This window comes from Actinomycetota bacterium, from assembly GCA_035765775.1.
In the GTDB taxonomy this organism is placed as follows: domain Bacteria; phylum Actinomycetota; class CADDZG01; order JAHWKV01; family JAOPZY01; genus DASTWV01.
The window spans coordinates 1-55,653 of record DASTWV010000017.1; the positions used below are offsets into that span (position 1 = coordinate 1).

The 55,653-nt window shown below is 71.9% G+C and carries 57 protein-coding genes, 1 tRNA gene and 1 riboswitch (1 of these 59 only partly in view); of the genes, 12 read left to right on the top strand and 46 right to left on the bottom strand.

Going from position 1 to position 55,653, the window contains the following annotated elements:
• The 13 genes from VFW71_02770 to VFW71_02830 form a co-directional block, all read right to left on the bottom strand.
• On the bottom strand, positions 1–233 hold a 233-nt coding region (locus VFW71_02770; GenBank protein HEU5001688.1), incomplete at its 3' end, for a hypothetical protein.
• Positions 234–1,885: 1,652 nt separating this feature from the next.
• Entirely contained in the window at positions 1,886–3,376 is a 1,491-nt protein-coding gene (gene gcvPB / locus VFW71_02775; GenBank protein HEU5001689.1) for an aminomethyl-transferring glycine dehydrogenase subunit GcvPB, read from the bottom strand.
• Positions 3,373–4,704 (bottom strand): aminomethyl-transferring glycine dehydrogenase subunit GcvPA, encoded by a 1,332-nt coding sequence (gene gcvPA / locus VFW71_02780; protein ID HEU5001690.1) that lies wholly within the window; start codon positions 4,702–4,704, stop codon positions 3,373–3,375. The genes gcvPB and gcvPA overlap by 4 nt, the downstream gene beginning before the upstream one ends.
• A 35-nt stretch (positions 4,705–4,739) precedes the next feature.
• Positions 4,740–5,846, bottom strand: a complete 1,107-nt coding sequence (gcvT, locus tag VFW71_02785) for a glycine cleavage system aminomethyltransferase GcvT (protein ID HEU5001691.1) — start codon at positions 5,844–5,846, stop codon at positions 4,740–4,742.
• Positions 5,843–6,190, bottom strand: coding sequence for a hypothetical protein (locus VFW71_02790; GenBank protein ID HEU5001692.1), 348 nt, complete (start codon positions 6,188–6,190; stop codon positions 5,843–5,845). Before VFW71_02790 ends, gcvT begins: the two co-directional genes overlap by 4 nt.
• Before the next feature lie 135 nt (positions 6,191–6,325).
• Complete coding sequence (locus VFW71_02795; GenBank protein HEU5001693.1) at positions 6,326–6,856, bottom strand: MerR family transcriptional regulator; 531 nt, start codon at positions 6,854–6,856, stop codon at positions 6,326–6,328.
• A 188-nt stretch (positions 6,857–7,044) separates the two neighbouring features.
• Positions 7,045–7,536 carry a bifunctional nuclease family protein gene (locus VFW71_02800; GenBank protein ID HEU5001694.1) on the bottom strand — a complete coding sequence of 164 codons (492 nt, stop codon included), beginning with the start codon at positions 7,534–7,536 and terminating at the stop codon, positions 7,045–7,047.
• A 170-nt stretch (positions 7,537–7,706) separates the two neighbouring features.
• Positions 7,707–8,309 carry a hypoxanthine phosphoribosyltransferase gene (gene hpt / locus VFW71_02805; GenBank protein ID HEU5001695.1) on the bottom strand — a complete coding sequence of 201 codons (603 nt, stop codon included), beginning with the start codon at positions 8,307–8,309 and terminating at the stop codon, positions 7,707–7,709.
• 13 nt (positions 8,310–8,322) lie between these two features.
• Positions 8,323–9,057 (bottom strand): MerR family transcriptional regulator, encoded by a 735-nt coding sequence (locus VFW71_02810; protein ID HEU5001696.1) that lies wholly within the window; start codon positions 9,055–9,057, stop codon positions 8,323–8,325.
• Positions 9,058–9,071: 14 nt separating this feature from the next.
• A complete protein-coding gene (locus VFW71_02815) occupies positions 9,072–9,581 on the bottom strand; it encodes an FHA domain-containing protein (protein HEU5001697.1) in 510 nt (169 codons plus the stop codon).
• Positions 9,582–9,735: 154 nt separating this feature from the next.
• Complete coding sequence (locus VFW71_02820) at positions 9,736–10,398, bottom strand: hypothetical protein (GenBank protein HEU5001698.1); 663 nt, start codon at positions 10,396–10,398, stop codon at positions 9,736–9,738.
• Between the two features lie 67 nt (positions 10,399–10,465).
• Complete coding sequence (gcvH, locus tag VFW71_02825; protein HEU5001699.1) at positions 10,466–10,861, bottom strand: glycine cleavage system protein GcvH; 396 nt, start codon at positions 10,859–10,861, stop codon at positions 10,466–10,468.
• A 70-nt stretch (positions 10,862–10,931) separates the two neighbouring features.
• Positions 10,932–11,573, bottom strand: a complete 642-nt coding sequence (locus tag VFW71_02830; GenBank protein ID HEU5001700.1) for a CDP-alcohol phosphatidyltransferase family protein — start codon at positions 11,571–11,573, stop codon at positions 10,932–10,934.
• A gap of 63 nt (positions 11,574–11,636) precedes the next feature.
• On the opposite strand from VFW71_02830, the gene VFW71_02835 reads away from it, so the two are divergent.
• Both VFW71_02835 and VFW71_02840 read left to right on the top strand, forming a co-directional pair.
• The gene (locus VFW71_02835) at positions 11,637–12,506 is read left to right on the top strand and encodes a PHB depolymerase family esterase (GenBank protein ID HEU5001701.1); all 870 of its coding nucleotides are present in this window, start codon (positions 11,637–11,639) and stop codon (positions 12,504–12,506) included.
• A 45-nt stretch (positions 12,507–12,551) separates the two neighbouring features.
• The gene (locus VFW71_02840; protein ID HEU5001702.1) at positions 12,552–12,935 is read left to right on the top strand and encodes a thioredoxin family protein; all 384 of its coding nucleotides are present in this window, start codon (positions 12,552–12,554) and stop codon (positions 12,933–12,935) included.
• A gap of 114 nt (positions 12,936–13,049) precedes the next feature.
• Here VFW71_02840 and VFW71_02845 read toward each other — a convergent pair whose 3' ends face one another.
• The 8 genes from VFW71_02845 to VFW71_02880 form a co-directional block, all read right to left on the bottom strand.
• Positions 13,050–15,395 carry an excinuclease ABC subunit UvrA gene (locus tag VFW71_02845; protein ID HEU5001703.1) on the bottom strand — a complete coding sequence of 782 codons (2,346 nt, stop codon included), beginning with the start codon at positions 15,393–15,395 and terminating at the stop codon, positions 13,050–13,052.
• A 79-nt stretch (positions 15,396–15,474) separates the two neighbouring features.
• Positions 15,475–15,548, bottom strand: a tRNA-Pro gene (locus tag VFW71_02850).
• A 45-nt stretch (positions 15,549–15,593) separates the two neighbouring features.
• Complete coding sequence (der, locus tag VFW71_02855; GenBank protein HEU5001704.1) at positions 15,594–16,973, bottom strand: ribosome biogenesis GTPase Der; 1,380 nt, start codon at positions 16,971–16,973, stop codon at positions 15,594–15,596.
• Positions 16,966–17,628, bottom strand: coding sequence for a (d)CMP kinase (gene cmk / locus VFW71_02860; protein HEU5001705.1), 663 nt, complete (start codon positions 17,626–17,628; stop codon positions 16,966–16,968). Before cmk ends, der begins: the two co-directional genes overlap by 8 nt.
• Positions 17,625–18,920 (bottom strand): 3-phosphoshikimate 1-carboxyvinyltransferase, encoded by a 1,296-nt coding sequence (gene aroA, locus VFW71_02865; protein HEU5001706.1) that lies wholly within the window; start codon positions 18,918–18,920, stop codon positions 17,625–17,627. Before aroA ends, cmk begins: the two co-directional genes overlap by 4 nt.
• A 71-nt stretch (positions 18,921–18,991) precedes the next feature.
• Complete coding sequence (gene crcB / locus VFW71_02870) at positions 18,992–19,369, bottom strand: fluoride efflux transporter CrcB (protein HEU5001707.1); 378 nt, start codon at positions 19,367–19,369, stop codon at positions 18,992–18,994.
• Positions 19,366–19,893, bottom strand: coding sequence for a fluoride efflux transporter CrcB (gene crcB / locus VFW71_02875; GenBank protein HEU5001708.1), 528 nt, complete (start codon positions 19,891–19,893; stop codon positions 19,366–19,368). The genes crcB (VFW71_02870) and crcB (VFW71_02875) overlap by 4 nt, the downstream gene beginning before the upstream one ends.
• 22 nt (positions 19,894–19,915) lie before the next feature.
• Positions 19,916–19,977, bottom strand: a riboswitch (Fluoride riboswitch).
• Between the two features lie 28 nt (positions 19,978–20,005).
• On the bottom strand, positions 20,006–20,650 hold the full coding sequence (locus VFW71_02880; protein ID HEU5001709.1) for a flavodoxin family protein: 645 nt from the start codon (positions 20,648–20,650) through the stop codon (positions 20,006–20,008).
• Positions 20,651–21,000: 350 nt separating this feature from the next.
• Here VFW71_02880 and VFW71_02885 point away from each other — a divergent pair, with 350 nt between their 5' ends.
• From VFW71_02885 to VFW71_02895, 3 genes are all read left to right on the top strand, one after another.
• Positions 21,001–22,221, top strand: coding sequence for a substrate-binding domain-containing protein (locus VFW71_02885; protein HEU5001710.1), 1,221 nt, complete (start codon positions 21,001–21,003; stop codon positions 22,219–22,221).
• Between the two features lie 103 nt (positions 22,222–22,324).
• Entirely contained in the window at positions 22,325–23,137 is an 813-nt protein-coding gene (locus VFW71_02890; GenBank protein HEU5001711.1) for an ATP-binding cassette domain-containing protein, read from the top strand.
• 3 nt (positions 23,138–23,140) lie between these two features.
• A complete protein-coding gene (locus VFW71_02895; GenBank protein HEU5001712.1) occupies positions 23,141–24,439 on the top strand; it encodes an ABC transporter permease in 1,299 nt (432 codons plus the stop codon).
• Positions 24,440–24,521: 82 nt separating this feature from the next.
• On the opposite strand, the gene VFW71_02900 is transcribed toward VFW71_02895, so the two are convergent.
• A complete protein-coding gene (locus VFW71_02900) occupies positions 24,522–25,244 on the bottom strand; it encodes a transcriptional regulator (protein HEU5001713.1) in 723 nt (240 codons plus the stop codon).
• Between the two features lie 121 nt (positions 25,245–25,365).
• Between VFW71_02900 and VFW71_02905 the strand changes: the two genes are divergently transcribed.
• The 3 genes from VFW71_02905 to VFW71_02915 all read left to right on the top strand — a co-directional run bounded on the left by VFW71_02905 (position 25,366) and on the right by VFW71_02915 (position 26,885).
• Positions 25,366–26,295 (top strand): Rieske 2Fe-2S domain-containing protein, encoded by a 930-nt coding sequence (locus VFW71_02905; protein HEU5001714.1) that lies wholly within the window; start codon positions 25,366–25,368, stop codon positions 26,293–26,295.
• Positions 26,296–26,410: 115 nt separating this feature from the next.
• A complete protein-coding gene (locus tag VFW71_02910) occupies positions 26,411–26,614 on the top strand; it encodes a hypothetical protein (GenBank protein ID HEU5001715.1) in 204 nt (67 codons plus the stop codon).
• Positions 26,615–26,681: 67 nt separating this feature from the next.
• Positions 26,682–26,885, top strand: coding sequence for a hypothetical protein (locus tag VFW71_02915; protein ID HEU5001716.1), 204 nt, complete (start codon positions 26,682–26,684; stop codon positions 26,883–26,885).
• A gap of 110 nt (positions 26,886–26,995) precedes the next feature.
• Here VFW71_02915 and VFW71_02920 read toward each other — a convergent pair whose 3' ends face one another.
• The 10 genes from VFW71_02920 to VFW71_02965 all read right to left on the bottom strand — a co-directional run bounded on the left by VFW71_02920 (position 26,996) and on the right by VFW71_02965 (position 37,315).
• Positions 26,996–27,610, bottom strand: coding sequence for a hypothetical protein (locus VFW71_02920; protein ID HEU5001717.1), 615 nt, complete (start codon positions 27,608–27,610; stop codon positions 26,996–26,998).
• An 8-nt stretch (positions 27,611–27,618) separates the two neighbouring features.
• On the bottom strand, positions 27,619–28,908 hold the full coding sequence (locus tag VFW71_02925; protein ID HEU5001718.1) for a prephenate dehydrogenase/arogenate dehydrogenase family protein: 1,290 nt from the start codon (positions 28,906–28,908) through the stop codon (positions 27,619–27,621).
• Positions 28,905–29,267 (bottom strand): chorismate mutase, encoded by a 363-nt coding sequence (gene aroH / locus VFW71_02930; GenBank protein HEU5001719.1) that lies wholly within the window; start codon positions 29,265–29,267, stop codon positions 28,905–28,907. The genes VFW71_02925 and aroH overlap by 4 nt, the downstream gene beginning before the upstream one ends.
• Positions 29,268–29,312: 45 nt before the next feature.
• Positions 29,313–30,092, bottom strand: coding sequence for a pseudouridine synthase (locus tag VFW71_02935; protein HEU5001720.1), 780 nt, complete (start codon positions 30,090–30,092; stop codon positions 29,313–29,315).
• Positions 30,092–30,664, bottom strand: coding sequence for an SMC-Scp complex subunit ScpB (scpB, locus tag VFW71_02940; GenBank protein ID HEU5001721.1), 573 nt, complete (start codon positions 30,662–30,664; stop codon positions 30,092–30,094). The genes VFW71_02935 and scpB overlap by 1 nt, the downstream gene beginning before the upstream one ends.
• Positions 30,661–31,440, bottom strand: coding sequence for a segregation/condensation protein A (locus VFW71_02945; protein ID HEU5001722.1), 780 nt, complete (start codon positions 31,438–31,440; stop codon positions 30,661–30,663). The genes scpB and VFW71_02945 overlap by 4 nt, the downstream gene beginning before the upstream one ends.
• Positions 31,437–32,483 carry a tryptophan--tRNA ligase gene (gene trpS / locus VFW71_02950; protein HEU5001723.1) on the bottom strand — a complete coding sequence of 349 codons (1,047 nt, stop codon included), beginning with the start codon at positions 32,481–32,483 and terminating at the stop codon, positions 31,437–31,439. Before trpS ends, VFW71_02945 begins: the two co-directional genes overlap by 4 nt.
• A gap of 97 nt (positions 32,484–32,580) precedes the next feature.
• Positions 32,581–35,070 carry an FtsX-like permease family protein gene (locus tag VFW71_02955; protein ID HEU5001724.1) on the bottom strand — a complete coding sequence of 830 codons (2,490 nt, stop codon included), beginning with the start codon at positions 35,068–35,070 and terminating at the stop codon, positions 32,581–32,583.
• Between the two features lie 18 nt (positions 35,071–35,088).
• Positions 35,089–36,816, bottom strand: a complete 1,728-nt coding sequence (locus VFW71_02960) for a hypothetical protein (protein HEU5001725.1) — start codon at positions 36,814–36,816, stop codon at positions 35,089–35,091.
• Entirely contained in the window at positions 36,800–37,315 is a 516-nt protein-coding gene (locus VFW71_02965; GenBank protein ID HEU5001726.1) for a sigma-70 family RNA polymerase sigma factor, read from the bottom strand. The genes VFW71_02960 and VFW71_02965 overlap by 17 nt, the downstream gene beginning before the upstream one ends.
• 120 nt (positions 37,316–37,435) lie before the next feature.
• On the opposite strand from VFW71_02965, the gene VFW71_02970 reads away from it, so the two are divergent.
• Positions 37,436–38,092: a site-2 protease family protein gene (locus VFW71_02970; protein HEU5001727.1), complete on the top strand. Its 657-nt coding sequence runs from the start codon at positions 37,436–37,438 to the stop codon at positions 38,090–38,092.
• Positions 38,093–39,094: 1,002 nt separating this feature from the next.
• Here VFW71_02970 and VFW71_02975 read toward each other — a convergent pair.
• The 7 genes from VFW71_02975 to VFW71_03005 all read right to left on the bottom strand — a co-directional run bounded on the left by VFW71_02975 (position 39,095) and on the right by VFW71_03005 (position 45,554).
• Entirely contained in the window at positions 39,095–40,120 is a 1,026-nt protein-coding gene (locus VFW71_02975; GenBank protein ID HEU5001728.1) for a ParA family protein, read from the bottom strand.
• Between the two features lie 122 nt (positions 40,121–40,242).
• Complete coding sequence (locus VFW71_02980) at positions 40,243–40,590, bottom strand: TraR/DksA C4-type zinc finger protein (protein HEU5001729.1); 348 nt, start codon at positions 40,588–40,590, stop codon at positions 40,243–40,245.
• A 109-nt stretch (positions 40,591–40,699) separates the two neighbouring features.
• The gene (gene ald, locus VFW71_02985; protein ID HEU5001730.1) at positions 40,700–41,848 is read right to left on the bottom strand and encodes an alanine dehydrogenase; all 1,149 of its coding nucleotides are present in this window, start codon (positions 41,846–41,848) and stop codon (positions 40,700–40,702) included.
• Positions 41,845–42,381: an NUDIX hydrolase gene (locus VFW71_02990; GenBank protein HEU5001731.1), complete on the bottom strand. Its 537-nt coding sequence runs from the start codon at positions 42,379–42,381 to the stop codon at positions 41,845–41,847. The genes ald and VFW71_02990 overlap by 4 nt, the downstream gene beginning before the upstream one ends.
• A 49-nt stretch (positions 42,382–42,430) precedes the next feature.
• A complete protein-coding gene (locus VFW71_02995) occupies positions 42,431–44,218 on the bottom strand; it encodes a CTP synthase (GenBank protein HEU5001732.1) in 1,788 nt (595 codons plus the stop codon).
• 125 nt (positions 44,219–44,343) lie between these two features.
• Positions 44,344–44,700: a VOC family protein gene (locus VFW71_03000; protein HEU5001733.1), complete on the bottom strand. Its 357-nt coding sequence runs from the start codon at positions 44,698–44,700 to the stop codon at positions 44,344–44,346.
• A gap of 5 nt (positions 44,701–44,705) precedes the next feature.
• Positions 44,706–45,554, bottom strand: coding sequence for a hypothetical protein (locus VFW71_03005; GenBank protein HEU5001734.1), 849 nt, complete (start codon positions 45,552–45,554; stop codon positions 44,706–44,708).
• Between the two features lie 69 nt (positions 45,555–45,623).
• On the opposite strand from VFW71_03005, the gene VFW71_03010 reads away from it, so the two are divergent.
• From VFW71_03010 to VFW71_03020, 3 genes are read left to right on the top strand one after another with little or no spacing between them, the layout of a single operon-like run.
• Complete coding sequence (locus VFW71_03010) at positions 45,624–47,339, top strand: lipid II flippase MurJ (protein ID HEU5001735.1); 1,716 nt, start codon at positions 45,624–45,626, stop codon at positions 47,337–47,339.
• Complete coding sequence (locus VFW71_03015; GenBank protein ID HEU5001736.1) at positions 47,336–48,487, top strand: glycosyltransferase family 4 protein; 1,152 nt, start codon at positions 47,336–47,338, stop codon at positions 48,485–48,487. The genes VFW71_03010 and VFW71_03015 overlap by 4 nt, the downstream gene beginning before the upstream one ends.
• Complete coding sequence (locus VFW71_03020; protein HEU5001737.1) at positions 48,484–50,727, top strand: hypothetical protein; 2,244 nt, start codon at positions 48,484–48,486, stop codon at positions 50,725–50,727. The genes VFW71_03015 and VFW71_03020 overlap by 4 nt, the downstream gene beginning before the upstream one ends.
• A gap of 103 nt (positions 50,728–50,830) precedes the next feature.
• Here VFW71_03020 and VFW71_03025 read toward each other — a convergent pair whose 3' ends face one another.
• The 7 genes from VFW71_03025 to VFW71_03055 form a co-directional block, all read right to left on the bottom strand.
• Complete coding sequence (locus VFW71_03025; GenBank protein ID HEU5001738.1) at positions 50,831–51,790, bottom strand: copper transporter; 960 nt, start codon at positions 51,788–51,790, stop codon at positions 50,831–50,833.
• 4 nt (positions 51,791–51,794) lie between these two features.
• Complete coding sequence (steA, locus tag VFW71_03030; GenBank protein ID HEU5001739.1) at positions 51,795–53,012, bottom strand: putative cytokinetic ring protein SteA; 1,218 nt, start codon at positions 53,010–53,012, stop codon at positions 51,795–51,797.
• Between the two features lie 184 nt (positions 53,013–53,196).
• Positions 53,197–54,024: an NAD(+)/NADH kinase gene (locus VFW71_03035; GenBank protein ID HEU5001740.1), complete on the bottom strand. Its 828-nt coding sequence runs from the start codon at positions 54,022–54,024 to the stop codon at positions 53,197–53,199.
• Complete coding sequence (locus VFW71_03040) at positions 54,024–54,785, bottom strand: TlyA family RNA methyltransferase (protein HEU5001741.1); 762 nt, start codon at positions 54,783–54,785, stop codon at positions 54,024–54,026. The genes VFW71_03035 and VFW71_03040 overlap by 1 nt, the downstream gene beginning before the upstream one ends.
• Positions 54,785–54,955 (bottom strand): hypothetical protein, encoded by a 171-nt coding sequence (locus VFW71_03045; protein HEU5001742.1) that lies wholly within the window; start codon positions 54,953–54,955, stop codon positions 54,785–54,787. The genes VFW71_03040 and VFW71_03045 overlap by 1 nt, the downstream gene beginning before the upstream one ends.
• Entirely contained in the window at positions 54,952–55,464 is a 513-nt protein-coding gene (locus VFW71_03050; GenBank protein HEU5001743.1) for a hypothetical protein, read from the bottom strand. The genes VFW71_03045 and VFW71_03050 overlap by 4 nt, the downstream gene beginning before the upstream one ends.
• 180 nt (positions 55,465–55,644) lie before the next feature.
• On the bottom strand, positions 55,645–55,653 hold the 3' end of the coding sequence (locus VFW71_03055) for an HAD-IIA family hydrolase (GenBank protein ID HEU5001744.1). It continues 777 nt past the right edge of the window; the window shows 9 of its 786 coding nt (coding positions 778–786); the start codon falls outside the window, past its right edge; the stop codon is at positions 55,645–55,647.

Sequence of the window (55,653 nt, forward strand, 5' to 3'; positions counted from 1 at the left end):
AGGGCGACCATCTCGCGTGCCGCCCGGGAGCCCATGCCCGCCCGGTAGCCCAGGAACGAGGCCATGGCCGGGGTGCCCTCCCAGCCCCGGGCGGTCTCGTAGGCCGCGACCCAGCACAGCGCCTGGCACTGGGCGGCCGCCACCTGGCCGAGCAGGGAGACCACCGCGTCCCCCAGGGCCTCGGTGCCGAAGTCCTCGGGCGGGAACAGATCCGTGGTCGGTTGCTCGAACATGTGTTCTAGTCTACCACACCCATATCGCAACCATGCAAGGGATGTGGCAAGAAATCTTGAGAATCTTTGTGCTGTTCTGGCGCGGGTACTGGCTGGTGGGATCTGAGGGCGGCGTCGACGCTTCTGCCGGTGCACCCTTCTATGTCATCATCGGCGGGCCACCACCTGAACGCTCCCATCGTGGGGATCGCTGTCTCGAGAGCCGGGTCTGGTCGCTTGGTTCCGACGGAGGATCTACTCCTCCGGCGATGCCTCCTTCTTCGGCGCCATGAGGGCCCGCACCTCAATTGCCAGCTATCGTCGGATGACGTGCCTATGGAAGTACAGCGTGGCGAAGAGCGGGTGCGTCCTTGCCGTCACCCGGATCTCCGCCGGCAGAGTGGCCCGCAACTGCTGCAGTGTGTCGCTATCCCGTCCCGTAACGGCAAGACCCACCTCGCCATCGAGATCGCCATCGCGCCGCGCGCGGCCGGCCGGCGGGTGCGCTTCGTCACCACCAACCTCCCCGCGGCGAGTGGACCAAGATCTTCCCGGAGCCCCGCCTGTGCAAGACCTCTTCGGCCCGCTATGGCTTGAGCCCGAAGCGCCGTGCCATGGCAAGCAATTCGTCTGGGTGTCGGCAAGAAATAACGAGATGGTCTCCAGTCACCAGAATCAGCTCGCAACCTAAAGCCGGCCTTAGAGAAATGGGCGACAAGAGCACTCTTATAGCGAACGGAAGCACCGAAAAACAAGCCCGTTTCTGGCTGGCCGGCGCAGGGCTAGCGCTGTTATCTGGAAGCTGGTCGCCATGAAGGATGGTCCTACCTGTTGTCCGAATAAGACTAAGGCAAGTTCAAACCGTGTTGCGGAGAGTCTATAAGCTAGTCGCACGCCGCTAAATAGCACCGCCATCAGTAGGCAGAGACTCCATAAAACAGGAACGCTTCCGGACTGGCGAATCCCATGAGGAAGCAGACGCAGAACCCCACCGACCAACATTACGGTGGATATCGCAGTGCAGGCGAGTGCGACGCCGGTTTCTAGACCTCCGTACGGCCATTCCGTCGCTTCCCAAATTGGCAATTCTTCCCGCGGCGCTCGTCGTTCAGCCGCTACACTTGCTTACGAACCAATTACCATGGGAACTGGCTGCTGCGGGTAGCTAGGCCCGGCGAGCCCAACCGTTTACTATGGCCTTCCTATGATTCATTCATAACGCCTTGACCAGTTCGTTTGTACGTGGCATGCAAAAGTCCCCACTGGTGGCCACTTAGAACGCCCCACGGACTCGGGGCTTGTATCGGAGCCCATCCCATAGCTCTTGAGGCCGAAGGGTCCGGTTGGTAGCCGATCGAGGAAAAGCCTTTCCTGATGGCGTCGTTGGTGCGGTCTACGCATATTGCAGTGGTGACACAGCTCCGCCCAGTTGGGCAGCCGCAACTGGGCGGCAAGACTCACCCGAGGCCGGGCTCTGCGTGGGCACCACAAGCAGCTGCCGCACCGTTTTGGCGCCCCTCCGATGTGGGGGGATGTCCTCGCGAAGCACCTGCGGCCATCTGGCTCAATAGCCGAGGCCGACTGGTGACCCCTATTCCAAATTTCGTTCCTCTGATGCTCGGATCCGGCGCCACCTGCATCATCGCCGTCCGTCCGGGACGGTCCGGCTCGCCCTACTCGTCCAGCCAGGGCGACCCCGGCTCCCACCGGACGTGCAGGCGCCGTGCCGCCCGGGCCTCGTCCAGGCGCCCGACAGGCGCCGTCACGGGGGCCTCGTGCAGCAGTTCGGGGTCGGAGGAGGCCTCCCCCGCAATCTGCAGCAGCGCCGCCGCCAGGGCGTCCAGGGACTCCCGGGACTCGGTCTCGGTCGGCTCCACCATCATGGCCTCCTCCACCACCAGCGGGAAGTAGACGGTGGGCGGGTGGAAGCCGAGGTCGATCAGCCGTTTGGCGACGTCCATTGCCCGCACCCCCTTCGCCCGCAGCGGCTTGGCGGTGCACACGAACTCGTGCATGCAGGTGCCGGGGTGGGCCTCGGGATAGGCTTCCCGCACGAGGGCCCGGAGGTAGTTGGCGTTCAGCACCGCCCGCTCGGCGATGCGCACCAGGCCCTCGCCGCCGAGGGAGCGCAGGTAGGTATACGCCCGCACCACGACGCCGAAGTTGCCGTGGAAGCCGTGCAGCCGCCCGATCGACTGCGGCCGATCGGTGTCCCAGAACCACCGGTTGGCGGCCTCGTCGTAGCCCACCACCGGGCTGGGCAGGTACTGGGCGAGCCGGGCGCTCACCGCCACCGGGCCGGAGCCCGGGCCGCCACCGCCGTGGGGGGTCGTGAAGGTCTTGTGGGTATTCATGTGGACGATGTCGAAGCCCATGTCGCCGGGGCGTACCTTGCCCAGGATGGCGTTGAAGTTGGCGCCGTCGAAGTACAGGAGCCCCCCGGACCGGTGCAGGGCGGCGGCAATGCGCTCGATGTCGGTCTCGAACAGGCCCAGGGTGTTGGGGTTGGTCAGCATCAGGCCGGCGACGCTGGGGTCCAGGGCGGCTTCGAGGGCTGCCAGGTCCACCAGGCCCCGCTCGTCGGAGGGGATCTGGCGCACCTTGTAGCCGCCCAGCGCCACACTGGCGGGGTTGGTGCCGTGCGCCGAGTCCGGGATGAGCACCACGGACCGGGGGTGGCCCTCGGTGGCGGTGTGATGGGCGCGCATGATGAGCAGGCCGGTCAGCTCGCCCTGCGCCCCGGCGGCGGGCTGGAAGGTAACCCGCGCCATCCCGGTCAGCTCGGCCAGGTACTGCTCCATCTCCCAGAGCAGCTGGAGGGCGCCCTGAACCTGGTCGGCGGGCTGCCAGGGGTGGATGTTGCGGAACCCGGGCAGGCCGGCGACGTCCTCGTGGACTTTCGGGTTGTACTTCATGGTGCACGACCCCAGCGGGTACACCCCGACATCGATCGCCCAGTTGCGCTGCGACAGCCGGGTGTAGTGGCGGACGAGGTCGAGCTCGGAGACCTCGGGCAGGCGAGGCGGCGAGGCCCGGCGCAACCCGGGCGGGATGAGGCCCTCCGCCGGCGACCCCGCCGGCTGCGCCACCGATGAGGCCCGGCGCCCGGGCGCCGAGACGTCGAAGATCGTCTGGGGCTCCGGCCCCCGTGCCCTGCCGCTCATGCCACCACCTCGGCCAGCGCCTTGGCCAGCCCCTCGATCTGCTCCGGCGTCCGCCGCTCGGTCACCGCCACCAACAGGTGGCTGGCCAGCTCGGCCGACGCGACCCCCAGGCCCGGTCCGACGAGGTACCCCCGCTCCGCCAGGCCGGCCGCCACCCGCTCGGCATCGCCGGGCACCTGCAGGGCGAACTCCTTGAAGAAGGGCGCCGCGAAGGCCAGGCGGCAGCCGGGCACCGAGGCCAGGAGGTCGGCGGCCTGGTGTGCCCCGGCCAGGCAGGACTCGCCCAGCTCCACCAGGCCCTGCGGTCCCAGCCAGGAGAGGTACACCGTGGCCGCGATCGCCAGCAGGGTCTGGTTGGTGCACACGTTCGAGGTCGCCTTCTCCCGGCGGATGTGCTGCTCGCGGGCCTGGAGCGTCAGGACGAAGCCGCCCTTGCCCCGGACGTCCACGGTGGCGCCGACGATCCGGCCGGGCACCCGGCGCACGTGCTCCGGGCGGGTGGCGAAGTAGCCCAGGTAGGGCCCGCCGTACAGCAGCCCGACCCCCAGGCCCTGGCCCTCGCCGACCACCACATCGGCCCCCAGCGCCCCGGGCGCCTCCAGCACCCCGGCGGTGGTGGGGTCGAAGACGACGACGAGGAGGGCACCGGCGGCGTGGGTCGCCTCCGCGATGGCCGCCAGATCCTCCAGGCACCCGAAGAAGTTCGGCTGCGCCACCACCACGCAGGCAGCCCCGGCCAGATCGCCCAGGTCCCCGGTCACCCCGTCCCCTGCAGCGGTGGTGGAGAAGCTGAACCCCCGCGCCCCGCCGTTGGTGCGCGCCACCGCGGCGTAGTTGGGGTTCAGGGCGCCGCTCAGCACGATCCGGGAGCGCCCGGTCGCGCCGGTGGCCAGGTTGATGGCCTCCACCAGGGCGCTCGCCCCGTCGTACAGGCTGGCGTTGGCCACCCCCATGCCGGTCAGCTCGCAGATCATCGACTGGAACTCGAACAGCACCCCGAGCACCCCCTGGGACAGTTCGGGCTGGTAGGGCGTGTAGGAGGTGGCGAACTCGGCCCGGAACGCAAGATGGGCCACTGGCGAGGGGACGTAGTGGTCGTATGCCCCGCCGCCCGCGAAGCACACCAGCTCACCGGTGGGACGGTTCTTGCGGGCAAGGCCCTCCATGAGGGCGAGGACCTCGGCCTCGGGCATGCCGTGGGGCAACGCCAGGTCCCGCCCCAGGCGTACCGAGCCCGGGATGGGGGCGAACAGGTCTTCGATGCCGGTGAACCCGGCGGCGGCCAGCATGGCCTCGATGTCTGCTTCAGTGTGCGGCGTGTAGTCCAACGGATGCTCCCGGCTGGTGGTGATCGTCCCCCGGGCTAGCTCCCCGCCGCCGCCGCCCGGCCCCGGGCCACGAAGGGCGGGACCACGACGGTCGCCGGCACCTGCTTGCCCCGGACGTCGATGTCCAGCATGGTACCTGGCTCGGCGGCCTCAGGGTGGACATATCCCAGGCCAATGCCGGTCTTCAGCGTCGGCGAGAAGTTGCCGCTGGTCAGCTCCCCCACCTGGCGCGAGCCCGACAGGACGTGTTGGCCCGCCCGGGGGATCCCCGGTCCGGAGGCCTGGAGGCCGACGAGGCGCCGGCTGGGCCCGGCCTCCCGGACGCCGACGATGGCATCGCGGCCGGTGAATGCCGGCTTGTCCCAGGCCACCGCCCAGGAGAGGCCCGCCTCCACCGGGTTGTGGTCGACCGAAATCTCGTGGCCGTGGAGCGGGTAGCCCATCTCCAGGCGGAGGGTGTCCCGGGCGCCCAGCCCGATCGGCAGGATGCCGTGCGGCGCTCCCGCCGCCAGCAGCCGGTCCCAGATCCGGGGGGCGTCGTCCCAGGGGACGAACAACTCGAAGCCGTACTCCCCGGTATACCCCGTCCGGGCAACCTGGAGCGCCACCCCGTCCAGCGCGATCTCCCGGAACCGGTGCAGCTTCAACTCGACCGCCCCGGGCAGCAACTCTTCGGCCATGGCCCGGGCCCGCGGCCCCTGGAGGGCCAGGATGGCCCACTGGAACGCCGCCTCGGTGATCTCGGCGTCGAAGCCGCCGGCCGCGCGGGAGTCCGCCAGGCATGCCTGCACCGCCTTGGTGTTGGCGGCGTTGGGCACCACCAGGAAGTCGGCCGCCCGCCGGTAGACGAACAGGTCGTCCACGATGCCTCCCTCGGGGGTCAGGCACAGGCCGTAGCGTGCCCTCCCGACCTCCAGGCCGGACACCGCCCCGGTCACCACCATGTCGACCAGCGCCCCGGCATCGGGCCCGGTGACCAGCACCTTGCCCAGGTGCGAGACGTCGAACAGCCCCACGCGCTCCCGGACGGCGGTGTGCTCGGCCACGACGCCGGACACCTGCAGGGGCATGTCCCAGCCGGCGAAGTCCACCATGCGGGCGCCCGCGGCGACGTGGGCGTCGTGCAGGGGCCCGCGGATCACGCGTCGCGGGTGAGGTCGAGCCCGGTCACCGGGGCGTCCGGGTCCAACCCGGCTGCGCTCGCGGCGGTGGGCGACTCCAGGCCGTACTTGACCAGCAGGCTCAGGTAGTCCCGCTGGTAGAAGATCTTGCAGCGCACGTCCGGATACAACTCTCGCAACCTCCGTACTTTCCGGTTCTTCTTGGTGACGAGCTTCTGGTTGAGCGTCGTGATCTCGATGTAGACGTCGTAGGCTGGCAGGTAAAAGTCGGGGGTGAAGCGCTGCGTGACACTACCGTCCGCGCCCCAGTCGATGTCGAATGAGCGGGGCTCGTAGTCCCACTCGATCTGGTAGAAATCCAGCAATCGGGCGAATTGCCGCTCGGAGTGGTGAGCGAAGGCGACGGTGTCGCTGCCCGGAAGCGCTTCGGAGTCAGATGCTGCCTCGGCACCCTCCGGGGGCCGCGATTCTGTGGTGCTGCCGCTTTTCGTGCGGATCGCCTACTCCTCCCCGGCCCTTCCGCCTGGGATGGCTCGCCTCGCGGCGGGCACGACGGGCGCATCCTCGACGTCGTCGGGTTGCCCGTGTCCCCCCACCTCGTCAGCCGCCGGGCGGAGCTCGGAGACGGATCCCCGAAGGCCCTGGATCACCGGGTCGATGGCGATGCCGAAGACGCCCTGGCCCCGGCGCAGGACGTCGACCACCTCGTTCTCCGAGTGGCAGGCGTAAATCGAGTTGCCGTCGCTCACCAGGGTGACCCCGCGGACGTCGTCCCCGAGGCCCCGCAGGTAGTCGATGGCCGCCCGCACCCGGTGCAGGCTGACACCGGCGTCGAGCAGCTTCTTGATGAGCTTCAACTCGACCAGGTCCCCGAAGGAATAGAGCCGCTGGCTGCCGGAGCCCTGCGCCGGCTGGATGCTGGGGGTGGCCAGCTCCGTACGTGCCCAGTAGTCCAGCTGCCGGTAGCTGATGCCGACGATCTTGCACACCTGGGGGCCACGGAATCCCCGCGTCGCTACTGCCTGCAGCATAGAGGCCGCCTCCATTCCTTGGACAAGTCGATGGCTCCGGGCAGGCAGGTTCCAGACCGTGTGGGCTGGCACTGAACGTCCGAGATGCTCCGACCCCGTGAGGCTAAAACCCGGCCGGAGTGGGAGTCAAGGTTTAGAGCGTCACAAAAACCTTACGTTGACGTCGAGGGTTTGTGGCCCCCGACGTGTCACTGGTTCTTGAAGTCCTCAGGCGAGACCTGATCGAGAAACTCACGGAACTTTTCGACCTGAATGTCGGGTGCTTCCTCGGCCTCGTCCTCCCGCATGTTGATGCTGGCTTCCTCCAGGACCTCCTCGGCGACGAAGATCGGGGCGCCCGCCCGGACGGCGAGGGCGATGGCGTCGGAGGGCCGGCTGGAGACCTCGTAGGAGGCTCCCCGGGTCCGCATGCGGATGGCGGCGTAGAAGGTGCCCTCGCGCAGCTCGGTGATGTCGATCCCCTCCACCGTCACGCCCACCTCGTCCAGCACGGACTTCAGGAGGTCATGGGTCATGGGGCGCTGGGTGACCACTCCCTGCAGGGCGAAGGCGATGGCGGTCGCCTCGACGGCGCCGATCCAGATGGGGAGGAAGCGAACCCCGTCGCGTTCCTTGAGCAGCACGATGGGCTGGTTGGTCGGCAACTCGACCCGGACGCCAACGAGCGTAACCTCGACCATCGTCACCACCCGCGGAGGGCACGTCCCCGCCGACCATCGGCGGTTCGGCCACCCGGCGAAACCCGGGAGGAGCACCCCCCAGACGCCCTCAGACTAGCACAGGGACACGCCCCTTCCCCGGCCCGGAGGCGGCTGCGGGCGGGGCTCGGCGGGGGCGGGCTGACCCCCCGTCAGGCTTCGAGGATTGGGAACAGCGTGCCCGCCAGGGCGTCGGGTGCGGCCGCCAGGGCGGCCACGTCGGTCACCGCCAGGAGGTCCGGGAGGTTGCGGTAGCGGCCGTGCAGGTCGAGCCCGTAGCCCACCAGGAAACTGCTGGTCTCAAAGCCCGCATAGTCCACGGGCAGCTCGGCAATCCGCAACACCCGCTTGTCGATGAGGGCGCAGATGCGCAGCGATGCCGGGGCCCGAGTCTCCAACGTGCGCAGCAGGTAGGCCAGGGAGAGCCCGGTATCCACGATGTCCTCGACGATGACCACGTCACGCCCGTCGAGGGGCTGTTCCAGGTCCTTGACGATGCGCACCACGCCTGTGCGGTCGGCTTCCGAATAGCGGGAGATGGACATGAAGTCCACATCGGCGTCGATCGGCATCTGGCGCACGAGATCGGCGAGGAAGATCACCGACCCCTTCAGCACCGAGATCAGCAGGGGCCGCTCTCCCGACGCCGCGCTCGCCACCGCCAGGTCGGCCGACACCGCTGTGGCCAGCTCCCGGACCCGGTCATGGATCTGCTCCCGGGTATAGGCGAGCTCGGCGAGGGCGGCGGGAGCCACGTCGGATCCGCGCTCAGCGCTGCAGGTGCTGGCGGAGCGTCGAGCGGAGCAGGAGGCCCTTCAGGCGGGAGGAGAGCTTGGCGAGGTCGGACAGCGACTGGACGGCCCGGCGCCGGCTGTCGTTGGACCCGCCCCGGGGCACGACCGCCTGCTCGAACAGACCCGCCTCCCGCTCGGCGAAGTGCCGGTACATGCGCAGGTGGCGGGGCTCGATGCCCACTTTGGCGAAGTCCCGGGCGATCTTGGCGATCATCAGGTCGTCTTCGTCGTAGAAGACGCTCCCCTCCAGCGGATGGGCGTCGATCAGCCCGTATTCCTGCAACTCCTTCAGCTGCTCGGTGGCCAGGCCGCTGGCCGCCGCCAGCTCATCGAGGCTCAGGTGGAGCCCGCCGACGGGCGTGTCGAGGTCGTCCTCGGGTGCGTAGGGCACGGTGCTGGGCGCCGGCGTCCCGCTGGCGTCGGTCCCGGTACTGTCCGCCCGAGCCGGAGCGGGGGCCGCCGGGGCTTCGGCACCATCCGCCTCGAACTGCTCGAGCTTGCGCCGGATGATCTTGAGCGGCATGAAGTTGTCGCGCTGCAGGCGCAGGATGTACCGCAGGCGGGCAAGGTCCTGTTGGTAGAACTTGCGGTAGCCCGAGGGCGTGCGCTCCGGCTCGATGAGCCCCTCCGCCTCCAGGAAGCGGATCTTGGAGACGGTCACCTCGGGGAACTCCTCGCGCAGGGACTTGAGCACGTCCCCGATGCTCATGAAGGGGCGGACGCTCACGCTCGCGGCGGGCCTCCGGTGAAGAAGACGAGCTTGAACTTCCCGATCTGGATCTCGTCGCCGCTGGCCAGCGGCGTGGTGTCCACCCGGTGACGGTTCACGAAGGTCCCGTTGAGGCTCCCGACGTCCTCCAACTGGAACGCACCGTCCTTGCGCCGGATCTCGGCGTGGCGCCGTGACACGGTCACGTCATCCAGGAAGATGTCACTGGAAGGATTCCGGCCGCAGGTCACGACGTCTTTGTCCAGGAAGAACTTCGTCCCGGCGTTCGGCCCGCGCCGGACGACGATGATGGCCCGGCCCTCCTCAAGTTCGTCGATCGGGACGGAGAACTCCTCCTCACCGTCACCTTCGGTCTCGAGGTTGAAGGTGACAGTGGTGTCCTCACCCCCCTCTTGGCCCGGGGCGGAGCGGCCGCCGGCGGCGTCCGGTCGTAACGGGGCCCCGCAGGTGCCGCAGAAATTCGCGCCTTCTGGGTTGCGGTTCCCGCAATTCGTACAGAACATTGCCTCTCCTCGCCCGAGTATTCGACGCTCGCCTGAATCTAAACCATACCTAGAGGGTTGTGCAACGACCGACATCAGCCCTGGTGTGTACCCCGCTGTCCCGCGTGCAACCTCCCTTCGATCGGGCGGGCTGGGCGACGGCTCGCCCGGGTCCTCAGGGCGGAGAAGGACCGTACTCGTCCGGCTCCGGAGACCGTACCGTGGCCGGCCCACCCCAGAGACTCCCGAACCCATCCCGCACTGCTCGGGCCAGATCTTGCCATGTCGTGCCCGGCCTGACATGGTCCAGGCAGGTGGACCGCTCGTCCGGCATGCTCCCGAGCAGGGTGGCGGTGCGGGCTCGCTGGTCGGCGATCGGCAGCGACCCGTGCTGCAGGAACCACCCGCCCCGGCGCACCTGGGCGCTGCCGCAGATCTTCCGCCCGGCCACGGACAGGTCGGCCCCGGTGGGCACGGCGAAGCAGTCGAGCGGCCGCCCGGCAGCCTCGTGGTCCGCGACGCCGGCGTCGACCCCCAGCGTGGCGAGACCCGCGGACAACGCCTGGGCGATCCACCCGTACGCCTCCCGGACGCTGCGCCCGCCGTCGGGCGCGACCACCGAATAGGTCACGTCCCCGTCGTGCAGGACGCACCCGCCTCCCGTCGGGCGGCGCACCACCGCCACCCCTGCCTCCCGGCACCGGGCTGCGATCTCCCCGGGCAGGTCAGTGTGCACCCCGATGCTGAGCGTGGGCCGGGCCCAGGCGTAGACCCGCACGACGGCCTCGCGCCGCTGCCGGGCGAGGGAGGCGGCCAGCACAGCGGCATCGAGCGCCATCGTCGCGTCCGGCTCCAGCAGCCCGGCCTCCAGCAGGCACCACCCCCCGGGGGGCGCGCCCGGGCCGCTAGCCCTCGTCGAGGCTGGCGACGAGAGTCTCGTAGTCACCGGCGCTGAGCAGCTGGTTGACCGCGTCCGGATCGGAGACCCGGATGACGGCGAGCCACCCGTCGCCGTAGGGGTCCTGGTTCACGGCGGCGGGGTTCTCCCGGCATTCGGCGTTGACCTCCTCGACGGTGCCGCTCACCGGGGCGAAGACGTCGGACACCGACTTGGTGGACTCGACCTCCCCCATCGGGTCGCCGGCCGTGACCTCGGCCCCCTCGGCGGGGAGCTCCAGGTAGACGACGTCGCCCAGGCGCTCCTGGGCGAAATCGGTGATCCCGATCCTGCAGAGCCCGGCTTCGACGCGTACCCACTCGTGCTCGGTGGTGTAGCGGAGGTCGGGGGGGATGGCTGACATGGATCCTCCTTCGTGGCGGGCTGCGATCGGGCCGGCGGGTTGTGGCGGCGTGCCGGAAGGGTAGCGAACCTTAGCGGCTTCCGCCGCCTGTCTGGGCCTGGCCAGTCCCGCCCGCCCGCGCCGCCCCGCGCCGGATCTCGGTGGCGTACAGGTACCCGGCCGCCCAGTAGAGCGCCGCGCCGAGGATCAGGAACACCAGCGCGGTGTCGTGCACCCCGGCCGCCGCCGAGCGCTCGCCGTGCACCCCGCTCACCTTCATGACTGCCCCCAGGGCGGCGAACCCGAAGCCGACGAAGATCGATGCGGTTGCCCGCTTGCCGGTCCGGTTCACCGGCAGCCGGGGGATCCCCTTCTTCTCGAGGGCCAGGAACGCCGCCATGATGATGACGTCCCGGGCGATGATGAACCCGGACAGGATCCAAGGCACGGTGCCCCTGGCCCCGAACGCGACGAGAACGGCGATAATGACCAGCCGGTCGGCGAGCGGATCGAGCAGCTTGCCCAGGTTGGAGACCTGGCCGGTCGCCCGGGCGACGAACCCGTCGAGGAAGTCGCTGACGCCCACCACGACGAGGATGACCGTGGCGGCGAGGACGTGGCCGCTCAGGTACACCCACAGGAACACCGGGAGCGCCAGGAGCCGTGCGAACGAGATGAGGTTGGGGATGGTGAAGACCCGGTCGAGCACGACCTCCCCGGGGGGATCCGCCACAGCGCCTCCTGTTGGGTCGGGCGGCCCTTGGGCGGGCGCCCGAGCGACGATGATATAGGCAAGGTGCGCAGCGTCGAAGGGTTCGTCTGGCACAGCGAGCGGCGGGTGCTCACCGCCGGCGGGCGCGCGCGGGTGTACCGCCTCTACCGGCCCCGGGGCCTGTCCCGGGGCAACCGGGTGCCCCTCGTGATGGTGCTGCACGGCGGCTTCGGGTCCGGGGCGCAGGCCGAGTACGCCTACCGGTGGAACGACCTCGCCGACGTGCACGGCTTCGTCCTGTGCTACCCGGACGGCCTCGGCCACTCGTGGAACGCCGGCACGTGCTGCGGGCCGGCGGTGCGGGAGGGGGTGGACGACGTGGCCTTCCTGGCCGCCGTGCTGGAGGAGGCGGGTGCCACCGAGGGGGTCGATCCCCGCCGGGTGTACGCCGCCGGCATCTCCAACGGGGCGATGATGGCCTACCGCCTGGGGTGCGACCTCCCCGGGCGCCTGGCGGCGATCGGCTCGGTGGCCGGGACCATGGTGTGCGAGTGCCGCCGGCCGGCGCCCATCTCGGTCCTGGCGATCCACGGCCTGGAGGATGCCAACCTCCCCTTCGGGGGCGGCATCGGGGCGAAGGCCTTCGAGCCCACGCCCCGGCCCCCGGTGCTCTCGGTCATGGACGTCTGGCGCCAGGCCGGCCGCTGCGGTCCCCCCCGGGTGATCGAGGCGCCCCCGGTGCGCACCGAGAGCTGGTCGGGTCCGAACGGCATCGAGGTGCGCCTGACCACCATCGCCGGCGCCGGCCACCAGTGGCCCGGCGGCCGCCCCCCGGCACCCCGGGTGGCCCGGGCGCTGCGGCTGGACCCGCCCAGCCCGGCGCTGGATGCCACCGCGGTGCTGTGGGACTTCTTCGCCGCCCATCCGCGTCTGGAGGCGCCGGCCGGCCGGTAGCGCGGAGTGGCGCCCGGGGCCGCAATGGGCGAGGATCAGGAAGCGATGGCCACCGTCAACCTCACCGGCGACTCCTTCTGGGACACCGTCCGGGCCAACAGCATCGTCCTGGTGGACTTCTGGGCCGAATGGTGCGGGCCGTGCAAGCGTTTCGCCCCGGTCTTCGAGCGGGTGTCGGAGCAGCATCCCGACATCGTGTTCGGCAAGGTCGACACCGAGGCGGAGCCGGCGCTGTCCGCCTCCGCCCGCATCCTCTCCATCCCCACGCTGTTCGTGTTCCGGGAGGGCATCTGCCTGCTCGCCCAGCCCGGGGCGATGCCCGAGGGCGCCCTGACCGAGCTCATCGACCGCATCCGGGGCATCGACATGGACGACCTGCGCCGCCGGATCGCCGAGGAGGACGCCGCCCCGCAGACCCCCCGGGGCTGAGGCACCGCACGGGTAGGGCGGGGCCGAGCCGAGGTCGATGTCGGGGACTTTTGTCCCGGATCGTGGGACTAAAGTCCCCCAGTTCGCCTCGTCGCACCCTTGCCGGGCCGGTCGTCAGCCGGTGTACGCCGCCAGGTGCTCGCCGGTCAGCGTGTTGGGGGCCGCAACCAACGCTGCGGGCGTCCCGGTGAACACCACGCGCCCGCCGTCATGGCCCGCGCCCGGGCCGAGGTCGATGATCCAGTCGGCGTGGGCGATCACCGCCAGGTGGTGCTCGATCACGATGACTGATTTGCCGGAGTCCACCAGCCGGTCGAGCAACGCGAGCAGCTGCTCGACATCGGCCAGGTGCAGGCCGCTGGTCGGCTCGTCGAGCACGTAGATGCCGCCGTCGGTGGCCATCTGGATCGCCAACTTCAGGCGCTGGCGCTCCCCGCCTGACAGGGTCGTCAGGGGCTGGCCGATCCGCAGGTAGCCCAAGCCGACGTCGCCCAGGCGCTCCAGGATCTTGCGGGCGGCCGGGGTCTTCGCCGGCCCGGCACCGAAGAATGCATCTGCCTCGCTGACCGACATGGCGAGCACCTCGCTGATGTCCCGCCCGGCCAGCCTGTACTCCAGCACGCTGGCATCGAAGCGCTTGCCCTCGCACTCCTCGCACACGGTCGCCACGGTGGCCATCACGGCGAGGTCGGTGTAGATGACACCGTTGCCGGCGCAGTTGGGGCACGCCCCCTCGGAGTTCGCACTGAAGAGGCCCGCCTTGACGCCGTTCGCCTTGGCGAACGCATTCCGGATCGGGTCGAGGAGCCCGGAGTAGGTGGCCGGGTTGCTGCGCCGGGAGCCGCGGATCGGGGTCTGGTCGATCGATACCACCCCGGCTCGCTTCGGGATGGAGCCGTGGATGAGCGAGCTCTTGCCGGAACCGGCCACGCCGGTCACGACACAGAGCACGCCCAGGGGGATGTCCACGTCCACGTCGTGCAGGTTGTGCCGGCTGGCATGGCGGACCTCGAGCTTCCCCGTCGGTGCCCGGGGTTCCTGCTTGAGCCGGGCCCGGTAGCTGAGGTGCCGGCCGGTGAGGGTGGCGCTGGCCCGCAGACCGTCGACCGGCCCGGCGTAGCACACGGTGCCGCCCTGCTCGCCGGCGCCGGGGCCGAGGTCGACGACGTGGTCGGCAATGGCGATCACATCCGGCTTGTGCTCGACGACGAGGACGGTGTTGCCCTTGTCCCGCAACGCCACCAGCAGCCGGTTCATGCGCTGGATGTCGTGGGGATGCAGGCCGACGGTGGGCTCGTCGAAGACGTAGGTGACGTCGGTCAGGGACGAGCCCAGGTGGCGGATCATCTTGACCCGCTGCGCCTCGCCGCCGGACAGGGTGCCCGAGGGCCGCTCGAGCGAGAGGTACCCCAGACCGATCTCGACGAATGAGTCGATGATCTGGCGCAGGGAACTGAGCAGGGGCGCCACGGACGGCTCGTCGAGGGCCGCCACCCACCCGGCCAGGTCGCTGATCTGCATGGCGCACGCATCGGCGATGTTGATCTCCCCGATGCGCGACGACCGGGCCGCCTCGCTCAGCCGGGTACCGCCGCAGTCGGGGCAGGCGGTGAAGGTGGCCACCCGGTCCACGAAGGCCCGGATGTGAGGCTGCATCCCCTCCCGGTCCTTGGAGAGCATCGACTTCTGGACCCGGAGGACCAGCCCCTCATACGTCATGTTGATGCCCTCGATCTTCATCCGGACCGGCTCGTGGTGGAGGAAGTCGTGCAGCTCCTGGGCGGTGAAGTCCCGGATGGGCTTGTGGGGATCGAAGAAGCCCGATGAGGCGTAGAGCCGGTAGTTCCAGCCGCCCGTCGTGTAGCCCGGGATGTCCAGCGCACCCTCGGCGAGCGACTTGGTGTCGTCGTAGAGCTCGGTGAGGTCGATGTCGGAGACGCTGCCCCGCCCTTCGCACCGGGGGCACATGCCACCCGTGCGGGTGAAGGACACGTGCTCGGTCTTGGCGCTGCCCCGCTCCACCGTCATCGCCCCGCTGGCCCGCACCGAGGGGACGTTGAAGGAGTACGCCTGCGGCGAGCCGATGTGCGGCTGCCCGAGGCGGCTGAAGAGGATGCGCAGCATCGCGTTGGCGTCGGTGGCGGTGCCGACCGTGGACCGGGGGTCGGCGCCCATCCGCTGCTGGTCGACGATGATCGCCGTGGTGAGCCCTTCGAGGACATCGACGTCCGGCCGGGCCAGGTTCGGCATGAAGCCCTGCACGAACGCGCTGTAGGTCTCGTTGATGAGGCGCTGCGACTCGGCGGCGATGGTGCTGAACACCAGCGAGCTCTTGCCGGAGCCGGAAACGCCGGTGAAGACCGTCAGCCGGCGCTTGGGCAGCTCGACGCTCAGGTTCTTGAGGTTGTTCTCCCGGGCGCCCTGCACCCGGATGACGTCGTGGCGGTCAGCGGGGTCCACTCGGGGCAGGGTAACCGCTCCCGGTGCGCCGGGGCGCAGAACCCCGGTCCCGACGTGGCCGAACAGGTGCTCTTCTCGGTCGGGCTGGCGGGATTTGAACCCACGACCCCTTGACCCCCAGTCAAGTGCGCTACCAAGCTGCGCTACAGCCCGAGGGCCCAATCCTACCGCCCGGGAGTCGCCGGCTCCCGGCTCGGCCTACTCCGCCGCCCGGCCGTGGCGGCGCTCCTGGCGGCGCACCACGAAGTGGATCGGGTTGCCCACGAAGCCGTAGCGCTCCCGCACCTTGCGCTCCAGGTAGCGCAGCCACCCGGGCTGTAGCGTGCCGTTGGCGAACAGCACGATCGTGGGCGGGGCGATCTCGGCCTGCGTGGCGTACAGGACCCGCACCTCCCGGTTCTCGCTCCGGGGGGCGGGTACCGACTGCTGCGCCTCGGCGATGAACTGGTTCAGCTCGGCGGTCGGCACCCGCAGGGTGCGGGCCGCCAGCACCTCATCGATCTTCGGGAACAGCTTCACCGCCCCCCGCCCGGTGAGCGCCGAGGTCCGCACCAGGGGGGCGTAGCCCACGAACGGCAGCTCGGAGATCGCCGCCCGGGCCAGCGCCTTGGCCTCGTCCTCACCTTCCACCAGGTCCCACTTGTTCAGGACCAGGATGATCCCCACCCCGGCCTCCGCGATCTGCCGGGCGATGCGCTGCTCCTGGTGGGCGGCCCCCTCCATGACGTCGACGAGCAGCAGGGCGACGTCGGCCCGGGCGAGCGCCGCCCGGGTGCGGGCGGCCGAGGGGATCTCCAGCCCGTGAGTCTTGGTGCGCTTGCGGATGCCGGCGGTGTCTACCAGCCGGTAGCGCCGGCCCTCCACCTCGATGACCGTGTCCACCGCATCCCGGGTCGTCCCGGGCTCGGCGTGGACCACCGCCCGCTCCTCGCCCACCAGCCGGTTGAAGAGCGAGGACTTCCCCACGTTCGGCCGCCCCAGGAGGGCGATGGCCGCCGCCTCGGGAGCACGCGGCTCCGAGGGGTGCTCGGGCAGCAGGGCCACGATGCGGTCGAGGAGGTCACCGGAGCCGCGGCCATGGATCGCCGACACCGGGTAGGGCTCCCCGAAGCCGAGCCCCCACAGGTCGGCGGCGGCCAACTCGGCCCCGCCGTCGTCCACCTTGTTGGCCACCAGGACCACGGGGGCCTTCTGGCGGCGCAGGCGCTTGGCGAGGGCCAGCTCGTCGGCGGTCACCCCGACGGTGGCGTCCACCACGAAGAGCACCACGTCGGCCCCGGCGATGGCCCCCACCGCCTGCTCGGCCACCTTCCCGGGGAGCCCCTCCAGCCCGCCCACGCCCAGGGCCTCCTCCACGAGCCCGCCGGTGTCCTGCAGGGTGAAGGTGGTGCCCTGCCACGTGGCGTCGACGTCCAGGCGGTCGCGGGTCAGGCCGGGCAACCGCCCGACGATCGGCCCCTTCCGGCCGGCCAGCCGCCCCACGAGCGTGGACTTCCCCACGTTCGGCCGCCCCACCACGGCCACGAGGCCGACCGGGGCCGCGGCGGCCACCACCCCCTCCTCGTCGGACTCAGCCACGGGCACCTCCGCCGGCCAGCCCCACGATCTCCGCCACCACGTCCTCGACGCTGCGCCCGGTGGAATCGATCACGACCGCCCCGTCCGCCACCCGGAGGGGGGAAGCCGCCCGGCTCGAGTCCAGCTGGTCCCGGGCCTCGATCTCCGCCCGCACCGAGGCGTCGGAGGCCTCCGCCCCGCCCGCGCGCAGTTCGGCGGCCCGCCGGCGCGCCCGCTCGGCGGCGTCGGCGGTGAGGAAGACCTTGCACGGCGCGTCGGGCAGCACCATCGTGCCGATGTCCCGCCCCTCCATCACGCCCCCCCGCCGGCTGACGAGCGCCCGCTGGCGGTCGAGCAGCCAGGCCCGCACCGCGGGCTGGGCCGCCACCTGCGACACCGAGGCGGTGACCGGCGGGGAGCGGATGGCGGCGGACTCGTCCACGCCGTCCAGCAGCACCCGGTCCCCGACCAGGTCGATGTCGGTGCCCGGGAGCAGCGCCGCCAGGGCCCGGGCGTCGGAGGGCGCCACACCGGCGCGCAGCGCCTTCAGGGTCACCGCCCGGTACATCGCGCCGGTGTCCACGTGGGGCACGCCCAGGGCACGGGCCACCGCCGAGGCCACCGTGCTCTTGCCCGATCCCGCCGGACCATCGAGCGCCACCACCGGAGCGCTCACGAGGCGAGGCCGCCGAGGGTGTCGAGGAAGCCGGGGTAGGAGATCGCGGTCGACTCCCAGCCCGAGATGGTGACCGGGCCGGTGGCCCCCAGGGCCGCCACGGCGAACGCCATCGCCATCCGGTGGTCGCCCCCGGCATCCACGGCCCCGCCGTGCAGGCGCACCGGCCCGTGCACCACCATCCCGTCGGGGGTCTCGGTGACGTCCGCCCCGAGGGCCCGGAGCCCGCCGGCCAGCACCGCCAGCCGGTCGGATTCCTTCACCCGCAGCTCGCCGGCGTCGCGGATGGTGGTCACGCCCTCGGCCTGGGTGGCGGCGACGGCGACCAGCGGCAGCTCGTCGATGGCGTTGGCCACCACCGGCCCGGCGACATCGGCGCCGTGCAGGGGGCACGCCCGGACCCGCACCACCCCGGCCGGCTCGGGGCCGTCGGCGGTGGCCGCAGCCCCCGGCTCGGCCTCGATGCCCGCGCCCATCAACGCCAGGATGTCCAGCAGCCCGGTGCGCGACGGGTTCAGGCCGACCCCGGTCAAGGTGACGTCGCTCCCGGGCACCAGCAGCGCCGCCACGATCCAGAAGGCGGCCGAGGAGAAGTCGCCCGGCACGTGCAGGAGGAACCCGGGCAGGGGCAGGTGCGGCCCGGGCGGGAGCACCACCGCCGAGCCCTCCCGGGCCAGGGGCACGCCCAGCCACTGCAAGAACCGCTCGGTGTGGTCGCGGGAGGGAGCCGGCTCCCCCAGGCGGGTGGTCCCCGAGGCCTGCAGGCCCGCCAGCAGCACCGCGCTCTTCACCTGCGCGCTGGCGACCGGCATCGGGTAGTCGATGCCATCCAACTCGCCCCCCAGCACCCGCACCGGCGGGCGGTCGCCCGCGGCCAGCTCCACGGTTGCCCCCATCAGGCGCAGCGGGACCGCCACCCGGGCCATGGGCCGGCGGGAGAGTGAGGCGTCGCCCGCCAGCACGCACGATGTGGGCCGCCCGGCGACCGCCCCCGCCAGCAGCCGCATCGTGGTGCCGGAGTTCCCGGCGTCGAGGGCGGCCGACCTCGGCAGCTGCCATTCCAGGCCCTCGATGCCGATCTCGCCGGACGGCCCTCCCGTGGGCTGGGCCAACCCGAGCGTGCGCAGGCACGACAGGGTCGAGGCCACATCGGCCCCGGGCGCCAGGCCCCGGATCACGGACCGCCCCCGGGCCATCGCGGCCAGCATCAGCGCGCGGTGGGAGATTGACTTGTCTCCCGGCACCGCCACCGACCCGCGCAAGCGCTCCACGGGCTGCACCACCACATCCATGCCTGTTCCTCTCTTTGCCCCACTCTTTGCCCCGCTCTTTGCCCCGCCTAGCGGCCCTTCCGACCGGCACGCTACCGGGCGGCCAGCACCAACCCCAGTGCCGCCGCCCCGGCTCCCGCCAGGAGGGTCCCGGCGACGTTGCCGGCTGCGGCCTTCACTTCACCCTCCTCCAGGAGGCGCACCGTCTCGAAGGTGAAGGTCGAGAATGTGGTGTAGCCGCCACAGAACCCGGTGCCCAGGATCACCTTGGGTGTGGCCGGGAACCCATGGTAGAGGGCCAGCCCGGTCAGGATGCCGAGGATCAGCGACCCGGAGACGTTGATCAGCAGGGTGCCCCATGGGAAGTCTCCCCGCGTGCGGCGGTTGACGGCCACGTCCACCAGGTACCGCGCCACCGCCCCGGCAGCCCCGGCCCCCGCCAGGCCGCCCCACACCAGCGGCGACGTCACTGGCGCACCGCCAGCCGACCGAGACGCACGCCCCGGGCGAAGGAGATCCCGACCCACACGGCCACGAAGCCGGCCAGCAGGCTCACGACCGCGTACACCAGCCCCACCCCGGCGTGGCCGTCCTTGGCGAGGAGGTCGGCCTCCACGGCGAACGTGGAGTAGGTGGTGTAGGCGCCCAGGAAGCCGGTGGCGATGAAGGGCCGCAGGTACCTGGTGGGCGGGAACCGTTCCAGGATGAGGACGAGGATCACCCCGAGCGCCAGGCTCCCCGAGATGTTGGTCCAGAACGTGGCCCAGGGGAAGCCGTCCCTGGCCACATGGATCAGCTGGGCCACCTCGTAGCGGGCGGGGGCCCCCAGGGCGGCGCCGAGGGCGATGGCGGCCAGGATGCCGGGGCGCAGCCCAGGCGGGACGCGCGCCCCCGACGGTTCCGGCAGGGAGCTGTCCCGATCGGGGTCGATCGGCAGCTGCGGATCGTGGTGGGTGAGGTGGAGGTGGTGGGCGGCGTCCTCGTGGCGGCTCAACAGCGGGCTCCTGTCCGGCGTCTCGTCGGCAGGAGCCATCAGCCCGGGTGGGCGGTTTCGGCGAGCTCCATCGCCGCGCAGCCGGGGGAGTATAGCGGGAGGCGCCGGCGGGTCAGCCGGCGTGCGGCATGTGCTCCTCCTCGGGATCGAAGGTGTTGCCCTCGGCCGGGATCGGGTGAGCCTGCAGGATCCGGGCCATGTGCACCAGGTTGTGGGCCATCCAGCGGGTGGTCCGCTTGGTGTAGGCATGGTCCTGGCCCACGTCGAGGTAGCTGGGCCCGGGCCCCGCGTCGCCCACCCAGTAGGTGTCGGCGTTCGGCGGGACGGTGCAGCCGAGATGGGTCATGTTGAACAATGTCGTCTCCGCCGCCGAGTGGGCGCCGTCCTCGTTGCCGGTCACCACCACGCCGGCGACCTTGTTGTAGAGCGGGTACTGCCCGGCGGCGTTGCGTTCCTGGTAGGTGCCATCGAGCCGTTCGATCACCAGCTGGCACACGCTGGAGCGCACCCCGAACCAGATCGGCGTGCACATCACGAGGATGTCAGCCGCCTTCACTTTTGCCAGGATCTGGGGCCACTCGTCGCCGTCGCCCTCGTCGGAGGAGGTCCCGGTGAGGACCCGGTAGTCCACCACCCGGACCAGCTCGCTGTCCACCTCCATGGCGTCGAACCATTTGATGACCGTGCGGGCCAGCCCCTCGGTGTGCGACACCGCCGGGGACCGCTTCAGAGTGCAGTTCAGGAACAGCGCACGCAGGGGGGCCACTCCCACCTCCTTAGGTTCGCTCCGCATCCCGCCTTCGGATGCCGCCTGCAGAACCTATCCGATTGGCGAGCAGCTACGCCCCTTTCCGTTCTTGAAACGGGGGGCAACCCGGAGCACACTAGACACAGAGCTGGGCAATTTCGGCCGGAAACGTGCTGGAAATGTCTCAACAAAGCCTACTGGGAGGTCCGCGGCTGTGAGCGCTCGCCGGGTACGCGGGACCCCCTGCCGGTCTTCGCCCCCACCGCCCGGGCACTGCCGAGCCCGCGGTCCCTAATTCCGGGGTGCCGAAAAGCCTCTGATTGGACGTCACCTTTACGTCTGCCGGAATAGGAGGACACATGCATCGGCATCCCACCCGCTCGGCCCTGCTGCCCGCCGTCATGGCGCTCGCCCTCGTGCTGACCGCGTGCTCGAAGAAGACCTCGACCTCCACCGGGTCGGGTTCGTCGAACACCCCCACCGCGGTACCGTCGCTCAGCGCCACCTCGTTCACGCCGGACATGTCGGCGATGGCCCAGCTCAAGGGACTGGCGTCCCAGGGCAAGGGCAACATCGGCGTGCTGCTGCCCGACACGGCATCCTCGGCCCGCTACACCTCCTTCGACCAGCCGCTGCTCACCCAGGCATTCGTGAAGGCGGGCCTGACCCAGGCGCAGTTCGCGGTCGACAACGCCCAGGGCAGCGACAGCACCCAGCTCTCGCAGGCGCAGGCCCTCATCACCGGCGGCGCTACCGTCCTCCTCCTGGACGCGCTCGACTCGGGCACCGGAGCCTCGATCGAGAACTACGCCAAGACCCAGGGCGTCAAGGTGATCGACTACGACCGCCTGGTCCTCAACGGCCAGCGGGGCTACTACGTGAGCTTCGACAACGTGAAGGTCGGCGGCCTGATCGGCTCGGGCGAGGTCTCCTGCGTCACGGCCTGGAACGTGAAGAACCCCCAGGTCTATGAGCTGGACGGCTCGCCCACCGACAACAACGCGACGCTGTTCGCGCAGGGCTACAACGCCGTGCTGAACCCGCTCTACACCAACAAAACCTACACCAAGGTGGGCGAGCAAGCGGTCACCAATTGGGACAACAGCGTCGCCCTCACCGACTTCCAGCAGGCCTACACGGCAAACAAAAACATCAACGCCGTGGTGAGCGCCAATGATGGGCTCGGCAACTCGGTTATTACCGTGCTGAAAAACGCCCACGTCCCTGCCAAGACGGTCCCGGTCACCGGCCAGGACGCCACCCTCGGCGGGCTGCAGAACGTGCTGTCGGGCTACCAGTGCGGCACGGTCTACAAGTCGATCTCGGTGGAGGCGCAGGCTGCCGCCGCCTTGTCGCTGTACGTCCGGGCCGGCCAGACCGCCCCGACCGCGCTCGTGAACGGCACCACCAAGGACACCGGCGCAAACCCGAACGTCGACGTGCCTTCGGTCCTGCTGACCCCGGTGTGGGTCACGACGCAGAACATGGCCTCCACCGTCATCGCGGACAACTTCGTGAAGAAGAGCGACCTCTGTGGCGGCTCGTACGCCAGCCTCTGCAGCTCGGCAGGCATCTCCTAAGCAGCAACGGATGGCACGGCCCGGGGATCCCCGGGCCGTGCCGGAAGGAGTCGACATGCCCGCAAGTACCGCAGGTGCCGCCGCCACGGACGAGGCGCCGGTGATGGCCACCGCCGGCGCGCTGCTCCGGCTGGAGGACGTCGGCAAGCGCTTCGGGGCGGTCCAGGCCCTCACCGGGGTCAACCTCGAGGTCCCCGCCGCCCAGGTCACTGCACTGGTCGGCGACAACGGCGCCGGCAAGAGCGTCACCGTGAAGACCATCTCGGGCATCCATGGCCCCGATGGCGGCCAGATCTACTGGGAGGGCAGGCCGGTACGCATCGACACACCGAAGGACTCGGCTGCCCTCGGCATCAACACCGTGTACCAGGACCTGGCGCTGTGCGACAACCTCGACATCGTCCAGAACATGTTCCTGGGCCGGGAGAAACGCCACCTTCGCCTGCTCTCCGAGGACGACATGGAGAAGGCGGCGGCCGAAACGCTGCGCTCGTTGAACGTCACGACGGTCCGCTCGATCCGCCAGCCCGTGGGCTCCCTCTCCGGAGGCCAGCGCCAGTCGGTGGCGGTCGCCCGGGCCGTCATGTGGAACTCGAAACTGGTGATCATGGACGAGCCCACCGCGGCGCTCGGGGTTGCCCAGACCCGGATGGTCCTGGACCTGGTGCGCCGGCTCGCCGACCGTGGCCTGGCAGTCATCGTCATCTCGCACAACTTGAACGACGTCTTCGAGGTCGCCGACCGCATCGCCGTGCTCTACCTCGGGCGCATGGTGGCCTCCGGCCCCGCCGCCGACTTCGACCGCCAGAGCGTGGTCGAGCTCATGACCACCGGGACGACCACCCGGCGCGGCGGGGGCAACGGCACCGCCTCGCCACCCGCGGCGGAGCCGGTGCCACCGGCTGAGGAGGGCTGAGCCATGGCCACCGTGAAGGACCCCGGTCCCGAGGTCGAGACTCCCCCGCCGGCAACCCCGCCGGAAGCGGTGGTGGCCGCCGCCCCCGAGGTGCTCGCCAACTCCCTGGGCGAGTACGTCCGGGCTTCGTTCCTGCGCATCAAATCCGGCGACAGTGGCGTGCTGCCCGTGCTCGTCGGGCTCGTGGTCATTGCCATCATCTTCCAGAGCCAGAACTCCAACTTCCTCACCGCCGGCAACCTCACGAACCTCCTCGTGCAGGCCGCGGTCTTTATCCTGCTGGGCCTCGCTGAGATCTTCGCCCTGCTGCTGGGCGAGATCGACCTGTCGATCGGCTTCGTGGCCGGCATGGCAGGCGTCGTCACCGTCGAGCTGCTGGCCGCCCCGCGCAACTGGCCCTGGTGGGCGGCGATCCTGGCCGGGCTGGCCGTCACCGCCCTCATCGGCGTCGTGCAGGGCGCCATCATCACCCGGCTCCGCCTGCCGTCGTTCGTCGTCACCCTCGCCGGACTCCTGGGCTTCCAGGGGCTGATGATCCGCATCATCGGCCAGGGCGGCATCGTGCCGATCAACAACAACGTGGTCAACGACCTCGCCAACGGCAACCTGACGGTGACCGCCGGGTGGGTGGTGGCCGTCCTGGGGGTGCTCGCCTACGCCGGCGTCACCTGGCAGCGGGACCGCAGGCGCCGGGCCAGCGGGCTCGTGGCGCCGCCGGTCAGCCTCACCCTGCTGAAGATCCTCGGCGTCGCAGCCGCCGCCGTCGCCCTCCTGCTGGTGTGCAATGCCAACCGGGGCATCGTGCTGCCCATCCAGGGCGTGCCGTGGGTGGTGTTGATCGTGCTCGTCACCTTGGTGGCCTGGACCGTGCTCCTCGGCCGTACCCGCTACGGGCGCTACGTCTACGCCATCGGGGGCAACGCCGAGGCGGCCCGGCGGGCGGGGGTCAACCTGGCCCGCATCCGCACCGCGGCGTTCATGCTGTGCTCGATGACCGCCGGCATCGCCGGCATCGTCTACGCCTCCCGGCTGCGCTCGGTCTCCACCAACCTCGACGGCGGCACGCTCGTCCTCTACGCGGTGGCCGCCGCGGTGATCGGCGGCACCAGCCTGCTGGGCGGGCGGGGCCGGCCGGTCCACGCCGTCCTGGGCGGCATCGCCATCGCCGCGATCGCCAACGGCATGGGCCTGCTGGGCATGGCGGCAGCGACCCAGCTGATCGTGACCGCCCTGGTGCTGCTGGCGGCGGTGACCATCGATGCCGTCGCCCGGCGGGGGCGGGCTGCCGTCGGCACCAGGTAGGACAACCGGACACATCGGCAGGGAACCGCGGAGCCGGGGAAGTGGGCTCCGCGGTTCCCTGCCGGCGCCCGGCTTCCCGGGCTCAGTCCCGGGTGGCCGCGGCCCCCGGGCGGGCCCGGTGCATCGCCACGCAACAGGTCTGCGGGCTGCGCTCGAACCCGGCCTCGAGGTCCTTGACGTCCAGGACCTCGGTCAGGCCCTGCATCAGGGTGAGGTTGGCCCCGCACACCAAGTCGACGTAGTCGCTCGACAGCGGGCTGAACGGGCAGTTCCCCAGAATGAGCCCGCCGCCGTCGGCGTCGGGGCAGGGAGCGAAGCCGCTCTCGTCCAGCACCTCGGCGGCGGCGTCCAGGAGCTGCTGGCGGCTGGGCCGCGGCCCAGCCCGGCGCCGCGCCTCGGCACCCAGCATCGAGCCCACCGCCCGGGCCGACTCCCGGAGGGATTCCCCCGGGTCCTCACCCGACGTCAGGGCCTGGGCCAGCAGGCGGGCCAGCATTTCGTAGCTGCGGGGTGGGATCGTGAGCGACAGCTCCCGGGAGGAGCGGCGGTAGATCTTGGCCGGCCGGCCGGCCCCGGGCCCGGTGCGGCCGCTGAGCCGGCGGTAGTCCGCCACCAGCAGCCCGTCGTCGATCAGGCGGTCCAGGTGGAATGCGGCCAGGGCCTTGCTGATACCGGTGGCCTCGGCGGCCTCCTCCCGCCCGGCCCCCGCCGTCCGGGAGATGACGTAGAGGTAGAGCCGGCGGCGCGTCGGGTCGGCCAGCGACGCAAAGGCGGCGATCCGCGCATCGAGTTCCGTGGATGCCATGGATTACCTCACCCTTCCGAAGGGAATTGTTGTGCTTGCGAGACGGACCAGAACCCTTCTACTATTAGTAGAGATTAGCAGATCCCTGCTGGTCATCACCGACATGAAGGAGGCCGCGGGCATGGGCGTCACGGAGAACGAGAGCGGCGCCAGCGCCGACAGCCACCAGATCACCCACGAGACCCCGGGGGCGCTGGGCGCCGGGCTGGCGGCGGCGGCCGAGGGCATCATCCGCACCCTCGAGGCCTCACCGGAGTTCGCCAAACTGGGCCAGCAGGTGGCCGGCATCGTGGGCAAGTTCCTGCCCCCGGGCAGCATGAAGGACCTGGTGAGCGGCACCTGGATGGGCCACCCCGCCCACCCGATGCTGACCGACATCCCGATCGGGGCATGGACCAGCGCCCTGTTCCTCGATTTCATGGGCAAGGACGGAGCCGACACCCTCATCGGGCTCGGCATCCTCGCCGCCCTCCCCACGGCGGTCACCGGGCTCTCCGAGCTCGCCGACTTCGGGACCGACCCCGACTTCGCCGTCGGTGCCGCCCACGCCCTGGCCAACATGGCCGCCCTCGGCCTGTTCAGTACCTCCTGGCTGGCCCGGAAGGCAGGCAGCCGCAGCCTCGGCTTCATGCTCTCGCTCGCCGCCACCGGGCTGATGACCGGGGCCGGGTTCCTGGGTGGGCACCTGTCGTTCCGGCGGGGCATCGGCGTCAACCACACCGCGTACGAGTGGGGCGTGGACGACTGGACCCCCGTCCTGGCGGACGCCGACCTCCCGCTCGCCTCGCCCACGCTGGTGAACGCCGGGGGTACCGATGTCATGCTCCTCCGCCGGGTGGACGGCATCTGCGCCCTCTCCGACCGCTGCACGCATGCCGGAGGCCCGCTGCACGAGGGCTCCCTCGATGGCGACCGGATCATCTGCCCCTGGCACGCCAGTGCCTTCCACGTGCAGGACGGGAGTGTCGCCCGGGGCCCGGCCACGGCGCCCCAGCCCGCCTACGACACCCGGGTGCGGGAGGGCCAGATCGAGGTGCGCTCCCGAAAATAGGTGATGCCGAGTTTCTAAAAACAGGCTATACTGGATTTAGAAGCGCCTGGCGTCGAGCGGTACCGCAGGTCCGGACTGCGGGCAAACGCAAGCTCAGCACGTAGGAGGCATCGCCATGTCCATGATCCAAGGTGGCCAGTTGCAGTTGCCCAGCCGCATCCGCACCGTGTCCAGTTCCGGCCGAGCCAACTCGACCCAGCCCCCGCTGCCCTACCTGGGGGCCGTGGGCACCATCCCGCTCTCGGTGCCCGCCGGAGCCATCCGTCACCACCCCAGCGCCGGCCAGGTCCGTGCCGGCTCGGCGTCGGGCGACCACTGATGCATCCCGAGCTCCGGGCCCGCCGGTCGACCGGCGGGCCCGCGGGCCCGTCCCGCCGGGGAATGCGGTGAGTGCCTTCGAGCCCCTCGGGGCGACGATGGTCACCCGCCTCCCACGCCGGTCCCGGCGCTACCCGGTGGGACGCACCTGCGCAGTCTCCGGCTGCAGCACCCAGCTGTCGGCGTACAACGCGGGCACGATGTGCTATCTCCACTCGCCCGCCACGGCTCCCCGCTTGCGGGGGCGGCCCGACCAGCTCCGCTCCGCCTGAAGGCACGTGCCGCCCGCCCGGGTGGCACGTGGGCGTATGGCCGCAGCCGCAGGCCAGGACCACGGGAGCGCTCTCCGGGCGCACCGGTGTGCCCGGGCCGGGCCGACGAGTCAGCCGAGCCCGGCGTCCCCCGGCTGCAGCACGAAGGCAAAGCGGCAGGCGAAGTAGGGCCGCAGGAGCCCCCGGGCGGTCAGGTCGATCGGGTCCGCCCGGCGCTCCAGGCGGGCGATCAGCCCCGGGCGCACCACATGGACCGGATCCGAGGCCAGGTGCGGGTCCTCGGCGAAGAAGATCTGCGTGGTCAGCCGGCGGAAACCGTCGTGCGAGATGCGGAAGTGCAGGTGGGCGGGGCGGAGGGCGAAGGAGCCCGGTGGCTCCTCGTAGGCACCCGGGACCACACTCGAGAACTCGAACGCTCCCCCCTCCCCCGCCCGCAGCCGGCCGCGCAGGTTGTACGCCGGCTGGCGGGCGTCGAACAGGGAGGAAAACTCGCCGCCGGTCTGCGCCCCGGGCGCGTAACGGCCGGCCGCGCTGGCGTGCCAGATATCGACCAGGGCCCCGGGCAGCGGCGCCCCGGCCGTGGACGACACCGACCCGGAGAAGACCAGCACCGCCCCCCGCTCGCCCGGCCGGCGCACCAGGCTGTAGGGCGCCTCGAGCATCGGGGCGTCCGGGCGGTAGAACGGTCCCTCGATCGTCTCCTCGGTGGGCGGCAGCGCAGCCATCGGACGGTCTATCCCCCCCACACCGTGCCCGGCACCACGGAGGCGTCAAACCCCCGTTTCCCCAGGGCGGTCTGGGCTGCCCGGGCGGCGGCCTCGCCGTTGACGGCGAGGTGGATCGTCCCCCGCCCGCCGCTCGGTGAATGCACGATGGTCAGGTCTTCGATGTTGACCCCGGCTTCCCCCACCGTGGTGGCGACCTGGGCGATGGCGCCCGGGCGGTCGGGCACCGCGACCAGCACGGCCATGAGGGCCCGGGTCGTCACCCCGGGCTTCTCGGGCATGCTCGCCCGGCCCTCCCGCGCACCGGCGAGCGTCTCCCGCAGCCCGGGCCAGTCCTCGGCGGCGATGAGGCCCGCAGTGGTCTCCAGGGCCGCCCGGAAGCGCCCCAGTACACCGAGCACCGCCTCCCGGTTGCCCCGGATGATGTCCAGCCACAGCTCGGGCGAGCTGGCGGCCACCCGGGTCATGTCCCGGAATCCGCCTGCCGTGATGAGCGGGAGACCCCCTTCGGACGCCGAGATGTCGGCGGCGAAGCCCATCAAGGTGCTGGAGAGGAGTTGCGGCAGGTGGCTGGTGAGGGCCACCAGGTCGTCGTGGCGTCCGGGATCCATCGACAGGACATGCACACCCAGGCCGCCCAGGAACCGGATCAGGCGCCCGTAGGCCACCGGATCGGTGTCGGGCGTCGGGGTCAGGAACCAGTAGGCGCCCCGGTAGAGGTCCGCATCGGCGCTGTCGATACCCTCCTTCTCGGACCCGGCCAACGGATGGCCGCCGATGAACGCCGTCCCCGAGGGCACACAGGGGCCGACCGACGCGACGATCTGCGCCTTGGCGCTGCCCAGGTCGGTCACGATCGTGCCCGGAGCCAGGTGCCCCGCCAGGGCGGCGTAGGCCCCGGGGATGGCGCTCACCGGGGCGGCGATCACCACGACGCTCGCCTGCTCGACGGCCGCGCCCGGCGTGGCCGCCACCTCGCTCACCGCTCCCCGCTCCAGCGCCCGCCGCCTGACGCCGGCGTCCGGGTCGTAGCCGACCACCGAGCGCACGTGACCGGCTGCCCGGGCGGCGAGGCCCAGCGACCCGCCCATCAACCCCAGCCCGACGATAGCCAGCGTCTCCCTGGTGGGTCTTATTTCCGGCGCTCCGCCTGGGGCTCCGGTTTCTGCTGGCGCTCCGCCTGGGGCTCCGCTGTCTTCCGGCGCTCCGCCTGGGGCTCCGGTTTCTGCTGGCGCTCCGCCTGGGGCTCCGGTTTCTGCTGGCGCTCCGCCTGGGGCTCCGCTGTCTCCGGGGTTCATTCGGGGAGGTCGTCGCGCAGCGCCCGGGCCTCGCCCAGGTAGACGTGGCGGATCTCCCCCGCCGGCCGGGCGCTGTAGGCGTGCAGCAGCACGCGGATGCACCGGGGCATGGCGCCCTCGATGTCCAGCTCCCGGGCGCAGAGCAGCGGCACGTCCGAGACCCCCATCGAGCGGGCGGCGACCGCCGGGAACTCGGAGCGCAGGTCCGGGGTGGCGGTGAAGATGATGCTGACCAGGTCCTCCCGGGGGAGGTCGTTGCGCCGCAACATTTCCTCCAGCAGTGTCCGGGTGGCCGCCACCACCTCCTCCTTGGTGTCCGAAGGCACCGTGGTGGCGCCGCGGAATCCCCGCAGGCGCATCCCCCGCTCCTCACCCATCGGCGCCCTCCAGATCCCCAGCCCGGCTCATAGGTCCACCGCACGATAGAGGGCCTCGACCTCGGCCCGGGTGAGGCGCCGGTAGGACCCCGGCGCCAGGCGCTCCAGGCGCAGGGGGCCAAACCCGGTGCGCACCAGCCGCACCGCCGGGCAGCCGACGGCGGCCAGCATCAGGCGCACCACGTGCTTGCGGCCCTCGTGGACCTGGATCTCCATCAGGCTGCGGGGTGGCCCGCTCTCCCGGCGCAGGAGGGCATCGACCACCCGGGCGGCGTCGGCCCGGGCCGTGCGCCCCTGCCCGATGTCGACCCCCTCCTCGGTCAGCCGCCGGATGACCGCCCGCCCGGGCTGCCCGGTGACCTCCGCCAGGTAGGTGCGGGGCACCTCGAAGCTGGGATGCGTGAGGCGGTGCGCCAGCTGGCCGTCGTTGGTCAGGATCAGGAGCCCCTCGGTGGCCGCGTCGAGGCGCCCCACCGGCACCACCCGCTCGGCCTCCCCCAGCAGGTCGAGGACCGTCGTGCGCCCCTCCGGGTCACGGGCGGTGGTGACCACCCCGGCGGGCTTGTTGATGAGGAAGTAGTGCCGCCCGGGATCGACGGCCACCCGCCTGCCCTCCACCTCGATCACCGCGGCCGACGGGTCCACCCGTTGCCCCAGCACCGCCACCCGGCCATCGACGGCGACCAGCCCGCGCCGGATCAGCTCCTCCGACCTCCGCCGGGAGGCGACCCCCGCCTCGGCCAGCAGCTTCTGGAGCCGGATCCCGGTGGGCGCCGCCGGGGGGTCCTTGCGGGCAGGGTGCACCATCAGACGCCCGGCCCCAGGCCGGCCTCCATGCGCTCGACGTCGTCCATCGTCGGCAGGAACCCGGTGAGCGGCGGGAGGTCGGAAAGTGCCATCAGGCCGAAGCGCTCCAGGAAGGCGGGGGTGGTGCCATACAGGATGGCGCTGCCCGGGCCCGGGTCCCGCCCCACCTCCGCCACGAGGCCCCGGGTGACGAGCGTGCGCAGCGCCGAGTCGGACGACACCCCCCGGATCTCGGCGATCTGCGCCCGGGAGGCGGGCTGGCGGTAGGCGATCACCGCCAGGGTCTCCAGCGCCGCCTGGGTCAGCCGGGGTGCCTGGCTCTCGGTGACGAAGCGTTCCAGGAAGGGGTGCGCCGCCGGGTGGGTGGCCAGCCGGTACCCCCCGCCCACCCGGCGCAGGATGAACCCGCGCCCCTCGGACTCCAGCTGCTCGCCGATGCTGGCCAACAGGGTCTCGACCCGCTCCGTGGGCAGCTCCAGCACGAGGGCGAGCTCGGCGGCGGGGATGGGCTCCTCGGCGACGAACAGGATCGCCTCGATGGCCCGGACGACCTCGAGGTCGGCGCCGCTCACTCGCCCAGCCCTGCGGCGCGCGGCTCGGGGCCGGTGCGGGGCTGGCGCCAGCGCACGGTGATGCCCTCGAAGGGCGCGGTCTGCTCCACCTCGACGAAGCTCTGCCGGGCCAGCTCCAGGAGGGCCAGGAACCGCACCACCACGTCGATGCGGGTGGCCCCGGATCCGCACAGCTCGCGGAAGGAGGCCGCATGCCGGCGCTGGAGCTCGTCGGCCAGCAGCTCGATCATCTCGGCCAGGCTGACCCGGATCGGGGCGATGTAGGAGACGTCCACCGGCACGCCGCCTGCCGTGGACGCCGGCCGGGGGGTGAACGCCGCCGATGCCGCCCGCAGGAAGTCCTCGAAGGTGACGCCCGCCAGGGGATCCGGCTCCACCCGCTGGACCTCCTCGGGGATGCCCCCCGCCCGGGACAGGTAGCCGGCGTTGGCGTCGCCCACCCGGGCGAGGGCCTCGGCGGCGGCCTTGAAGGTGGCGTACTCCACCAGTCGCTGCAGGAGGCGGTCCCGCTCCTCCAGCAGGGCGGCCATCTCCGGGTCAGCCTCGTCCCGGGGCAGCAGCTTGGCGGACTTCAGCTCCAGGAGGGTGGCGGCCAGCACGAGGAAGCTGGTGGCGGCCTCCAGGTCCAAGGTTCCCAGGCCGGTCACCGCCCGCAGGTAATCGTCCGTGATGGTGCCGATCGACACCTTGCCCACGTCGACGCGGTCCCGGGAGACCAGCTGCAGCAGCAGGTCGAGGGGGCCCTCGAACACGTCCAGGTGGACCGGAAAGCTCATCGCCGGCTGAGCGCCCCCGGCCGCAGGCCGACCTTGGCGCGCACCACCTGGAGGGTCTCGGCGGCCACGGCCCGGGCCCGGTGGGCACCGCCGTCCAGCAGCCGGTCGAGCTCGCCCGGGTCGGCCATCAACTCGCCGTACCGCTGCTGGAACGGCGTCAGGACCGCCACGATCGCCTCGGTGGTGCGGGTCTTGAGCGCGGCGTAGCCCTGGCCGTCGAAGCTGGCCTCCAGCTCGGGGATCGCCGTGCCCGAGAAGCCGGAGAGGATCTCCAGCAGGTTGGACACCGCCGGCTTGTCGGGGCTGTGGCGGATCTCCCGGCCGGAGTCGGTCACCGCCCGGGCGAGCTTCGCCTTCACCGTCTCGGGCGGATCGAGCATGCCGATGGCGCTGCCCGGCCGCTCGCTGCTCTTGCTCATCTTCTGGGTGGGGTCGTCGAGCGCCATGATGCGGGCGCCCTGGCGGCCGATGACGGGCTCAGGAACGGGGAAGGTCTCGCCAAAACGGTTGTTGAAGCGCTCGGCAAGGTCCCGCATCAGCTCGAGGTGCTGGCGCTGGTCCTCCCCGACCGGCACCTGGTGTGCCCGGTAGGTCAGGACATCGGCTGCCATGAGCACGGGATACAGGAAGATGCCCGCCCCCGTGCCGGCCTGGTCGTCCCCCCGCCCCTTCTCCTTGTACTGGGTCATGCGCCCCAGCTCGCCCATCTTGGCGAGGCAGGTGAGGATCCACATGAGCTCCGCGTGCTCCGCCACGTCCGACTGCACGAACAGCACGGACTTGGCGGGGTCGATGCCGGTGGCCAGCAGCGTGGCGGCCGTCCGCCGGACTCCCTCCCTGAGTGCGGCCGGGTCCCAGGGCAGGGTCAGGGCATGGAGGTCGACGACGCAATAGAAGAGCATGGGCGGGGCGCCAGAGCCCAACTCACCGCCGGAGGCGTGCAGGTCGTCCTGCAGATCCACCCAGCGCCGGAACGCGCCGAGGTAGTTGCCGATATGGGGGCCTTCGCCGGTGGGCTGGACCCCGGAGAAGACGCGGGCCATGCCCGCATACTACGGGGGCCCTCCGGGAGCCGGGCGGAGGATCCGCGCCCCGTGGCCCGCGCGGGCTGCAGCCCGGGCGTGCCGCAGGGAGGAGCCGCTATTCGGCCTGCAGGGCGGCCCCGGGCCGGATCCGGCGGGCGGCCAGGGCGGCGGGCACGGCGACCAGGTTGGCCACCACCACGGCAGCCGGCAGGAGCCCGGCCACCAGCACCAGGGGCACCGAGGGCCGGACCACCACCCCCAGCCCGCCGGCTACCACCGACCAGGCCCACCGGCCGAGGGCCACGCCCAGCGGGATCCCCACGATGCTCGCCACCAGGGCGGTCGTCGTCGCCTGCCAGGAGACCAGCCACGACACCTGCCGGGGCACCATCCCGAGCGTGCGCAGCATGGCGAGCTCCCGCCGGCGCCGCCGGACAGCGCTGAGCACCAGGTGCAGCGTCGTCGCCAGCGCGATCAGGCCCAGCAGGCCGGCGAGGATCTCGGGCACCGAACGGACCTGGGCGAAGTTGGCCACGTCGGCGGGCTGCGCCGCCGGGTAGACGTTGGCTGACGTGGTCACCGCGTCCTGCAGCGTGGCCAGCTTCCGGGCGGCATCCACCCCGGGGCGGAAGCGCACGAAGATGTCGGAGGGCGGCGGGACGGGGCCGAAGTCGGGCCCGGCGAACGAGAGGGCGTAATCGACAAAGCCGGGAGCCAGGACGGCGCCCTTGCCCAGGCCTTCGTTGTCGCCCACCGAGGGGAGGATGGCAACCCCCACGATGCGCACCGGCACCGGAGGGATCGGGGCATTCTCGATCTCGAGGCTGACCCGGTCGCCCACCTGCAGATGGACCTGGCGGAGGGTGGTGGCACCGATCGCCACCTCGTCCCGCGCCCGGGGCAGGCGCCCGGACAGCACGACCGGCTGGATCGAGCCGGACACGGCTTCCTGGCGCTGCCCGCCGAAGGTCTGCCCGCCGATCCCGAGTGCCAGCTGGGTGTCTCCCACGGTGACCGCGGCGATCTCGGGGTCCCCCTCGAGGAGAGGCAGGATCGGGCGCGCGTCACTGATGGGGCCGTTGGCCACCGCCATGATGTGGGCGTCGAAGTTGGCGCCGTACAGGGCGGGGTTCGCCAGCAGATGGTTGAGGCTGCCGCCGTAGGTGAGGGCGGCGGCGATGGCCCCCACTGCGATCCCGATCGAGGTCAGCGTGGTCCGCACCGGCACCGCGGTCGGCCCCCGCCCGGGGGTGAGGGCCATCCGGATCCCCGTCCCGGCCACCAGGGGCAAGCCGCCGAAGGGGATCCGGCCGGCGAGGCTGCCGGCGGCGGTCTGCCCCCGCCCGCGGGCGGCCCGGCGGAACCCCAGGGCCAGCGTCAAGGCCGCCAGACCCAGCACCACAACCGGGACGCCCAGAGCGCCGAGGCCCAAGGCAACGGCATCGAGCGCGAAGCCCGGGTGCGGCTCCGCGATGCGGGCGGTGCCGATGGGCAGCAGCGGAGAGGCCGCTGCCGCCAGGATCACCGCCGCGGCGGCGCCGACCGCGGCGGCCAGCACCATACGGACCAGCCCGGCGGCCACCAGCTGCCCCGAGGTCATGCCCAGCGCCCTCCGGATCTCGGCGGCGCCGGCTTCCAGGGCTGCCTCCCGCGCCAGGAGCTGGCCCAGCACCAGGGCGGAGGCCAGGGCCACGAAGCCGGCTACCAACCACAGGGCGTCGGCCTGCAGGCGGAGGGAGCGTTCGGTGTTGATGGCCGACTCCGCCGAGCTCTGGACGAAGAGGCTCTGGACGCCGGGAGTGGGCCCGTTGAGGTGGGTGGCCAGGGTGTTGATGTCGCGCGCCCCGCGGCGCAGCCGGAGGGTGAGGGTGGGGAAGGCCTCCGGGGCAAGCTCCCGGCCCACGGGGGTCGAAAAGAACCCCGGCGACAGGTAGACCCCGTTGATCGAGCTGGAGGCCAGCGGCGGGAATTCCCCCGGGGATGCCTCGACGCCCACCACCGTGAAGGTGACCGGCAGCGGGGCGCCGTCCGGGCCGTCGAAGGGGATGGCGAACCGGCTCCCCACCGACAGGTGGTGGGCGTCGGCCAGGGCAAAGGGCACCACGACACCCTGGGGATCCGAGGCTTTCACGTTGTGCCCGGCCAGGAACTTGAACCGATCGAGGCTGACGCCCATCCGCCCGTCGGTGACGATGGCGGCGGCGTACTCGGGCCCCACTGTCGGAACTCCCTCCACGACGGAGGCGTCCGTCACCTCCGGGAGGGCCACCACGTCGGCCGCGGTTACGGTGGTGCCGCCCAGGTAGAGCCCGGCGTCGCCCGCCCGCTGGGCGATGAGGAAGCGGGGGTAGGCGGTCTCCGTGCGCCGGGCGCCGGCGGCCAGGGCGATCACGGCACCCCCCGCCACGGCGATCACCACCACCAGGGACACCCAGAAGCGCGCCCGGGCAGCCAGATCGGCCCGGGCGACCATGAGCACCGACTTCACTGCGTGGTCCAGGTCTGCACAGCGACCAGATTGTGCCCCGTAGCGGGCGGCAGCGGGAGGGAGCCACCACGAGACCTGGGCGGGTGCCACCACCACCCCCGGGCGTGCGTGGCCCATGGCGGCGTCAAGAGCCCACTAAACGTCACCGCACGGCTGCCCACCCTTGATCTCAATCACGGTCGCCGTCGGGGCGCTGCTGGCGAACTCGATCGCGAGCGTCCCGTAGGTGCCGCGCACCGAGATGGTCCCGCCATGTGCCATCGTGAAGGCGCTGGGCGGGTACAGCGCCTGCGCCTCGCCCAGCTGCATCCCGAGCGTGACGCCGGCTTCGGTCTGGAGGCGCGGCACAGCGGTCCCGGTGGGGGGCGCTGCAGCCCCGAGGCCGGCAAAGCCTCCGGGGTTGTACCGATACCCGTGGAAGGTCCCCCCCTGGAACTCGACCGACAGGTCATGCCACTCGACCTCGGTGGTCCCCGAGCAGGCCCCCGGTTCGGTGCCGGTGGGCGGACCGAAGACCTGGGTCACGGCGTTCACGGTCGCCGCCTGGATCTCGTTCACGCCGACCAGTCCCAGCCCGTCGGGGCCGAGGACCAGGCTAGCAGGGGTGCGCGAGCTGGCCGGGGAGGGCACCGCTGCGGCTGCAGCCTGCTCGAGCACCTTCGGCTGCCCGCCGGGCGCAATAGCGACGATGGCGGATTGCTGGGCAAAGCCGAAGTCGGGATTCGTGTCGGTGTAGATCGTCCCATCCGGCCCCACCGCCAGGCCGGCGGGCAGGAAGTTGGCCACACCGCCCACCGCCGCCGGGCCGAGCACAGCGAAGTCGACCAGGGTCTGCATCCCGGTGGGCGACAGCGTGACCAGCCTCTGCTGGGTGAACGCGACCACGGATCCGTCCGGCCGCTGGGCGAAACCGCCGCTCCCCTTGGGGTAGAAGCCCGTTTCCGCCCCGATGGGGGCGGTCATGACTCCCGCCGGCGTGATCATCAGCAATGTCTTGGTGTTCGACCCGAAGACATAGAGGTCGCCGGCCCGGTCAAAGCCGAGCGCGTGCGGGCCATCCGGCGATGCCTGGCCTGCCGGGCCCCCGAGGCCCACGACGCCGGCCTTGTCCGACCTGCCCGCCACGTCGGTGAGGGTGCCGTCCGCCTCGAGGCGCACCACCTCGTTGTTGCATGGGGCAGCGATGTACAGGCGCCCACCCGGACCGAGCGCGACATCGCTCGGGCCGCCGAGGGGCGCCCCCACAGCCCGGGTGCCGGTGGGGATCAGTGGGCAGCTCCCTGCTGCCCCACCCCCGGCGACGGTGGTGATGATGCCGGCCGGGGAGATCGCCCGCACCCGGTTGTTCTGGACGTCCGCCACGTAGAGAGTGCCGTCGGCTCCGACCGCCATGCCGCCGGGCCCGTTCAGGGCGGCCTGCTGGGCGGGACCTCCGTCGCCCGAGAATCCTGGCCTCCCCGTCCCGGCCAACGGGAGGAACGTGCCGTCGGGCGCGCGCTGGAGGATCTGGTTCTTGGCGGCATCGGCGACGACCAGGTCGCCATTCTCGGCAACCGCCAGGGCTCCGGGGTGGCTGGGGCCGGGTTCTTCCGGCGAAGGAACATTCGAGTGGGCCCCGGGGCTGCTGATGGCCCCCGATGGCTGGGACGGTGGCCCAACCACGTGGACCTGCCTTCGCCCGTTCCCGGGCAGGATCGAGAAGATGCCGGCGGCGATGGCCACCACTGCGATCGCTCCCGCCCCGGCCACCGCCCGCCGCCGGCGGCTCCGCAGCCTCTGGCCCCGCCGCTTCGCTTCGTCCAGAAGCGCCTCCAAGCCGACTCCGGGCAGGCCCTCGGGCGGCTCTTCAGGGCGTCGATGCATCAGGCTCCTCCTTCAGGTAGTCAGGGCCGAGGCTGGAGCGCAGGGCAGCGATCCCCCGGTGGATGTGCACCTTCACTGCACCCGGTGAGACACCTAGGGCATCAGCCACCTCCCGCTCCGGCATATCGACCAGGTAGCGCAACGCCACCGCTTCACGCTGGCGGCGTGGGAGCCGGCGAAGGGCCTCCACCATCAAGCGGCGCACAAGGATCTCGTCTTCCATGGATCGCGCGATCTGCTCCCCGGGGCGCACATTCGGGAGTTCATGGAGCCGCCGGGCCTGGGCGAGCGCCTGCCGGAAGGTAGTCCGCAGCACCCACCCGTCCCGCCAGTGCAGCTTCGAGACCCTGCCCCACCGGGCATACGCTGCCGCGAACGCCTCCAAAGCGGCGTCCTCGGCCCCACCGGAACCGGCAACCCGCCGGGCTACCGCCACCGCCCGAGGAAAGCAGGCCCGGAACCAGGCGTCATACTCGTCATCCTGCGAAATCGGTGACATCGCTCAGTAAAGGCTTGCCGCCCACACTCCGGTTGACACGCCTACCAAACTCCGATGGGTTCGGCCGGCACCCGGCTGTCGCCCAGGGCGTCCCGCCGGGTGCCGCATATGCTTCCGGCCGTGCTCCCGTTCCTCATCGGCCGCGACTACACCGGCTTCATCATCATCGGCGTCGTCCTGGTTGTGGCCATCTGCCTCCACGAGTTCGGGCACGCCGTCGCCGACGACCTCCAGGGGGATCCGACGGCCCGTCTGGCCGGCCGCCTGACCATCGACCCCCGGGCTCACCTCGATCCCTTCGGTGCTCTGATGATCGTCCTCGTCGGCTTCGGCTGGGGAAAGCCGGTCCCCATGTCGCCGAACAGCATGCGGAGCCGGCGCTATGGGGCGGCCTTCGTGGGGATCGCCGGGCCGCTCGTCAACATCATTCTGGCGGTGGCGACCGCACTCCTCGCTCGCGTGCTCAGGATCCCCCTGGTCATCGGGTTTGGGGCAATGCCCGGCTTCAGCCTCGCATCCCAGTTCGCCTCGGCGTTCCTCTATATCAACGTGCTACTCGTCATCTTGAATCTCATCCCGATTCCCCCACTCGACGGGTCTCGGGTTCTAGGGTCGCTCCTCCCGCCCGACAAGCAACGCTTCATCTACTTCATGGATCAGTGGGGCTTCCTCATCCTGCTGATCGCCGCGCTGTTGGTCCTGCCCCACCTTCTCCCCCCCGTCGCCAACAGCGGCGAGCGCTGGCTGCTTAATCTCATCGGCTTCCACGAGGCCTGAGCCCGGCGATGGGTCCACAGCGATTGTCGACAGAGCGATTCGTGGCTTCGCCCCCTTAGGCCAGAGTCGCCATAGGTCATCATCACCGACTCCCCATGGCAACGTACCGCCAAGACAACGAATCTACTGATGGGCTTGCGCACTAGTCCCCGGGTCGTGTAGGGTCGCACGAGCAGCAAGGCATTCCTCCCGGCGACCCACCCATATTCTGGGATACGGGGCCGACCTCAGGGTCAACTGAAGGTTCATTCCCCTGCCTAACTCTCTAGCTGACCGTTAGTTTAGGTGTGGCTCCCAGATCGAGCCAGGGGATTGCCCGGGGCCGACGGCTCTGTGGCAATACAGCCACAAGGCGATATAGCTACTTGACTGGCGGCTCCCGACTTCACCTCCATGTCGCTGAGTTCGTCAGGTGATCCGGCAGCACGTCTCCAAGACCTCAGGGGTCCAGGGCGGCACATACCTTTAGCGGCATGGCGCTGAGCCGACTTGTCTACTCGGAGTTAAGTTCCCGCAGGCGGGCCACAAGTAGGGAGTCGCTGCCCCGGGCCTCGAAATCGTCCAGGATCTCGGTGAGCGCCGCCCGCACGATCCTGCCTCGGTCGGTCCCCAGGCGGTGATCCGCCCGAAGGGCCAGCCGCGCCCGCTCGATCCGCGTCAGCTCCGAAGCGGTGCAGTAGAAGGTGACTTTCTCCTCGTGCCGGGGTCGCTCCGGGCGTGGGCGGCGTCCCCTCTCGGCCGCAGCGGCCGGCTCTGAGACGGGGCTGGGAGCCGGAACGGGTGGAGGGGGCGGGGCTGCCACCACCGGCTCCGGGGCAGGCGTCGCGGCCGCTGGTGTGGGGGCGGGTGCCGGGGCGGCAGGGGGTGCAGGGGCCGGTGCCGCAAGCGGAACTACGTCCGGAGCCTTAGCCACTTGTATTTTTGTCTCCTCGGCTACGTCGGCTTCTGCGGGCTTCGAACTGCGGAAGAGCTCGTCCACGCCAGGGAGGCTTGCCCGACGCGTCACTTCGACATCACCTCCCGTGCCAGGTCTCGGTATTCCTTGGCGCCGCCGGACTTCGGGGCGTACCGAACGATCGGCTCCCCCACCACCGGCGCCTCGGCGAACTTGATGGTCTTATGAATGATCGTCTTGAACAGCTTGTCGCCAAAAGCATCAGTGACCCTGCTGAGGACCTCACGGCCGTGCAACGTTCGACCATCCAGCATGGTTGCGAGTATGCCCTCAATCTGGAGTTGAGGGTTGATTCTTTCCTGAATTTTCCTGATGGTGTCCATGAGCAGGGCCATCCCGCGCAGGGCGAAGTACTCGCACTCGAGCGGGATCAGCACCGCGTCCGCCGCCGTCAGGGCATTGACCGTGAGGAGCCCCAGTGACGGGGGGCAGTCGATGAGGATGTAGTTGTACCGATCCCGCACCGGGGCCAGGCCCCGGCGCAGCGACTGCTCCCGGGCCACCTCGGAAACCAGCATCACCTCGGCGCCCGCCAGGTCGATGTTGGCCGGGATGATGTCCAGCCCGGCGATCCGGGATGGGGCAACCACCTCGTCAAAGGTCACCGTAGCGTCCAGCAGAAGGTTGTAGACAGTCACTTCCAGGCCATTGGGATTCAAGCCGAGGCCTACGGAGAGCGCCCCCTGGGGGTCGAAGTCCACCAGGAGAACCCGGGCGCCCTCCTCGGCGAGGGCGGCTCCCAGGTTGATAGTCGAGGTGGTCTTGCCCACCCCGCCCTTCTGGTTGACCACCGCCAGGATCCGCCCGGTGGGCAGGACCGCCGGGGCGGTCCACTCGATCTCGGCCAGCACGGCATCGTCGACCTCCGCCCCGGGGGGTGGTGGCGTGGCCGGGCCCGGCACGGGTGTGGCGATGGGTGGCACCGGCGTCCGGGCCGGGGCCCGGGAAGGCGCCCGGGTTGGGGCCCGGGCGGGGGCCGGGGCGGGGACGTCCGGGAAGGCGTCGGGCAGGAAGAGCTGCTCGTCTTCCAACGGTGCGCCTCCGGATGCTGGGAACTGGTCGTCCCACTTCATAGGTGTGCCCCTCGTCCACAAGCCTGTTTGTCTACAAGTGGTTTTGGAGGCGCCATCGTAAACGGCCGCAGGCCCCTTGGCAAGGACCTTCGGGCAAAGACGTGAAGAAAGCGGGAAGGAAACTAGCGGCGCTGGGCGCAGCGGATGCAGAGCCGAGCGGTTGGGACCGCCTCCAGACGCTCTGGACCGATGGGGGTCCCACACCGCTCGCACTCGCCGTAGGCACCGCGATCCAACCGACCGAGCGCGGCCTGAACATCCTGCAGGCGTTTCCTGAGACCTTCCACAAACGACAGGACCTTCGCGCGCTCCGAAGTAGCCTGAGCGGCATCAGCGAACCCCTCATCCAGAGAGACCTGGACGGAGCCATCCGGCGCAGCCCCCAGGTCGGCCAGCTCTCGCGAGATGGTCTCACGCTCCGCCTGCAGCTGGGCCCGGGCCGCCACCAGGACCTCCTCGTTCACGGCCACGGCAAACCTCCTTACGCGCCGGGCGGGGTCCCCCAGTGGCATCGGGTGTCCGGCCGTCACCCATGAGGCGTCCCCTCCAGTGGGGGGTCCCCCCAGTATGCGGCGGACCTCAGTGCGAGTCCAGGCTCTCCAGCATCGGCGCCAGCGGGCGGTAGGCCAGCCCGTGCGCCTCGGCCACCGGCCGGCTGACCACCGTGCCGGCGAGCACGTTGACGCCCGGGCCGAGCATCGGCTCCCGGGCAACCGCACCGGCCAAGCCGTGGGCTGCCAGTTCGAGGACGTAGGGCAGGGTGGAGTTGGTGAGGGCGTAGGTGGAGGTGTAGGGCACCGCCCCGGGCATGTTGCCCACGCAGTAGTGCACCACCCTGTCGACCACGTAGGTCGGGTGCGAGTGGGTGGTCATGCGGGAGGTCTCGAAGCAGCCGCCCTGGTCAATGGCGATGTCAACCACCACCGAGCCGGGCTTCATCGCCGCCACCAGCTCCTTGGACACCAGATGCGGGGCAAGGGCGCCGGGGACCAGCACGGCACCGATGACCAGGTCGGCCGCCAGGATGGACTCCTCGATGGTCGTCCGGTTGGACATCAGGGTCAGGATGCGCCCCTTGTGGATCGAGTCGACGTAGCGCAGCCGGTCGATCGAGCGGTCCAGGATGATGACCTCGGCCTCCATGCCCTGGGCGATCCATGCCGCATTGGCCCCGGAGATGCCGCCGCCCAGGACCACGACGCGGGCGGGCTGTACCCCGGACACGCCTCCGAGGAGGACCCCGCGGCCCCCATGCGCCCGCTCCAGCAGGGTGGCCCCCACGTGGGGCGCCATCCGGCCGGCCACCTCGCTCATCGGGGCCAGCAGGGGCAGCCGGCCGTCCGGGGCCTGCACGGTCTCGTAGGCGATCGCCGACATGCCCGAGTCGAGGAGCGCCCGGGTCACGTCCAGGCTGGCCGCCAGGTGCAGGTAGGTGAACAGCATCCGGCGGGCGCCGCCGGGCAGCGGCCCCCCGGAGAGGCGCCCGAACTCAGCCGGGATGGGCTCCTTCACCTTGAGGATGAGCTCGGCGCCCTGCCAGACGTCGTCCACCGTGACGATCTCGGCCCCGGCCGCCCGGTAGGCGTCGTCCGGGATGGCCGACCCGGTGCCGGCGCCGCCCTCGATGAGCACCCGGTGGCCACTGTGGGTCAGCTCCCGGGCACCGGCCGGGGTGAGGGCGACCCGGTACTCGTGGTCCTTGACCTCGGACGGGACGCCGACGATCACTGGCCGGCGCCCTGTGCCACCAGCAGGAGCCCGATCACGGTCTTGGAATCGACGATCGAGCCGTCCCGCAGCGCCGCCAGGGCCTCTGCCATGGCCACCCACTCGATGGCGATCGGCTCGCCGTGGTCGGTCTCCGGCGGTGGGGCGACCCTCCGGAGCGTGCGGGCGACGTAGAGGTGGAAGCGTTCGTCGGTAAAGCCGGGCGAGCTGTAGAAGGCCCCCAGGGGGGCCCACTCGTCGGCCTGGTAGCCGGTCTCCTCCTCCAGCTCCCGCCGGGCGCACAGCTCGGGCGGCTCACCGTCCACGTCGAGCTTCCCCGCCGGGATCTCCAGGAGGTCCCTGCCCACAGCATGGCGGTTCTGGCGCACCAGGAGGACCTCGTCGCCCAGCACCGGCACGACCGCGGCTGCTCCCGGGTGGCGTACGTAGTCCCGGTTCGTGATGTGGCCGTCCGGCAGGCGGATCCGGTCGACGACGACGCTGAAGAAGCCGCCGGTGAACGGCGTGGCCGACTCGACGACCTCGTGGTTCACCGATCCGACAACAGAACGGAGGGCGTCCACGGCCGGAGGTGGCCCCGGATCAGGACCGGGCAGCGTCCGGCTCGGGCAGGACCACCGGGCTTCCCACTGGCTCCCGGTCGGTGCGGACGGCACCGGCCCGGGACCGCGCCCGGGCGGCCGCCGCGGCAATGAATCCCCGGAAGAGCGGGTGCGGGCGGTTGGGCCGGGAGCGGAACTCGGGATGGAACTGGCTCCCCATGAAGAAGGGGTGGTCGGGCAACTCGATCACCTCGGCGAGGCGGCCGTCGGGCGACAGTCCCGAGAAGACCAGGCCCGCCTCCTCGAGCGCCTTGTGGTAGGCCGGGTTCACCTCGTAGCGGTGCCGGTGGCGCTCCCAGATGACCTCGTCGCCATAGAGTCCCAGCGCGCGCTCCCCGGTCAGCTTCGCCGGCCACAGGCCGAGGCGCATGGTCCCGCCCTTGTCGTCGACACGCTCCTGCCCGGGGAGCAGGTCGATCACCGGGTGGGGGGTGGCGGCGTCGAACTCCGAGGAGTTGGCCCCGGCGAGGCCGGCGACGTTGCGGGCGTACTCGATCACCGCGCACTGCAGGCCCAGGCACAGTCCCAGGAAGGGGATGCCCTGCTCCCGGGCGATGCGGATGGCGTCGATCTTGCCTTCGATGCCCCGGATGCCGAACCCACCGGGCACGCAGATGCCATCGAGCGACGCCACCAGGTCGTAGCCCCCGGGCGACAGGTGGCTGGGCGTGATGCCGCTGCGGGAGCGCTCGAGAGCGCTGGTGGGCCCGCTGGCCCCTGCTGGTGCGTTGGCCCCGTTGGCCCCGTTGGCCCCGAACCCGTTCTCGTCAGAGGCCACCCAGACGACCTCCACCTCGGCGTCGGCGGCGTACCCGCCCGCCTTGAGGGCCTCGATCACCGACAGGTAGGCGTCCGGTAGGTCGACGTACTTGCCCACCAGGCCGATGCGCACCGCCGGCTTCGGCTGCTCGATGCGCTCCACGAGCTCCCGCCACTCGGTGAGGTCGGGGGGTGGGGCATCGATGCGCAGGTGGTCCAGGATGAAGGTGTCCAGGCCCTCCTCGTGGAGGACCAGGGGGATCTCGTAGATGTTGGAGGTGTCGGCCGCCGAGGCGATGGCCCGCTCCTCGACATCGCACAGCAGGGCGATCTTGCTCTTCATCGTGCTCGAGATGTGGCGATCGGAGCGCAGGACGATGGCATCGGGCTGGATCCCGATGCTGCGCAGCTCCCGGACCGAGTGCTGGGTGGGCTTGGTCTTCAGCTCGCCGGCCGGCCCGATGTACGGGGCGAGCGTCACGTGCACATAGCAGATGCTGTCCCGGCCCACGCTGATGCGCAGCTGGCGGATGGCCTCCAGGTACGGCAGGCTCTCGATGTCGCCCACGGTGCCGCCCACCTCGGTGATCACCACGTCGGCCGGGGTCGGGGAGTCCTGGCCCACCCGCAGGATGCGGTTCTTGATCTCCTCGGTGATGTGCGGGATGACCTGCACGGTCTGGCCCAGGTAGTCGCCCCGGCGCTCCTTGGCGATCACCGTCTGGTAAATCGCCCCGGTGGTGACGTTGGAGTCCCGGTGCAGGTTCTCGTCGATGAAGCGCTCGTAGTGGCCCAGGTCCAGGTCGGTCTCCCCGCCGTCGTCGGTCACGAAGACCTCGCCGTGCTGGAACGGGCTCATGGTGCCCGGGTCGACGTTGATGTACGGGTCCAGCTTCTGGAGGACCACCGAGAGGCCCCGGGCTTTGAGGAGGCGGCCGAGAGAGGCGGCGGTGAGGCCCTTCCCCAAACTGGAGACGACCCCACCGGTCACGAAGATGTGCTTGGCCACCGGGGGCCAGACTAGCACGCCCGCTCAGGCGGTCCCGGGCTTTGCAGCGAAGTTCATCATCCGTTCATCCGGGGACCTGTGCCCGGTATCCGGGGCCCGGCAGCGGGCGGCGTCAGCCGGCGACGTCAGCGGGCGACGGGGGCCTGGACCAAGCCGAACGGGCTCCCCTCGGAGTCGCGGCACACGGCCCAGCGTTCCCCGGGATGGATGACCGAGCCGCCCAGACCCGGCACCCGGGCCAGCGCACCGGCGAGGTCCGCCACCGCGAAGTAGGGCAGCGACACCCGGTCGCCCGGCCCGGTGCCCCGGGCGTGCAGGCCCAGCTCGGTGCCCCCGACGTGGGTCTGCCAGCCCTCACCCTCGCCCGGGCGGCGGTCGCCGAGGGCGACCTCGAGGAGCCCGGCCCAGAAGGCTCGGGCACGGGCAGGGTCGTCGGCCGGGAACTCCACCAGCGCGATCGGCGGGTCGGTTGGGTGCTCCATGGTGGTCAGCGTACCGTGCCCAGCCGGTCGACCCAGCGCAGCAGCCCGACCCCCTCGATCGCGGAGGAGAACGACCAGCGTTCCGAGGCGAGGGTCAGCACGGCCAGCACGGCCAGCACCACCAGGCGCCCCGGGATGCCGAGGGTGAGCGCCGCCCCGGCGCCCAGCACCGCTCCGAGCAGGTTGGCCCCGGCGTCCCCCAGCATGCCCCGCTCCCGCAGGTCGGGGGCCAGCCACACCGCCGCCGCCCCCGCCACCGGCAGGGACAGCACGACGTAGGCGCTTCCCCAGGAGGTGGCGGCGAGGAGCACCCAGAACGGCAGGAAACTCTTGGTGGCCCGGCCCGGGCGCAGGTCGAGGAGGTTGACGACGTTGGCAGCCAGCGCCACGATCGCCGCATCCAGGAGTGCCGGGCCGAGGTCGTGCTCCCAGAGCGCCGCCGCCACCAGGGCGACCGCCGCCCCGCCCGCCGCCTTGACCGCGCCCCCGGTGAGCTGCCCCTCGCCGAGGGCGCGCAGGTGGCCCTTGAACCCGCGGGCGTGGCCGGCGTCGGCCCGGTCGTCCAGGAGGCCGAGAGCGAAGAACCCGAGGGCGGCGACGACCATCCCGGCGTGGTCGCCCGAGTGCAGCGTGGCCCCCGCCGGCCCGCGCAGGTGGAGCAGGGTGCTGATGCTGAGGGCGGCCTCCCCGGCCAGCAGCGCGGCGAGCAGGACCACCCCACCCACCATCGGCAGCTGGGTGCCGCGGAAGTTGGCCCGCAGCAGCCCGGCCGGGGGTGAGGCAAGCAGGGCGGAGGTGACCGGGGCGGCGGCTCCCACTGCGAGCACCACGAGCGCGACCGCCAACGCCACCATGGAAGCCCACGATACCGGGGGACCTGCCCAGTTCCCGGGATCTGCGGGGCAGGCCGGTAGGCTTGGGCCGTGAAACCCCGAATGGCGTCCCGGGGCGCGCCCGACCCGGCGGCGGAGGCCGGGCCGGAGCAGGGTCCCCCGGCCGGCACGAGCCCTCCGGCGGCCGAGCGGGGCGCTGCCGTGGTGGCCGCCCTGACCGCTGCCAGCCGGGGCATGGGCCTGATCCGCACGGTGGTCGCCACCGCCGTCCTCGGCCTCACGTTCCTGGGGAACACCTACGCCAGCACCAACTCCACCTCCAACCTGCTGTTCGACCTCTTCGCCGGCGGGGCGCTCTCGGCGGTGGTGGTGCCCTGCCTCAGCGCCGCGCTGTCGGGTGGCGACCCCAGCAGCGCTGGGGAGGACGCGGACTCGACGGCGAGCGCCCTGCTGAACGTCGCCCTGCTCTGCCTGACCCCGGTGGTCCTCGCCGGCGTGCTGGCCCGGGGGCCGGTGATGGACCTGCTCACCGCCAGCGTGCACAACCCGGCGGTCCGTCACCGGGAGCAGGCGCTCGGGGCCTTCCTCCTGCTGGCGTTCCTGCCCCAGATCTGGCTCTACGCCATCGGGGCGGTCACCACCGGCGCCCTCCACGCCCGCCACCGTTTCGCCGGCCCGGCCCTGGCGCCGCTGGTGTCCAGCGTCGTGGTCACCGGGTCGTACCTTCTCTATGCCGCCGTGGAGCGGGGTCACGCCTCCCAGCTCGGGCGGATCTCGGGCCCGGGCAAGCTGCTGCTCGGGCTCGGCACCACCGCCGGGGTGCTGGCGCTCACCCTGGCGGTGCTGGTGCCCGCCGCCCGGCTGGGAATGCGCTGGCGCCCCACGCTGCGCATCCCGCCCGAGGCCCGGCGCCTGACCCGCCGCCTTCTCGGATCCGCACTGGCGGCGGTGGCCATGGAGCAGCTCCTGCTCGGCCTCGTCCTGGTGCTGGGCAACGGGGTGGACGGTGGGGTCGTGGCCTACTACCTCGGCTTCACCCTGCTGGAGCTGCCCTGGGCGATCCTCGCCGTGCCGATCGCCGTCGCCGCCTTCCCGGGCCTCTCGGGCGCTGCCGCCCGGGCCGACACCGGCGCCTTCGCCGAGCGGTGTGCCGCCGCCACCCGCAACGTCGTCGTCCTGGCGCTCGGGGGCAGCGCCGCGATGCTGGCGCTCGCCGGCCCGGGCACCCACCTGCTCCTCGACCTCGGCATCGGGGGCGGGGCGCGCGCGGCCGGGCTGCTCGCCCCGGCGGTGGCCGCGTTCGCCCCCGGGCTCACCGGCTACGGGGCCTACGCCCTGCTCACCCGGGTGGCGTACGCGGTGGGCGACGGGCGCTCGCCCACCCTGGGCGCGGCGGCCGGCTTCGGCGGCGCCGCAGCGCTCACCGCGGTGGCCTTCCTGCTCTTCTCCGGCCGGGTGCTGATCGCCGGCATGGCGGCAGCGTTTTCGATCGGCATCACGGCCGGGGCGGTGCTCATGGCCGGGCGGCTGGCCCGGGCGGCCGGGCGCGCCGCGTTCGCCGGCACGGGCGCCACTCTGGCCCGCGGGTTGGCCGCCGCCGTGCTGGCGGCCGGCCTGGGCATCGGCGCGGCCCACCTGATCGGCTCCGGGGGCACGGCGCACAACGCCGGCTCCGCCGCGGTGGTCGCTGCGGTGGCCATCGCCGCCTACCTGGGGGTGCTGCACGGGCTGGGCGACCGCCAGCTCCCCCGTGCGGTGGCGGCGGCCCGCGGGAAGCTGGTGCCGGGCGCGGGGCAGGCGCCGTGAAGCCGGAGATCCCCCCCGCCCGCATCGTGCAGGTCACCGCGCAGACCACCGGCGGCATCGGGCGGCACGTGTCGTCGCTGCTGCCCGAGCTCCTCTCCCGGGGCGCCCGGGTCGAAGTCGCCGCCCCCCGGTCCACCGGGGGCCTGGGCGCCGAGGCCATGGGCACGCCGTTCTGGCCGGTCGAGATCCCCCGGCTGCCCTCCCCGGTCCCGGCGGTGTCGGCGCTCTGGGAGCTGCGCCGGGCGCTGGGCAAAGCCGACCTGGTGCACGCCCACGGGATCCGGGCCGGCCTGGCTGCCGGGGCCGCCGCCCGCTCGGACGCCGTCCCGCACCTGGTGGTCACCATCCACAACGCGGTCTTCGAGTCCGGCCCCACCCGCAAGGGGGCGGAGACCGTGGCCCACCGGATGCTGGCGCTGCTCGCCGAGTGCCGCATCTGCGTCTCCGAGGACCTCGCCCGCGCCGCCCGGGCGGCGGCCCCGGCGAAGGCGGGCTCGGTGCTGGTCATCCCGGCGGGTTCCGACCCGGCCATGCCGCCTCCCGAGGAGGTCGCCGCCGCCCGTTCGGCGCTGGGGTTGGCTAAGGGCCAGCGCCTGATCGTGGGCGTCGGGCGCCTGGACCAGCAGAAGGGCTTCGACATCCTGATCGAGGCCGCCGCCCGGCTGGACGGCAACCCGCCCGCCCAGATCGTCATCTGCGGCGAGGGGCCGGAGCGGCCCGACCTGGAGAACCGCATCCGGGGCCTGCCCAATCCCGCGGCGGTCCGCCTTCTGGGCAACCGGCGGGACGCCAAGGCCCTGACCGCAGCCGCCGATATCTTCTGCATGCCGTCGCGCTGGGAGGGCAGCCCGCTGGCCCTGCACGAGGCCCTCACCGCCGGCCGACCGGTCGTCGCCGCGGCCACCGGGGGCATCCCCGAGCTGATGGGCTTCGGCGAGGCCGGGCTGCTGGTCCCCCCGGAGGATCCCAGCGCCCTGGCCGCCGCCCTCCGGCGGGTCCTGGAGGACGCCACTCTCGCCGACCGGATCTCGACCGCCGCAGTGCGGGCCGGGGCGGCCTGGCCGGATGCCGCCGCCACCGCCCGCCGGGTGGCGGACGTCTACGAGGAGCTCCTGGGGCGCCCGCTCGGCGCCAGCCTGGGAGGGTGACCGCCCGGCGCTTTGTCGCGGCCGCCGGGGTGGCCTTGGTGGTCCTCTCCCCGCTGGCACTGGTCACTGTCCCGGCATCGGCCGCGCCTGCCCGTGCGGCACGTGCCCCCGCGGCGGGCGCCCGTGCGCCGGTGCCCGCCCACGTGGTGATCGTCAGCATGCCCGGGGTCACCTGGCGCGACGTCATGGCGGGCTCGGCGCCCACGCTGCGGCGGCTTGCCCAGGGCGGGGCCGTGGGCGCGCTGTCGGTGCGGGTGGTCGACACCCCGACCGACCTCGCCTCGGCCTTCGCCACCATCGGCGCCGGCAACCGGGCCCGGGGTGGCGGGCCGGCAACGGGTCGCATCCAACCCAACGCCGGACCGCTCCCCGGGGGCGGGCTGCTGGTGTCCCAGTGGGGGGCGGTTGTCGCCGACAACGCCAGACTGCACTTCGGGGCGGTGCCCGGGGCGCTGGGCTCGGCCCTGCACCGGGCCGGCCTGAAGACGGCCGTGGTGGGCAACGAGGACGAGGTGATCGCCGGTGTGCGCACCCCGGAGCGCTCCGCCGCCCTGGCGCTGGCCGATGCATCCGGGAGGGTGGACATCGGCGACGTCGGCGAGGACATGTCGCCGGGTACCGCACTCGCCGGCCAGGAGGACCCGGCAGCCATCGCCACGGCGACCGTGACCGCGCTCGGCTCGGCCCAGGTCGTCCTGGTGGACCTCGCCGAGACCCGCCGGGTGGGTGACGCCCTGGCCAAGACGGCGCCGCCGGGCGGGAATGTGTCCTACCCGGCCCGCACCGCCGCCCTCGAGCGCGACGACCAAGCCCTGGCCGCCGTCCTCGCCCGGGTCGACCTGCACACCGACACCGTGGTGGTCCTGGCGCCCGCCGGCATGGGGGCGGGCTGGCCCGACACCCTGACGGTGGCGGCGGAGGCCGGGGTGGGGGTCACCCCCGGTGGGTGGCTCACCTCGGCGACCACCCACCGCGACGGGCTGGTCACGCTGCCCGATGTTGCCCCCGGGATCCTCTCCCAGCTCCACCTGGCGGTGCCCACCTCGATGACCGGCTCGGTGCTGCACAGCGTGGCGGCAGGCGGGGTGGACCGCATGGCAGTTCTGGTCGGGCTGCAGGAGTCCTCGACCGCCTACCGCAACCGGATCGCCCCCTTCATCGTCGTGCTTTCCCTCCTGGGCGTGGCCGTGTTCGCAGCCGGGGTGGTGGCAATGGGGCGAGGGCGGGGCCGGGGGCGGCCGTTCCCGCCGGCGCTGCGCATGGCCGTCGTGCTCGGGGGGCTGGCGGTGGGCGCCGCCCCGGTGGGGGCGCTGGTGCAGGCGGCGCTGGGGGCCGAGCGGTGGGGGGGACCCGGGGCCGCCTTGGTGCTCGTCGCCGCTGACCTCGTGGTGGTCGCCGTGGCCCTCGCCGGGCCCTGGCGCTCGCGCCGCGCCGGCCCCGCCGCCTTTGTGGCCATCCTGACGCTGGCCGTGATCGCCGGCGACCTGCTGACCGGCTCCCACGGCCAGCTGGTCAGCCTCATGGGGTACTCGCCGATCGAGGCGGGCCGGTTCTACGGGCTGTCCCCGCTGTCCTTCGCCATCCTGGCCAGCGAGGTGCTGGTGGTGGCCGGCGTGGCAGCCGCGGCCCGTTCCCGCCCGGCGGTGATCGCCCTGCTGATCGGGGCGGTGGTCGTCGGCCTCGCGGGCGCGCCCATGCTGGGAGCCAAGTTCGGCGCCATCCTGTCCCTGGTCCCGGCCTTCGGGTTGCTGGCACTGCTGGTCACCCGCCGACGCCTGCCGGCAGGCCGGTCAGCGGTCCTGGGCGCGGCGGCGGTGCTGGCGGCCGGGGTGGTGGCCCTCGGGATCGGCATCCTGGACTCCCTGCGCCCGGCGCAGTCGCAGACCCACATCGGCAGGTTCGTAAGGGCGCTGTTCGGCGGCGGGCCGGGCGGGGTGAAGGACGTGATCCTGCGCAAGGCGGATGCCAACCTGGGCGTCTACGTGCACGTGCCGGTGGCGCTGGTGATCCCCGCCGCCCTGGCGCTGGTGGGTGTCGCCCTCCTGCAGCCCCCGGCCTGGCTGGCCGCCCGCCTGGAGGCGATCCCCGGGCTGCGGGCGGGGCTGCTGGCCGCCGCGGCAGCCAACGTGCTGGGGCTGGCGGTGAACGACTCCGGCGTGGCCATACCGGCGATGGGCTTGGCGGTCGGCATCCCGCTGCTGGTGGCCCTGCTGGTACGGGTGGAGCCGGCCCCCGAGTAAGTCAGGGACATTTGTCCCGCCATCTGGGACAAATGTCCCCCGGTTCGCCCCAAACGGCAGGGCGAGGCCGGAATCGCCGGCCGGGCTGCGTCGCTCGTTACTGCTAGTGCCCCGTCCCGCCGCCGGCCGACGAGGCCGTCCCGGGCGAGGGCGCCGGGCTCGGCAGCACGGCTGAGGCGCCGGGCCCGGACCCGTAGTCGCCCCAGACCCCGCCCGCCGCGGCCTGGAGGCCGAGCACGACGTCGGTCTGGCCGATGGGGCCGTCCACCCCGTCCACCGTCACCACCCGCAGGGTGTCGTCGCCCCGGACCTCGGACAGCACCGGCAGCGGGCTGGTCCCGTCCTCACCGATGGCCAGCAGGGTGCTGCCTACCGACAGGTCCCGGGCGAGGGGGAGGATCAGGGTCCGCCCCAGGTCGGGGCTGGGCTTCGACCCGGACGTGGGCTCGACCGGGGCCAGGAGGACCACGGCCGCCCCGGGAGTGCTCACCGACGCCGGCGCCGCGGGCGACGGCACCGTGTTGGCGTGGGCGAGGCCGGCGTCCAGCAGGCGTTGGAAGGCCCCGGGCGACTTGCCGTCCAGGGCGTCGGCCAGGTGCTGGACGAGCGCCGCGGCCACCGCCTCGGCGCCGGTCGAGGTCACCCCGAGAGCCGCGGCCACCTGCGCCCGGGTGCCGTCGTCCGGCAGCGCCATCTTGGAGGACAGCAGGACGAACGAACCCTCCAGGCGGGCTCCCGCCTGGAGCAGCGTGGTGGCCACCCCCGAGACGTCGGTGGAGGGCGTGGTGTCGAAGGACACCAGCACGGTGGGCCGGCCGGCGAGCGCTCCGGCCACCAACCGGTCCCGCGCCGCCCCGGCGAAGGCGCTGAAGGAGCCGACCTGCTGGGTGAGCCCGTTGATCTGGGTCTCGAGGCTGGTCTCTTGCTTGTTGAGCTCGTCGAGCGACGTGTGCAGCGCCTTGATGGTGGCGGGCGAGATGAAGGTCGTGCCCGCCAGGACCCCGAGGCCGAGGGCCAGGAAAACCGCGATCAGGCTGACGATGTGCTGCCGGAGGGTGAGCACGCGGCTAGAAGGCGTGCCGCAGCTTGAACCACAGGTGCCGGAACCAGACCTTCACCGTGCCGAACGCCAGCTGGGCCAAGGTGGTGTGGCCGGGGGCCGACGACACCGCCCGGGTCAGGATGATCACCATGCAGAACAGGGCCGCCGCCACCAGGCCGACGATCTGTAGCCGGGTCGCCCCGGCCCGGTGGAGTTGGCTCACCCCCTTGGCATCCACCAGCTTCGGCCCCACCCGCAGGCGGACGAGGAACGTGGAGGCCATGCCCTTGCGCCCCTTGTCCATCATCTCGATCAGGCTGGAGTGGCACCCGACGGCGACGATCAGCTCCGCCCCCTTCTCATAGGCCAGGAGGAGGGCGACGTCCTCGCTGGTGCCCACGGCTTCGAAGGTGCGATACTGCAGCAGCAGGGCGTCCAGGCGGTCCTTGCCCGGTGCCCGCCCGTCGGCATAGGCGTGGAGGATGAGCTCGGCCCCCGAGGTGAGGGCGCCGGTCGAGACCGAGTCCATGTCGCCGATGATCACGTCGGGCCGCAGGCCCAGCTCCAGCAGGGCGTCCGCACCCCCGTCCACCCCGATCAGCACCGGCTTGAAGTCAGGGATGTAGCCCGCCTTGAGGGCGGCGAGATCCTCCTTGTAGCCGTAGCCGCGCACAACGACCAGCACGTGCCGGCCATTGATCTGCGCCTTGACCGCCGGGAGCCGGATGGCGTCGAGGAGGTACTCGCGCTCGACGCGCAGGTACTCGAGGGTGTTCTCGGCAAAGGACTCCAATGCCACGCCGATCTGAGCCTTGGCGGCGTCGAGGCGCTCCTGCGCCGCCGCCATGCCGATGAGCTCCCCCTTGGCCAGCACCTCGCCGTCGCGCAGGATGCGGCCGTCGTCCAGGTCGACGACGTCGCCCTCCCGCACCAGCCCGAACAGGTCGGGCGTGACCTGGTCGATCAGCGGCACCCCGGCGGCCGCCAGCACCAGGGGGCCGAGGTTGGGGTACTGCCCGGAGGCCGAGCACTGGACGTTGAGCACTGCCTTCACCCGGCGCTCCACCAGGCTCTCGGCCGAGATGCGGTCGAGGTCGGTGTGGTCGATGAGGGCGATCTCCCCGGGCTGGAGCCGGCCGACCAGGGTCTTCGTCCGGCGATCGGCCCGGACCACGCCCCGGAGGACCCCGGGGGCGGCGGCCACCTCGACCCCACCGGACGCGCGCGCCCCCCGCCGGAACATGGCGCCCAGTGTAGCCGGGTCAGGGAAAAGCTTTCCGCTTTGCGCCGATCCAGCGGGCGCCCGGGCCTAGGGCCGTGCCCCTCACGGGCGGTCCCCCGGCTGAGGTGAGGGACTTTTGTCCCGGGCAGTGGGACAAATGTCCCCGAGATGATGTGGTACCGATCGTCCCGCCGCCCGCGCGCGGCTACCCGCCGATGTACGAGCCCGGGTTGAACCGGGACTTGAAGCGCATGAAGAAGCCGTCGTCCTTCAGGCGCACCAGGCGCAGCGGGACCGGGTGCGGCCGCACTGTCACGGCTGAGCCGGTGGGCAGCATGCCCACCTGGTGCCCGTCGGCCACCAGGGCTCCCGAATGCCCCACCAGCCGCACGGTGACCGGCCGGTCCGGGCCGACGACCACCGACCGCCAGCGGATCGAGTGGGCGCACACCGGCGTGAGGACCATGACGTCCAACTCCGGCTCCACCACCGGGCCACCGGCAGACAGGGAGTAGGCGGTGGACCCGGTGGAGGTGGCCACGATGAAGCCGTCGGCGGTGTACTGGGCCACCGATTCGCCCCCGACCGAGACGTCGATGTCCACCACGGTCGAGGGGGCCGACTTCTCCACCACTACCTCGTTGAGCGCCACCGCCGAGACCAGCAGCGCACCGTCGAGGGTCGCCTCCCCGGCCAGCATCCGGCGGGGCTCGATGGTGTAGTCCCCCGCCTCAAGGGCCTCCACGGCACCGGCGAGGTTGTCGCCCTCGGCGGAGGACAGGAACCCCATCCGGCCGAGGTTCACGCCCAGCAGCGGCACGCCCCGGCCGGCGGCGACCCCGGCCGCCCGCAGCATGGTCCCGTCCCCGCCGAGGGCCACCACCAGGTCGTAGGCTCCGCCGGCGTCCGCCTGGGCCACCGAGATCGAATGGGCAGTGGCCAGGGCCTGCAGCTCGTCATAGGCCCGCCGGGCGGGCTCGGCGGTCGGGTGGACGACGGCCCCGATCGACCGCAGCGGCGCCTCGGCCGCCATCAGGCACCACCGCCGTCCACCGGAGGGCGCCGGCGGGCGTGCACGAAGAACTCCTGGTTGCCGTGGGTCCCGGTGAGCCGGGAGGGTGCCTCGGCCAGCGTCTCGGCACCTTGGTGGCGCAGGGCGGCCACCACCCGCTCCACCGCCCGGGCCTGCACGGCCGGATCCCGGACGATGCCTCGCGCGCCCACATCGCCCCGGGGGGCTTCGAACTGGGGCTTCACGAGCAGGACCAGTGCGCCCCCGAGGGCGGTCGCCGCAACCAGCTGGCCGGCGACGGCCTCGAGCGAGATGAAGCTGAGGTCGGCCACAACGAGATCGAAGGGTTCACCCAGTGCGGCGGCATCCATCGTGCGGAGGTTGGAGCGCTCGAAGAGCGTGACCCGCGGGTCCTGGCGGAGGCGCCAGTCGAAGTCGCCGTAGCCCACGTCCACCGCGGTGACGGATGCCGCACCGTGCTGCAGCAGGCAATCGGTGAAGCCGCCCACTCCGGCCCCGGCATCGAGGCAGCGCCGGCCGCCGACGGCCACGCCCAGGTCCTCCAGTGCCCCGTCGAGCTTCAGGCCCCCCCGGGTCACGTAGCGGGTGGTGGCCTCGACGGTGACGGCGCTCGATTCGGCCACGAGCATCCCGGCCTGGAGCCCGGGCGAGCCGTCCACCAAGACCCGGCGCTCGGCGATCAGCTCGCGGGCACGGGTGGCGTCGGGGGCCAGACCCACCTGCACCAGCTGGCGGTCGAGCCGGCGCCGCGGCGGGGCCATCAGCGTGGGAGCGGTGGCGACTCGGTGGCCTCCAGGGCCGATTCGAGGCGGCGGACCGCCTCGCTCAGCGCGGCGGGGCGCTCCTCGAGCGGCAGTGCAGCGATGCGCTCGGCGTCGGGCGGCGCCACCCCGCTCGGGAGCGGGCTCCGGTCCGGGAGCGCGTCGCTCATCCGGCGGCCGACTCCCCGCCAGCATCGTCCGTGGGACCGACGGCAGGCGGGCGGATGCGGGGCGCCCGGGCCCGCGGGGGGCGGCTGGCCGGGGCGGGGCCGGTGGTCGGCCCGGTGGGGCTTGCTGGCGGGGCGGCCGGTCGCGTGGGACCGGTGGACGATGCCCGGGCGGCGGTCGCCCGGGGTGTCCGCGCCTTGGGGCCGGACTTCGGAGCGGGCGGCGCCGCCAGGGCGACGGTCTCCTCCAACTCGGCGACCCGCGCCTGCAGGCGCTCGACGTCCTCCTTGGTGGCCAGGCCCATCTCGTTCAGCCGGCGCCGGATGCTGTCGTCGATCACCGCCCGGGCGCGGTCGGCCTGGCCCTTGCCCTTGCGCAAGAGGTCGAGAGCGATCTGAGGGGCGTCCATGAGATCGAAGTCCGGGTTCTCGGCGATCTTGCGGACCGCCTCCTCGGCACGGTGGCGGGGAGCCTCGACCACCTTCGAGGCCTTGCGGATGGTGTCTTTCATCTGATCGATCATGTGTCGCCTCCAGACCGCGATCGGCACCTGCACGGGGGTTCCGGCGTAGCTCGCTTGGGTTTTACCCCCTTGTACGACGATACCGCCGGTGGTCCACCCCTGCGCGGATTCCCACCGGCACCACCATACGGTCAGCCGCGACTCGTCCATCGCTTTACGAGATGCCCGTCACATCGG

Excerpts from the sequence above, each read along its gene's own strand:
- VFW71_02960 (HEU5001725.1), bottom strand. The coding sequence starts at position 36,816 with ATGCATCGACGCCCTGAAGAGCCGCCCGAGGGCCTGCCCGGAGTCGGC.
- VFW71_03005 (HEU5001734.1), bottom strand. The coding sequence starts at position 45,554 with ATGGTGGCGTTGGCGGTCGCGCTCGTGGTGCTCGCAGTGGGAGCCGCC.
- gcvH (HEU5001699.1), bottom strand. The coding sequence starts at position 10,861 with ATGTCAGCCATCCCCCCCGACCTCCGCTACACCACCGAGCACGAGTGG.
- VFW71_02795 (HEU5001693.1), bottom strand. The coding sequence starts at position 6,856 with ATGCTGCAGGCAGTAGCGACGCGGGGATTCCGTGGCCCCCAGGTGTGC.
- VFW71_02925 (HEU5001718.1), bottom strand. The coding sequence starts at position 28,908 with ATGAACCCCGGAGACAGCGGAGCCCCAGGCGGAGCGCCAGCAGAAACC.
- VFW71_02815 (HEU5001697.1), bottom strand. The coding sequence starts at position 9,581 with ATGTTCTGTACGAATTGCGGGAACCGCAACCCAGAAGGCGCGAATTTC.
- VFW71_02885 (HEU5001710.1), top strand. The coding sequence starts at position 21,001 with ATGCATCGGCATCCCACCCGCTCGGCCCTGCTGCCCGCCGTCATGGCG.
- VFW71_02820 (HEU5001698.1), bottom strand. The coding sequence starts at position 10,398 with ATGGCGCTCGATGCCGCTGTGCTGGCCGCCTCCCTCGCCCGGCAGCGG.
- VFW71_03000 (HEU5001733.1), bottom strand. The coding sequence starts at position 44,700 with ATGGAGCACCCAACCGACCCGCCGATCGCGCTGGTGGAGTTCCCGGCC.
- VFW71_02890 (HEU5001711.1), top strand. The coding sequence starts at position 22,325 with ATGGCCACCGCCGGCGCGCTGCTCCGGCTGGAGGACGTCGGCAAGCGC.
- aroA (HEU5001706.1), bottom strand. The coding sequence starts at position 18,920 with ATGGATGTGGTGGTGCAGCCCGTGGAGCGCTTGCGCGGGTCGGTGGCG.
- steA (HEU5001739.1), bottom strand. The coding sequence starts at position 53,012 with ATGTTCCGGCGGGGGGCGCGCGCGTCCGGTGGGGTCGAGGTGGCCGCC.
- gcvPB (HEU5001689.1), bottom strand. The coding sequence starts at position 3,376 with ATGAGCGGCAGGGCACGGGGGCCGGAGCCCCAGACGATCTTCGACGTC.
- VFW71_02965 (HEU5001726.1), bottom strand. The coding sequence starts at position 37,315 with ATGTCACCGATTTCGCAGGATGACGAGTATGACGCCTGGTTCCGGGCC.
- VFW71_02920 (HEU5001717.1), bottom strand. The coding sequence starts at position 27,610 with ATGGCTGCGCTGCCGCCCACCGAGGAGACGATCGAGGGACCGTTCTAC.
- VFW71_02900 (HEU5001713.1), bottom strand. The coding sequence starts at position 25,244 with ATGGCATCCACGGAACTCGATGCGCGGATCGCCGCCTTTGCGTCGCTG.
- VFW71_03050 (HEU5001743.1), bottom strand. The coding sequence starts at position 55,464 with ATGAAAGACACCATCCGCAAGGCCTCGAAGGTGGTCGAGGCTCCCCGC.
- VFW71_02905 (HEU5001714.1), top strand. The coding sequence starts at position 25,366 with ATGGGCGTCACGGAGAACGAGAGCGGCGCCAGCGCCGACAGCCACCAG.
- VFW71_03040 (HEU5001741.1), bottom strand. The coding sequence starts at position 54,785 with ATGGCCCCGCCGCGGCGCCGGCTCGACCGCCAGCTGGTGCAGGTGGGT.
- VFW71_02840 (HEU5001702.1), top strand. The coding sequence starts at position 12,552 with ATGGCCACCGTCAACCTCACCGGCGACTCCTTCTGGGACACCGTCCGG.
- VFW71_02955 (HEU5001724.1), bottom strand. The coding sequence starts at position 35,070 with ATGGGCCACGCACGCCCGGGGGTGGTGGTGGCACCCGCCCAGGTCTCG.
- VFW71_02935 (HEU5001720.1), bottom strand. The coding sequence starts at position 30,092 with ATGGTGCACCCTGCCCGCAAGGACCCCCCGGCGGCGCCCACCGGGATC.
- VFW71_03035 (HEU5001740.1), bottom strand. The coding sequence starts at position 54,024 with ATGGCGGCCGAGGCGCCGCTGCGGTCGATCGGGGCCGTCGTCCACCCG.
- aroH (HEU5001719.1), bottom strand. The coding sequence starts at position 29,267 with ATGCGCCTGCGGGGATTCCGCGGCGCCACCACGGTGCCTTCGGACACC.
- VFW71_03045 (HEU5001742.1), bottom strand. The coding sequence starts at position 54,955 with ATGAGCGACGCGCTCCCGGACCGGAGCCCGCTCCCGAGCGGGGTGGCG.
- VFW71_02975 (HEU5001728.1), bottom strand. The coding sequence starts at position 40,120 with ATGAAGTGGGACGACCAGTTCCCAGCATCCGGAGGCGCACCGTTGGAA.
- VFW71_02800 (HEU5001694.1), bottom strand. The coding sequence starts at position 7,536 with ATGGTCGAGGTTACGCTCGTTGGCGTCCGGGTCGAGTTGCCGACCAAC.
- VFW71_02895 (HEU5001712.1), top strand. The coding sequence starts at position 23,141 with ATGGCCACCGTGAAGGACCCCGGTCCCGAGGTCGAGACTCCCCCGCCG.
- trpS (HEU5001723.1), bottom strand. The coding sequence starts at position 32,483 with ATGGCCCGCGTCTTCTCCGGGGTCCAGCCCACCGGCGAAGGCCCCCAT.
- VFW71_02910 (HEU5001715.1), top strand. The coding sequence starts at position 26,411 with ATGTCCATGATCCAAGGTGGCCAGTTGCAGTTGCCCAGCCGCATCCGC.
- VFW71_02810 (HEU5001696.1), bottom strand. The coding sequence starts at position 9,057 with ATGAGCATCGGGGACGTGCTCAAGTCCCTGCGCGAGGAGTTCCCCGAG.
- VFW71_02945 (HEU5001722.1), bottom strand. The coding sequence starts at position 31,440 with ATGAGCTTTCCGGTCCACCTGGACGTGTTCGAGGGCCCCCTCGACCTG.